This is a genomic window from Brevinematales bacterium (assembly GCA_026415355.1).
In the GTDB taxonomy this organism is placed as follows: domain Bacteria; phylum Spirochaetota; class Brevinematia; order DTOW01; family DTOW01; genus SKYB106.
On record JAOAHF010000015.1, the window covers coordinates 6,249 to 49,398 of the forward strand.

40 protein-coding genes and 2 tRNA genes are annotated in these 43,150 nt (G+C 32.1%); 23 read left to right on the top strand and 19 right to left on the bottom strand.

The annotated features are described in order from the left end of the window. The first annotated feature begins 65 nt into the window (after positions 1 to 65). Positions 66 to 2,015: a primosomal protein N' gene (gene priA / locus N2712_06540; GenBank protein MCX8029634.1), complete on the top strand. Its 1,950-nt coding sequence runs from the start codon at positions 66 to 68 to the stop codon at positions 2,013 to 2,015. 134 nt (positions 2,016 to 2,149) lie between these two features. On the opposite strand, the gene murB is transcribed toward priA, so the two are convergent. Then, positions 2,150 to 3,061, bottom strand: a complete 912-nt coding sequence (gene murB, locus N2712_06545; GenBank protein MCX8029635.1) for a UDP-N-acetylmuramate dehydrogenase — start codon at positions 3,059 to 3,061, stop codon at positions 2,150 to 2,152. 505 nt (positions 3,062 to 3,566) lie between these two features. Here murB and serS point away from each other — a divergent pair. Continuing rightward, the gene (gene serS, locus N2712_06550; GenBank protein ID MCX8029636.1) at positions 3,567 to 4,838 is read left to right on the top strand and encodes a serine--tRNA ligase; all 1,272 of its coding nucleotides are present in this window, start codon (positions 3,567 to 3,569) and stop codon (positions 4,836 to 4,838) included. Between the two features lie 236 nt (positions 4,839 to 5,074). Here serS and N2712_06555 read toward each other — a convergent pair whose 3' ends face one another. Both N2712_06555 and N2712_06560 read right to left on the bottom strand, forming a co-directional pair. Then, entirely contained in the window at positions 5,075 to 6,196 is a 1,122-nt protein-coding gene (locus tag N2712_06555; GenBank protein ID MCX8029637.1) for a hypothetical protein, read from the bottom strand. After that, complete coding sequence (locus tag N2712_06560) at positions 6,193 to 6,582, bottom strand: metal-dependent transcriptional regulator (protein ID MCX8029638.1); 390 nt, start codon at positions 6,580 to 6,582, stop codon at positions 6,193 to 6,195. The genes N2712_06555 and N2712_06560 overlap by 4 nt, the downstream gene beginning before the upstream one ends. A gap of 132 nt (positions 6,583 to 6,714) precedes the next feature. Between N2712_06560 and gyrB the strand changes: the two genes are divergently transcribed. The 3 genes from gyrB to N2712_06575 all read left to right on the top strand — a co-directional run bounded on the left by gyrB (position 6,715) and on the right by N2712_06575 (position 10,444). Next, complete coding sequence (gyrB, locus tag N2712_06565; protein MCX8029639.1) at positions 6,715 to 8,643, top strand: DNA topoisomerase (ATP-hydrolyzing) subunit B; 1,929 nt, start codon at positions 6,715 to 6,717, stop codon at positions 8,641 to 8,643. Between the two features lie 167 nt (positions 8,644 to 8,810). Continuing rightward, on the top strand, positions 8,811 to 10,100 hold the full coding sequence (locus N2712_06570) for a homoserine dehydrogenase (GenBank protein ID MCX8029640.1): 1,290 nt from the start codon (positions 8,811 to 8,813) through the stop codon (positions 10,098 to 10,100). Positions 10,101 to 10,147: 47 nt separating this feature from the next. Further along, the gene (locus tag N2712_06575; GenBank protein MCX8029641.1) at positions 10,148 to 10,444 is read left to right on the top strand and encodes a YggT family protein; all 297 of its coding nucleotides are present in this window, start codon (positions 10,148 to 10,150) and stop codon (positions 10,442 to 10,444) included. On the opposite strand, the gene N2712_06580 is transcribed toward N2712_06575, so the two are convergent. Further along, the gene (locus tag N2712_06580; GenBank protein ID MCX8029642.1) at positions 10,441 to 11,778 is read right to left on the bottom strand and encodes a hypothetical protein; all 1,338 of its coding nucleotides are present in this window, start codon (positions 11,776 to 11,778) and stop codon (positions 10,441 to 10,443) included. The two genes, N2712_06575 and N2712_06580, sit on opposite strands and share 4 nt — an antisense overlap. A 134-nt stretch (positions 11,779 to 11,912) precedes the next feature. Between N2712_06580 and fabG the strand changes: the two genes are divergently transcribed. The 4 genes from fabG (at position 11,913) to N2712_06600 (ending at position 13,414) form a co-directional block, all read left to right on the top strand. Further along, positions 11,913 to 12,662, top strand: a complete 750-nt coding sequence (fabG, locus tag N2712_06585; GenBank protein MCX8029643.1) for a 3-oxoacyl-[acyl-carrier-protein] reductase — start codon at positions 11,913 to 11,915, stop codon at positions 12,660 to 12,662. After that, a tRNA-Arg gene (locus N2712_06590) sits at positions 12,662 to 12,735 on the top strand. The genes fabG and N2712_06590 overlap by 1 nt, the downstream gene beginning before the upstream one ends. A gap of 61 nt (positions 12,736 to 12,796) precedes the next feature. Then, positions 12,797 to 13,339 (top strand): flagellar basal body-associated FliL family protein, encoded by a 543-nt coding sequence (locus tag N2712_06595; GenBank protein MCX8029644.1) that lies wholly within the window; start codon positions 12,797 to 12,799, stop codon positions 13,337 to 13,339. 1 nt (position 13,340) lies between these two features. Next, a tRNA-Pro gene (locus N2712_06600) sits at positions 13,341 to 13,414 on the top strand. A 2-nt stretch (positions 13,415 to 13,416) separates the two neighbouring features. Here N2712_06600 and N2712_06605 read toward each other — a convergent pair. From N2712_06605 to fliE, 5 genes are read right to left on the bottom strand one after another with little or no spacing between them, the layout of a single operon-like run. After that, positions 13,417 to 13,881 carry a hypothetical protein gene (locus N2712_06605; protein MCX8029645.1) on the bottom strand — a complete coding sequence of 155 codons (465 nt, stop codon included), beginning with the start codon at positions 13,879 to 13,881 and terminating at the stop codon, positions 13,417 to 13,419. A gap of 12 nt (positions 13,882 to 13,893) precedes the next feature. Beyond that, positions 13,894 to 14,421 carry a hypothetical protein gene (locus N2712_06610; GenBank protein ID MCX8029646.1) on the bottom strand — a complete coding sequence of 176 codons (528 nt, stop codon included), beginning with the start codon at positions 14,419 to 14,421 and terminating at the stop codon, positions 13,894 to 13,896. Between the two features lie 3 nt (positions 14,422 to 14,424). Further along, on the bottom strand, positions 14,425 to 15,564 hold the full coding sequence (locus N2712_06615; protein MCX8029647.1) for a tetratricopeptide repeat protein: 1,140 nt from the start codon (positions 15,562 to 15,564) through the stop codon (positions 14,425 to 14,427). Positions 15,565 to 15,573: 9 nt separating this feature from the next. Next, on the bottom strand, positions 15,574 to 16,695 hold the full coding sequence (gene ribD, locus N2712_06620) for a bifunctional diaminohydroxyphosphoribosylaminopyrimidine deaminase/5-amino-6-(5-phosphoribosylamino)uracil reductase RibD (GenBank protein MCX8029648.1): 1,122 nt from the start codon (positions 16,693 to 16,695) through the stop codon (positions 15,574 to 15,576). Between the two features lies 1 nt (position 16,696). Then, the gene (gene fliE, locus N2712_06625; GenBank protein ID MCX8029649.1) at positions 16,697 to 17,011 is read right to left on the bottom strand and encodes a flagellar hook-basal body complex protein FliE; all 315 of its coding nucleotides are present in this window, start codon (positions 17,009 to 17,011) and stop codon (positions 16,697 to 16,699) included. 505 nt (positions 17,012 to 17,516) lie between these two features. Between fliE and N2712_06630 the strand changes: the two genes are divergently transcribed. From N2712_06630 to N2712_06660, 7 genes are all read left to right on the top strand, one after another. Further along, positions 17,517 to 18,251, top strand: a complete 735-nt coding sequence (locus N2712_06630) for a hypothetical protein (GenBank protein ID MCX8029650.1) — start codon at positions 17,517 to 17,519, stop codon at positions 18,249 to 18,251. A 9-nt stretch (positions 18,252 to 18,260) separates the two neighbouring features. After that, positions 18,261 to 19,220, top strand: a complete 960-nt coding sequence (locus N2712_06635) for a hypothetical protein (protein ID MCX8029651.1) — start codon at positions 18,261 to 18,263, stop codon at positions 19,218 to 19,220. Positions 19,221 to 19,227: 7 nt separating this feature from the next. Further along, the gene (locus N2712_06640) at positions 19,228 to 20,844 is read left to right on the top strand and encodes a SpoIIE family protein phosphatase (GenBank protein ID MCX8029652.1); all 1,617 of its coding nucleotides are present in this window, start codon (positions 19,228 to 19,230) and stop codon (positions 20,842 to 20,844) included. Positions 20,845 to 20,854: 10 nt separating this feature from the next. Continuing rightward, on the top strand, positions 20,855 to 23,053 hold the full coding sequence (locus N2712_06645; protein MCX8029653.1) for a TonB-dependent receptor plug domain-containing protein: 2,199 nt from the start codon (positions 20,855 to 20,857) through the stop codon (positions 23,051 to 23,053). Between the two features lie 195 nt (positions 23,054 to 23,248). Further along, positions 23,249 to 24,499, top strand: a complete 1,251-nt coding sequence (locus N2712_06650; protein MCX8029654.1) for a cyclic nucleotide-binding domain-containing protein — start codon at positions 23,249 to 23,251, stop codon at positions 24,497 to 24,499. A 156-nt stretch (positions 24,500 to 24,655) separates the two neighbouring features. Further along, on the top strand, positions 24,656 to 25,171 hold the full coding sequence (locus N2712_06655) for a periplasmic heavy metal sensor (protein MCX8029655.1): 516 nt from the start codon (positions 24,656 to 24,658) through the stop codon (positions 25,169 to 25,171). Between the two features lie 176 nt (positions 25,172 to 25,347). Further along, positions 25,348 to 26,019 carry an ABC transporter ATP-binding protein gene (locus N2712_06660; protein MCX8029656.1) on the top strand — a complete coding sequence of 224 codons (672 nt, stop codon included), beginning with the start codon at positions 25,348 to 25,350 and terminating at the stop codon, positions 26,017 to 26,019. Here the strand turns inward: N2712_06660 and queC are convergent. Then, a complete protein-coding gene (gene queC, locus N2712_06665; GenBank protein MCX8029657.1) occupies positions 25,999 to 26,688 on the bottom strand; it encodes a 7-cyano-7-deazaguanine synthase QueC in 690 nt (229 codons plus the stop codon). The two genes, N2712_06660 and queC, sit on opposite strands and share 21 nt — an antisense overlap. Before the next feature lie 194 nt (positions 26,689 to 26,882). Here queC and N2712_06670 point away from each other — a divergent pair, with 194 nt between their 5' ends. Beyond that, complete coding sequence (locus N2712_06670; GenBank protein ID MCX8029658.1) at positions 26,883 to 27,815, top strand: RluA family pseudouridine synthase; 933 nt, start codon at positions 26,883 to 26,885, stop codon at positions 27,813 to 27,815. A gap of 129 nt (positions 27,816 to 27,944) precedes the next feature. On the opposite strand, the gene N2712_06675 is transcribed toward N2712_06670, so the two are convergent. From N2712_06675 to N2712_06685, 3 genes are all read right to left on the bottom strand, one after another. Further along, entirely contained in the window at positions 27,945 to 29,096 is a 1,152-nt protein-coding gene (locus tag N2712_06675; GenBank protein MCX8029659.1) for a hypothetical protein, read from the bottom strand. 16 nt (positions 29,097 to 29,112) lie between these two features. After that, on the bottom strand, positions 29,113 to 30,240 hold the full coding sequence (locus N2712_06680; GenBank protein MCX8029660.1) for a hypothetical protein: 1,128 nt from the start codon (positions 30,238 to 30,240) through the stop codon (positions 29,113 to 29,115). 186 nt (positions 30,241 to 30,426) lie between these two features. Beyond that, positions 30,427 to 31,434 (bottom strand): NAD(P)-binding domain-containing protein, encoded by a 1,008-nt coding sequence (locus N2712_06685; protein ID MCX8029661.1) that lies wholly within the window; start codon positions 31,432 to 31,434, stop codon positions 30,427 to 30,429. A gap of 163 nt (positions 31,435 to 31,597) precedes the next feature. Here N2712_06685 and ppdK point away from each other — a divergent pair, with 163 nt between their 5' ends. After that, entirely contained in the window at positions 31,598 to 34,264 is a 2,667-nt protein-coding gene (gene ppdK, locus N2712_06690) for a pyruvate, phosphate dikinase (protein ID MCX8029662.1), read from the top strand. A gap of 80 nt (positions 34,265 to 34,344) precedes the next feature. Here ppdK and N2712_06695 read toward each other — a convergent pair whose 3' ends face one another. Further along, positions 34,345 to 34,659 (bottom strand): hypothetical protein, encoded by a 315-nt coding sequence (locus N2712_06695; GenBank protein MCX8029663.1) that lies wholly within the window; start codon positions 34,657 to 34,659, stop codon positions 34,345 to 34,347. A 12-nt stretch (positions 34,660 to 34,671) separates the two neighbouring features. After that, entirely contained in the window at positions 34,672 to 35,400 is a 729-nt protein-coding gene (locus N2712_06700; protein ID MCX8029664.1) for an energy-coupling factor ABC transporter permease, read from the bottom strand. Positions 35,401 to 35,523: 123 nt separating this feature from the next. On the opposite strand from N2712_06700, the gene queF reads away from it, so the two are divergent. From queF to tsaE, 3 genes are read left to right on the top strand one after another with little or no spacing between them, the layout of a single operon-like run. Next, positions 35,524 to 35,928: a preQ(1) synthase gene (queF, locus tag N2712_06705; GenBank protein ID MCX8029665.1), complete on the top strand. Its 405-nt coding sequence runs from the start codon at positions 35,524 to 35,526 to the stop codon at positions 35,926 to 35,928. A gap of 1 nt (position 35,929) precedes the next feature. Then, a complete protein-coding gene (locus N2712_06710) occupies positions 35,930 to 36,940 on the top strand; it encodes a Gfo/Idh/MocA family oxidoreductase (GenBank protein MCX8029666.1) in 1,011 nt (336 codons plus the stop codon). After that, complete coding sequence (tsaE, locus tag N2712_06715; GenBank protein MCX8029667.1) at positions 36,927 to 37,352, top strand: tRNA (adenosine(37)-N6)-threonylcarbamoyltransferase complex ATPase subunit type 1 TsaE; 426 nt, start codon at positions 36,927 to 36,929, stop codon at positions 37,350 to 37,352. Before N2712_06710 ends, tsaE begins: the two co-directional genes overlap by 14 nt. Before the next feature lie 17 nt (positions 37,353 to 37,369). Here the strand turns inward: tsaE and N2712_06720 are convergent, their stop codons facing one another. After that, a complete protein-coding gene (locus N2712_06720) occupies positions 37,370 to 37,942 on the bottom strand; it encodes a hypothetical protein (GenBank protein ID MCX8029668.1) in 573 nt (190 codons plus the stop codon). 141 nt (positions 37,943 to 38,083) lie between these two features. On the opposite strand from N2712_06720, the gene N2712_06725 reads away from it, so the two are divergent. Next, a complete protein-coding gene (locus tag N2712_06725; GenBank protein ID MCX8029669.1) occupies positions 38,084 to 38,620 on the top strand; it encodes a thermonuclease family protein in 537 nt (178 codons plus the stop codon). A 15-nt stretch (positions 38,621 to 38,635) separates the two neighbouring features. Here the strand turns inward: N2712_06725 and rodA are convergent, their stop codons facing one another. Genes rodA through N2712_06740 form a run of 3 tightly spaced genes read right to left on the bottom strand, consistent with a single transcriptional unit; the run spans position 38,636 to position 41,941 of the window. Next, complete coding sequence (gene rodA / locus N2712_06730; protein MCX8029670.1) at positions 38,636 to 39,943, bottom strand: rod shape-determining protein RodA; 1,308 nt, start codon at positions 39,941 to 39,943, stop codon at positions 38,636 to 38,638. Positions 39,944 to 39,946: 3 nt separating this feature from the next. Further along, positions 39,947 to 40,750, bottom strand: a complete 804-nt coding sequence (locus N2712_06735) for a hypothetical protein (protein ID MCX8029671.1) — start codon at positions 40,748 to 40,750, stop codon at positions 39,947 to 39,949. 3 nt (positions 40,751 to 40,753) lie between these two features. Then, positions 40,754 to 41,941: a PilZ domain-containing protein gene (locus tag N2712_06740; GenBank protein MCX8029672.1), complete on the bottom strand. Its 1,188-nt coding sequence runs from the start codon at positions 41,939 to 41,941 to the stop codon at positions 40,754 to 40,756. A 205-nt stretch (positions 41,942 to 42,146) separates the two neighbouring features. Between N2712_06740 and N2712_06745 the strand changes: the two genes are divergently transcribed. Next, the coding region (locus N2712_06745; GenBank protein ID MCX8029673.1) for a lamin tail domain-containing protein at positions 42,147 to 43,150 on the top strand (1,004 nt) is incomplete at its 3' end.

Here is a 43,150-nt window from a genome sequence, read left to right on the forward strand (position 1 = left end):
ATTTTGAAAATCTTTACAGTATTATCAATAATTTATTGCTAGATAATGTTTAGATATCGGTGTGTATGTTTGTTGAAGTTTTGGTTAATAAACCTATTGAAGGAACTTTTTGGTATCACTTTGGGAAAAATAGTAGTGTATCCAGATACCAGAGAGTTAGTGTTATTTTCTCAAGCGAGAAGGTAACAGGTTTAATTTTAGATTTGGTATCCTCTCCTAAGGGTAAGAGATTGGGAGAAGTTATTAGTGTTATTGATAAAGAACCTGTATTTTCTGACGAACAGTTGGAATTGGCGAAGTTTATTTCAAGATATTATACATCTACTCTTTCTGAAGCAGTTTTTATGATGATACCAGATGCTAGTAGAGTTAGAACTATTACTACTCGGTTTAGCGATTACAATATTTGTGAAGATACCAAATTAACTCAAACTCAGGACAAGGTTTATAGAGCAGTGAAGAGTGCTTTTGGTGTAGGAGAAGTGTTTCTTTTATACGGTGTTACAGGTAGTGGGAAAACAGAAATTTATAAAAAACTGGTTAGAGATGTTTTAAACGAGGGTAAATCTTGTCTTCTATTAGTTCCTGAAATATCTCTTACCCCTCAACTTGTTGATAAGTTTTCATTTGTACCAAAAGAACTAATAGCAGTTTACCACAGCAGATTAACTGAAAATGATAAATTTAATATCTACATGTCTGTAAAAAATGGCTTAAAAAAATTTGTTATAGGACCTAGATCATCTCTGTTTTTGCCGTATCAAAACCTTGGGATTATAATAGTTGATGAATTTCACGAAACATCTTATAAGTCTTCTAGTACTCCAAGGTATAGTGTCAAAGATATTGTTAAATGGATTTCTAAAAATAGAAATATACCAGTAGTTTTGGGTTCTGCAACTCCTACTATTGAAGATTTTTATTTAGCAAAGCAAGGTGAGTATAAATTGCTTGAACTTAAAGAAAAGTTTGCTAAGTATCAAAAAGTTGAGGTTGAAGTTGTTGATATGAAAAAAGATAAATCTGTTGTTTCTCCTATTGTCATTTCGAAAATTTCAGAAAAAGTTTCAAAAAATCAACAAGTGATAGTCTTCATAAATCGTAGGGGGTTTAGTGATTTTGTCAAATGTAATAATTGTGGTTATGTTCCGATGTGTCCTAATTGTGATATTACTCTGACTTATCACAAACAGAAAAACATTCTCCTGTGTCATCATTGTGGGTATACTGAAAAATATTCTGAAGTTTGTCGTAGCTGTAGTATTGGTAGGATAATAACTATTGGTGCTGGTACTGAGAGGGCTGAAGAAATAATAAAGAACATTTTCATAAAGCGAAAAATTGTAAGAGTAGATCTAGATACAACAAAAGATAAAGAAGCTTATGATAGAATATACTCAGCTCTAAAAACAGGAGAAATAGATGTTATAATAGGAACACAGATTGTATCAAAAGGTTTGGATATACCTCAGGTTAATTTAGTTTGTATTCTTTTTCCTGAAATAACTTTAAGGTTGCCTGATTTTTATTCATCAGAGAGGACTTTCCATCTGATAACTCAAGCTATTGGTAGATCAGGTAGAAGAGATGAGAAAGGACATGCTTTAATTCAAACTTCTGATGCTGATCATTACAGCATTAAGGCTGCAGTAGCACAAGATTATGAACTATTCTTTGAATATGAAATTGAGAGGAGAAGAAATTTTAAGTATCCACCATTCTGGAATATGACTAAATTTGTTTTCAGAAGTGAAGTTGAAAAAAAATGTATTGAAATTGGTAATTCAGCAAAGATACTTTTGGATAACATTGCTTATAAACGAGATGATGTTATTGTTTCACCTTTAGTACCTGCTCCTATAAAACGTATAGCAAATAATTATAGGTACCAGATAATATTCAAAAGTACAAAAGAAGAGCTAATAGAGAAAGCACAAGAAGTAGTATATAAAAGCTTGAGGAATAAGTTAGGAGTGTATATTGAAATTGATAGAAATCCTTTGTCCTTACTATGATGGTTAAGTTGTAACTTTTATCTTATTCCTTTTGGGGTGTAGATACCCATGGTGTGTCATTTAGTAATTCAGTTTCTGAAAATAATGATTTCGTATATTCTATACTAGTTTAGATGGAGGATAAATATATTTTTTTATAAATCTAGAGACAATCCTATTAGCTTCACTTCGGGTTCTAGTGTTATTCCAAATTTATCTTTTACTCTTCTTATAGCGAGTTTCATGAGTTTTATTACATCTTCTGCTTTCCCGTTCCCTAAGTTTATTATAAAGTTTGCGTGTTTTTCTGAAAATAATACATCACCTATTCTGTATCCTGCAAGTCCTACTTCTCTTATGAGTTTCCATGCTTTGTTGTTTGGGGGATTTTTAAATACACTACCTGCAGAAAAGCCTTTTGGCTGATTTTGAGATCTATAAAATAAATTTTCATCTATTTTGCGTTTTATCTCTTCTTTGTTACCTCTTTTTAGAACTACCTCAATTGATGATATTATATATTCTTGAAGATTACTATGCCTGTATGAAAATCCAGCTTCATTGTTTCTTATAGTTTTTTCAAAACCTTCTTTTGTATAGTATGAAATTCTATCAATGATGTCTTTCATTTCTCTTCCGTGTGCTCCTGCATTCATAATTACACCACCACCTACGCTTCCTGGAATTGCTACACAAAATTCTGCTCCTTCAAGAGAGTTATCTAATGCAAATTTTGATACTGAAGGTAGATTATAAGCTGAACCAATAGATACTCTAACTATACCATTTTCTTCGTTTATCGCTTTTATATCCTTGAATTCACCATCTAGCTTTAATATAATAAAATCTTCGATAATTCCATCTCTAACTAGTATATTCGATCCTCCACCTAGTAGAAAGAAAGGTATGTTTTCGGAGTTTAGTATATCTAAAAGTTTGGATAATTCTTTTTTGGTATATACCTTGACTAGATATTTTGCAGTTCCGCCTATTCTAAGCGTTGTTAGATTTTTTAGACTTATGTTATATTGTACATCAAATTTTTCTATGACTGTATGGGGTAGCATAGTAGATTGTTAAGCAAGCTTCTACTTATGTTAAATGATTCGAGAAATAAAGTATAAAAAAATAATATACCTTCTTAAGTTTTTGATCTGGTAGTTGAATAATGTTTGAACACCAAAATCACATCTATAAGATGTTTCTGATTTAGGATTTGTGCTTAGATCTATATTCATGAATGAATGGTATTGTATTTTAAACGACAATTGCAAGTTTACAAATTTTAGTAATTAATAGTCTGGTATTTTTAGTAGGTTTACTTGTTGAAGGGTTCAGGTATTTTTTATTTGTTTCTATTCTGTATGCATCTACGGAATCTTTTGCTATGGTCGGATAGTATGAAGTAGTTTGGTTTTTATAATGGTTTATTTTTCGTCTTTTTGTTCTTTTGTAGCTTATGTTGTTTTAATTTATTTCTAGTAAATTATTGGGGTAGTATTTACTGAAGCGAGTTTAGATTGCTTTGTTTTCACTGTTTTTTTTAAAATCTCCTTCGCAATTGAGGATTTTATGTTGGATGTGAAGTTTATAGTTTCAAATTTAAATCTCGTTAAAGAGAAGCTAAAGTACAGAAATTGTACTGTAGATGTTGATGAAATAGTTTCGCTATATGAAGGGAGGAGAAAGTTAGTTTTTGAAGTAGATAACTTAAGAGCAAAAGAAAGACAGCTTTCTAAAGAGATAGGTTTTCTTAAATCCAAAGGTCAGGATGCTTCTCAACGTATGGTTGAGATATCAAAGATATCTGAGGAGATCAAGAATAAAGAGAAAGTTATTCAAGAAGTTGAGGATAGGTTGTATGATCTTTTGTTGATGGTTCCTAATTTACCTCTTGATGATGTACCACAAGGGCCAGATGAAAGTAGTAACGAAATTGTTGAGTATTGGGGTGATATTAGAAAGTTTGATTTCAATCCTTTACCACACTGGGAGTTAGGTGCTAGACTTGGAATAATTGATACAGATGCTGCTTCGGTTATTGCTGGTTCTGGTTTTGTTGTTATGAAGGGTAAAGGAGCTAAATTAGAAAGGAGTATTATAAACTTTTTCTTGGATTATAATACTAAATCTGGGTATAAAGAAGTTTTGATACCTTTTCTTGTTAGATCGATATCTTTACGATCTACAGGGCAATTACCCAAATTTAAACAAGATTTGTACAAGGTTGAAGATGAAGATCTCTATCTAAATCCTACTGCGGAGGTACCATTAGTGAATATGTTTAGAGACAAGATATTGGATGAAGATGAATTACCTATATACATAACAGGTTATGCTCCAAGTTTTAGGAAAGAAGCTGGTGCATATGGAAAAGATACAAGAGGTATCCTGAGGCAGCATCAATTTAACAAAGTTGAGCTTATTAAGATAACTAGGCCTGAAGATTCAGAAAGAGAGCACCTTAAAATGGTTGAAGATGCTTCAAACCTTCTCAAAGCACTGAACTTACCATACAGGATTGTAAAGTTATCTGCTGGTGATATGGGTTTTTCAGCAGCTAAGTGCTACGATATAGAGGTTTATTTGCCAGGTTATGGAACATACAGAGAAATATCTTCAGTTTCAAATTGTCTTGACTTCCAATCAAGAAGAGGTAATATAAGATTTAAAAGGAAAGATACCAGAAAACTTGAGTTTGTACATACCCTTAATGGGTCTGGACTAGCAGTTGGTAGAACTGTTATAGCAATACTCGAAAACTACCAACAGAGAGATGGTAGTGTAATAATACCTGAAATCTTAAGGCCGTACACAGGTTTCGATGTCATTGAACCTATCTAGGTATATATTCGGTTTTGTACTATTGAGAGTTTTTCTTCGATCATTAAGTTAAAGTTTAGTTCCTTTTTGCCATTTTTGGTTTTAATTATGTTAACTTGTATGATTTACTAAAGAACACCCCCAATACCTACTTCAATGGCACTATTCTTCAACAAACTAGTAGTCTTAATACTAGTTTCAGAGTTCTTCATACAAGAGTTTTATTATTTAGTTGAATATGTTATGTGTAAATGAAGCTATTCTATAACTTTTTTTACTTCAAGAAACATATCTTTTGATGATGAGATTTTACCTAGTATTGTTACAGTTTGTCCTACATAACCTTCTAGGAAACTTCTTGCTTTTGCTCTTATGAAACCTTTTATAACACTTTCGTCCTTGCCTTGTATAAGTAATGTGAATTCAATGCCTTCGCTAGTTTTAGAGAGGTTAACAACTTTTCCTTTCCAGACAACATATACACTGTCGTAAATTATAGGTTTAGAATTTACCTCTTCGTATAGGGGTTGCCAGTCTAGATTGATTTCAGGTTCTTCCATAAAGGTTTTTAGAACTTCAACTTTGCTTTTTATTTGAGTAGAGGCATTTGAATGCAATAGATAATTTGCTAGAAATCTTGCTTTGTTTGATGAACGATTTTTTGATAGGAGTGTCCTTATTTCACTGAATATCGATGATATTTCTTTCTCGGTTAGTGTTATCTCATTTGTTAGTATAGGTTTAGGTTCGATAAGTTTAGTTGTTGTTTCTATTTCTATTTTTGAAATGTTTTCAGATATAATGTCTCTATTGTTTTTAGAGACATTTGGTATATATGATATCAAGAAGTATCCTACTACTATAATACTAACTGTACCAAATCCTACTAGTATTACATTGTTGTTTATTTGAGGTAATTTGGGAAATGATAATTTTTTTACTTCTTTTGGTAACGAAAGTATAAGAAAATCTTTGGGTTTAACTATAGACTTCAGAGTATTAGTATCTGATACTTCGGAAAATAGTTGAATATTATTTTTTATTTTATTTTTAGTTTCTCCTGTAGAATAGTATTCAGCATCTAGTAGATAGTTAAGTGATGCTGTTCTATTACCTTTCATTAGATGTATATATCCCATAGCGTTAAGTAACTCAGGATCTTCTGGTGTAGTTTCTAGTAGTTTTTCGATTAGATATTGTGATTCTGTTGTATTACCGGTCCTTATAAGGGAGAATATATATATCTTTTTTGATAGTAGATCTAGTTCATCGAATTCGAGTTCAGAGTCGACAACAGATATTATACTACCAAACTGACCTTTGTTGTATAGAGATATAAGGTTTTGAAGTATTTTGTCTAAGTTTTTCTTGTCGTTCATATTCTTGTGTTGAGATATTCTTCTAGTTTACTCATAACGTCATCAATTATATCTACGCATATTTCGTCTGCTTGTATTCTGGCGGTATTTTCGTCGACTTTGAGTACATCGATTAAAAATCTATAAAGTATAGTTGAGTTGTAATGAAATTTGTCTGCTAGTGCTTTGCCTTTGAATGTAAATTTGACAAAAAAGTGTTTTTCATAATCGATATATCCAAGGTTTGTGAGTTTTTTGAGAGAGGTTGAAACTGAAGACATTGATACGTTCATCCTTTTTGCTATTTCTTTGACTCTTACAATACCCCTTTCCAATTCTATGTCGGATATAACCTTTAGATACTTTTTAAGGCTCCTTGTTAATTCTTCATTAACCTTTTTTGCCATACTTTTTGAATTCTAAAAGATTAAATGTTACTTTTTGAAACTGAAAAATTTTGCGGTTTTCTTAGTAGGCTTAAATTTAAATGGAATATGCTTTTCTTTTAAAATTACTTTAGTAGATTAGGAGAATAGCTTATGGCTGATAAGGAAGTAAGAGAATATAATGCTGAGACAATACAAGTTTTGGAGGGGTTAGAGCCTGTCAGGAAACGTCCTGGGATGTATATTGGTTCAACAGGTAGCAGTGGTTACCATCATTTGATTTATGAAGTTGTTGATAACTCCATAGACGAAGCAATTGCAGGGTATTGTAAAAATATAAGAGTTACTATTGATAAAGGTGATGTGGTGTCTGTTGAAGATGATGGTAGAGGAATACCTGTTGATATACATCCTGAGCACAAGGTTTCTGCGTTGCAGCTTGTTATGACTAAATTACATGCTGGTGGGAAATTTGATAATAAGGCCTATAAGGTTTCTGGTGGATTACATGGGGTTGGTGTTTCTGTAGTTAACGCTTTGTCTGAGTACCTGGAGGTATATGTAAAAAGAAATGGTAAACTGTATTACCAGAAGTATAGGAGAGGTATTCCTGAGTCAGAAGTTATTGTCAAGAAAGAAGGAATAAAAGACACTGGAACTACGGTTATCTTTAAGCCAGATAGAGAAATATTTGATAAGGATGTGAGCTTCAACTATGATATTTTACAAGCTAGGTTGAGAGAACTTGCTTTTCTTAACAAAGGAGTTAGGATAGAACTTATAGATAGGAGAAAAGAAGAGAGAAGAGATGTATTTTATTATGAAGGAGGAATAGTAGAGTTTGTTAATGCTTTAACAGAAGAAATGAGACCTATTTCAGATACCTTTTACATTCATGGAGAAAGAGAACTTTCTAGTGGAAAACTTTTATTTATTGAGATTGCTTTTAGATATACAACAGATTATGATGAGATAGGTTATTCTTACGTTAACTCAATAAAGACTATTGAGGGAGGAACTCATTTAACAGGATTTAGAAGTGGTTTGACAAAGGTGATGATGGAGTTTTACGAAAGGACAGGTCTTGATAAAAAGGCAAAAATAGATATTACTGGTGAAGATGTTAGAGAAGGGTTAGTTTATGTAGTTAGTGTTAAACTTCCAGAGCCTCAGTTTGAAGGACAGACTAAAGAAAAGCTAGGTAATAGCGAAGTTAGAGGACTAGTTGAAGATTTTGTTTACGATAAGCTTGTGCCGTTATTTGAAAAAAACTTAGATACAGTTAAAAGAATACTTGAAAAGGTTGTTGAAGCTGCTAGAGCTAGAGAAGCAGCAAGAAAAGCAAGAGAGTTGGTTAGACGAAAGAGTGCCTTGGATTCGTTCTCTTTACCTGGAAAGTTGGCAGATTGTTCTGAGAAAGATCCTCTCAAAACAGAGTTGTTTATAGTTGAGGGGGAGTCGGCAGGTGGTAGTGCGAAACAAGCAAGAAGTAGAGAGTTTCAAGCAATATTACCACTTAAAGGTAAAATAATGAATGCTGAGAAAGCTAGAATTAACAAATTGTTAGACAATGATGAAATTAAAACTATTATAACTGCTATAGGAACAGGTATAGCGGATACTTTTGATATATCAAAAATTAGATATGGTAAAATAATTATAATGACAGATGCAGATGTTGATGGGTCTCATATAAGAACGCTGTTACTTACATTCTTCTATAGGTATATGAAAGAACTGATTGAAGAAGGGTATATATATTCTGCTGTACCTCCTCTTTATAAAATTTCTGTGGGTCAGAAACACTATTATGCATACTCTGATGAGGAAAAGGATAGGATAATAAAAGAAATAAAATCTAAGAATTTTACAGTTCAGAGATATAAAGGACTTGGTGAAATGAATCCTGAGCAACTTTGGGAAACTACTATGAACCCATCTACACGTAAACTACTAAAAATAACACTTGAGGATGCTATAAAAGCAAATAATATTTTCTCAATCCTTATGGGTGAAGATGTTAAAAAACGAAGAAATTTTATAGAACTTTATGCAAAGGAAGTTGTAGAAATAGATGTATAGTTGTTAGATTCTAATTTTTGTAATTCATGAGTTGTTGATAAGTACAATGTAGGAGTTTAGAAGTTATAACTGATTGATCTTTTTGTACGTAGTACTATAGTTTGTTAGCATTGGGATTTAATTTTAGTTTGTGTGGGTTTGGTAGTTTCTTATAAAATCAAGAGACTATGAAGAAGGTAGCAGTTGGAGTTGTTGGTTTTGGAACTGTTGGAGGCGGAGTAGTTGACATACTTCAGAAAAACAGAGATCTCATAAAGAGTAGGACAGGGATTGATATTGAACTTAAATATGTTGCTTCAAGGAATTTTGGTGGTAGCGGTGTTGAAATTTTATACTCTCGCAAGACTATGGACTATAACGATATAATAAATGACAAAGATGTTGATATAGTTGTTGAACTAGTTGGTGGTATTGATGTACCTTATGATATTATAACTAAATCAATAAAGTCTGGTAAAAGCGTTGTTACTGCTAATAAAGCACTACTTGCTGAGAAAGGTGACGAGATATTTTCTTTAGCTAAGGAATATGGGGTTGTTGTTGGATTTGAAGCCAGTGTTGCTGGAGGAATACCTATAATTAGAATCTTGGGTGATGGTCTTGTTGGAGATCGAGTTAGCCAAATTTTGGGTATTTTGAATGGGACTACTAATTTTATACTTACGAAAATGTTTGAAGAGAATATGGATTTCCCTACCGCTTTGAAGAAAGCACAGGAATTGGGTTTTGCTGAAGCTGATCCTTCTCTTGATATAGATGGAATTGATACAGCGCACAAAATAGCAGTCTTGGCACGACTTGCTTTCAATACAAGAATTGACTTTAACTCAGTGTATGTTGAAGGAATAAGAAATGTATCTCTTGATGATGTTAGGTATGCATATGAAATGGGATTTGTTTTAAAACTTCTAGGTATATCAAGATTAGATGATGATGGAACTATTGAAGTTAGAGTTCATCCTTCTTTGGTTAGCAAGACCAATCAGTTAGCGTTTGTTAGAAACGAGTACAATGCTGTAATGATTGAAAGTAAACATCTCGGAGTATCCATGTATTATGGGAAAGGTGCTGGTAGGTATCCTACAGCTGTTTCAGTAGTGTCTGATATTATCGAAATAGCAAAGAATATTTCAAATCCGAAGTTGGTTGATAAAATAAAAGAATTTGAAAATAGAGATGTGAAACCTATAGGAGACATATACTCTAGGTATTATTTAAGGTTTTCTGTTATTGACAAACCTGGCGTTTTGAGTGCTATATCAAAAATTCTAGGAGATAACAACATAAGTATAGCTTCGGTAATACAAAAGGAAGTTAGCCCTCATGAGTTTGTTCCCTTAGTTATGGTTACTCATCATTCTAGAGAAAAAGATTTGATTAGAGCTTTGTCAGAAATCAATAACCTCAAAGTGGTTAAGGGACAGGGAGTTATGATAAGAATCATAGATGAAATTTAGATTATCTAATTGAAATCTTGTAAGTAGAGTTTTGATAATTCTTGGCGATGATTGAATTTACATCTCCACTACATATAGTTCTGTTTGTTTTGGCTAATGTTTTGAGAGTTTATCAACTTATACTTTTTGTCAGAGTGATTTTTTCTTGGATTGTAATGTTTAATCCGAATCTGCTAGGATCGAAAGTTTACCAATTTTTGTTCATTATAACTGAGCCACCACTTGATTTCTTAAGAAGGTATCTACCTTCAAGGATTGGTTTTTTTGACCTTTCAGTACTCTGGTTATTTTTGATACTTGAGTTACTTTATATGGTTTTAATTAAGACTATCACGATAATCTAGTATTCAATGTCTATATAGCTTTCAACAGAAGTATTAGTAAATCTTGATTTTATTACAATTCTTTTACTTTGAACTATTAAAGGTAATAGTTGTCTTACGAAAGAGTTCTCAAGATTGTTTAATTTTATTGTGTTGTTTAAAGTAGGTTGAGTATTTATGATGGTGTTTAAGATGCTTTGTTCTTCTTCCATTTCTCTTTGATTATTGGCTATGTTTCTAATAAATCCTACCAAAATATCTCTATCAGTAGATATTATAAATCTGTTGAATATTACTCCTATGTATAAATTATGATTTTCCTTAATAGGTAACCTATAAAACGTTTTGTCAAATATTGAAAATTTAAATATATCTCTTTTTTTGGCGATGTCTTTTGCTATTTTGTCTATTGTTCTTATGATAAGGTTTTGATCTATAGTAGATGCTACGAACATTATTCTGTTGTTCAATGGATTGTTGTATCCATATATGAATATGGTTGAAGGACCTATTAGGTTAGTTAATACTTCAATTGATGATATTCCAATATCGTTTTCAAAGTTTGTTATTATTGACATCAAACCTAAGTCAATAGTTTTCTCGATAAACGATATATTTGAAATGATATCAATAGGTTTCATTTTAATGTCAAGTATTATTGAGACCATGTCTTTTTGGAAAGTGTAGGATATATTGTCAAATCTTGACGAGGTATTGGTTGTTCTTAGGATGATGGGTTGTTGAGTTAGTGTTAATGAAATTTTGTTTGTGCTTATGGTATTTATTTTTACGGTTATAAAATACTCAGAAAATTCAATTGGTATCTTGAATGGGGTAATAGAGTCAATTAAAGGGTTAGATATATAAACGTTGTAGTTTGTAGGTATTTTGGAACGAAATATAGACTTTTCGAAGTCTTTGCCAGTTGCTATTATGTATTCATTTAGGAATGTAAAACTTGTAAACTTTAATTTGTATAAGGTATTTTGTAATTTAATTATTTTTTCGTCGATATTAGTTATGATTGGTATTATTAGAAACGCTTGTCCCCTTGTGTTGAAACCGAATCCGAATTCTTTATTAGGATTTATACCTAAGCTATCAAGATTGGTTTTGTCTGTTATGTCGATCGAGAAAATATCTTCAAAGAATGTTTTAAAGGATCTCAGAGTCTCTTCATACGAACGAGGAAACATTATAAGTATGATATTTGAAATTCTTTGATTGAATTCCTTGAAGCTCTCGAATTTGACAACCAATGAAGGTGTGCCAGGTATTAAATTTTCTATTTGACTGTATCCTTGGTGAGTTAGGAGTGTAACTAACAATAGTATTAGTGTTGCCCTAACTTTCATGACAAAACTATATGGAAACCTATTTTTCTTTTTCAACATAGTATTTATTTTAAGGTTTATCTATTTTTGATTGTAATAAGTTGTTATGTTGATCTAATATTTTATAAACTATTTCTGTCTTTTGGGGGTATTTTATGAATGATTTAAAAGGTAAAGTAGCGCTTGTTACTGGAGCTTCTAGGGGTATCGGTAGATCAATAGCAGAGAAGCTAGCATCTTTTGGAGTGAATTTGGCTATTACTTCAACTAAAGCTGAAACTTCGCAATCTGTAGCTAGAGAAATAGAGGATAGGTATGGTGTTAAGGTAAAAGGTTTTGTACTTAATGTAGCGAATTTAAATGAATTTTCGAATGTTGTGGATGAGGTTGTTAAAGAATTTGGTAGGATTGATATACTTGTTAATAATGCTGGTATTACGAAGGATACTCTTATAATAAGGATGAAAGAAGAAGAATGGGATGAGGTTATTAATACTAATCTTAAAGGGGTGTTCAATGGATGTAAAGTTGTTTCTAGGTACATGTTGAAACAGCAATATGGTAAGATTATAAATATCTCATCTGTTGTGGGTATAATGGGTAATGCAGGTCAGGTTAATTATTCTGCTTCGAAAGGGGGAGTTATAGCGTTGACAAAGTCGCTTGCCAAAGAACTAGCATCAAGAAATATAAATGTTAATGCTGTTGCACCGGGATACATAGATACTGATATGACTAGAGTTTTACCTGATAATATAAAACAGGAGGTTTTAAAGTTGATACCACTTGGTAGGATGGGGCAACCAGATGATGTTGCAAATGTAGTTGCTTTTCTAGCTTCTGATATGTCATCATACATAACTGGTCAGACTATAATTGTCGATGGTGGAATGGTAATGTATTAGTGCCTGTAGCTCAGGTGGATAGAGCACCGGAATGCGAGTCCGGTGGTCAGGGGTTCAAGTCCCCTCAGGCACAAAATTAGAATTCTGACAAAGTTATTTTGTTGATACGATAATTTGTATTGAGGGGGTGGTTTATGGGTGATGACGAAAAAGAGGAGATAGGTATAGAAACGCCTGAAAGTGAAGAGCAATCTAAGAAAGTAGGTTTTAGTTTCGGATCTATAATAGAATGGATTCTGTCGCATGTTTTACAGCTTGTTATAGCAGCTATAATAGCTGCAATAGTTGCTTTTATTGTAGTTTCTCAGATGAGAGCAAGAATATCTGAAGAAATAGTTGTTGCAAGAGGACCTATAAAAAAAGAACCTCCTCCTATGACTTTTGATTTGGGTAGTTTTAATATAAACACAGCAGATACAGATGAGCCTCACTTTGTGAGAATTAAGATGTATATAGCGTATCCCGAAAAAAATAATCCACTTATGCTTGAGCTTGGGCAAAGGAAGTTTCAAATTAGAGATATAGTTATTACTACGGTTTCGTCTATGAAAAAAGAAGATCTAGATGAACCTATAGAAAGAGAAGAGCTTAAAGAAAGGTTAAAAAAGCTTATCAATAATATACTTGTCAATGGAGAGATATTAGACATATTTTTTGATGAATTTACTGTTTACTAAGCGGGCCATAGCGCAGATGGCTAGCGCGCACGCTTCGGGCGCGTGAGGTCGTGGGTTCAAGTCCCACTGGCCCGAATTCAAATTCTTCTATAGCTCCATAGTATGGTTAGTAATACTAAAAATGATAGCATCCCTATGAGAATATCCCCTGCTATGAGTACCGTTATTATACCTATAAGTAGTATCAAGAATTTGCTGTTTCTAGACAGTATATGTGTTATTCTGAATTTGCTACTTACCTGTTCTTTTTGAGATTTGAAATATTTACTTTGATTGTTTTCAGGGTGTTTGTTTTGTGACGATATGTAAAGGTTTTTATATTCATTGAAAAGATTTTTGTCTTTGTATAACTTTTCGAGCTCTTTATATGAAGAGATTATCTCTTTTGCTTTGTTTTCATCTCCTGCTAAGTCTGGATGGTATTCTTTTATCTTTTTTCTGAAAGCACATTTGAGTTCTTCGTATTCACAGAAGTATCTTGTACCAAAGTTATCGTACATCTTAAGTATATGCTTTAGTTTTATATTATTTGGATTTTCCATAATTATATTGTCCTATTCCACAACTTCGAATCTTTTCCATTTAATTATTATTCCTTGATCTAGTGGATATATCCCTGCTTTTTTATTTGCTGATCTAATTTTTGTATCGAGTTCATGATATGATTTTTTGATAATGTAAAGATTCTTGGGATCTACGTATTTATTATTTTCTAGAGATTGGAGTAATTTTTTTACCAGCCTTAGTGTACTTTTATCTCCTAGTTCTGGTACTAAGTGTGAGAGTTTTATTATGTACGAAATTTTGTTTGTAGCTATGAAAAATGAAAGTATATCATTAAACTCTTTTGTTGCCCAGTGTCCGTACATACATATCTCGTCATAAAAGTTGTCTATCATGAGTTCAAGAAATTCGAAATCGTTCTTAGAATTTATGTAATTAAAAATTAATTTGAAAAATTGAAAAAGGAATATAGGATTTGAAGATTTGTATTCATTTACATAATACCTTAAGAGTATGGTTCTATCTATCAAATTCTTTTCATGAAGTATTGAATTTAGCATCATTTTGATTTTTTCCATATACTACCTCAGTCCTAGGTAGTTCATAATAAAGTATATTAAGATTCCTACTCCTGATGAAAGAAGTAAGAGTATAAGAAACGTTAAAGCATAAGGTATCTTCCTACTTTCTCTCTTTATGTACCATATTGTTTTGTTTATTGCATCAGAATTCTTTTTGTCTATAAAATTACTGTTTCTTAGATTTATCAATCTGCTAATAGCAGATTCATATCTTTTTAGCTTATATTCACATATACTTATATTATATTCACTTGAAAATTTATACTCTTCGTGGAACTGAAGTGATATAAATTCGTTTTTACTTTCTTCAAATTTACCAATCTTGTAGAGTATAAGTCCTTTTAAAAAATTTATTTCTGGTGCTGAGTGAATGCTCTGTGTAGAGTTTATAAATTCAAGTGCTCTCTCAAAATTTCCTATTCTATAATAGCTTACTGATAGATTGTATGTTATGTTAGGATTTCTAGGATAAATTTTTACAAGTTTTTCAAGTAAATTGATAGATTCGTATATTTTACCTGATGAAAAGTATGAGTATGCTTGTAAATATATAAAGTAGTCATTCATTTTGTTTTGTTTATATAATGATAAACAAAGCTCGGAAAGTTCTTTATACTGACCTGTGTAGTACCATATATCTGCAAGATCTAATAGTATTTCAGTATGGGATGTTGTTGAGAGAATGTTGGATATGGAATTTATTGCTCTATTGTAGTCGTTTTCCAGAAACATTCTTAGATATTCCTCTCTTTCCGATAAAGTTTTTATTATGCCCAAGTTGATATATATATTTTTGAAGTTTCTTTCGTCAAACATTTTTATTTCTTTTAAAGCATATAATTTACTTAGGTTGTCATTTGATTTTGATAGTACGTTATAGGGTATGGATCTATACTTATTTATATTTCCTCTTAGAAAGAGGATTTTTGATAAAATTATGTCAAGATATGATTTATAGTCAAATATGGTTTCTAGGTTTTCTGATACAACTCCTCTTGTATAGAAAGAGGATAATTCCACAAGTTTTCTTACTTCATTGGGTAGCTCATAATACACACCTTTACCTAATTGAGCACACCTGATGAAATTACTTTCCTGGTATGCATCTATTATTTTTTGTATATCTTTTTGAGGTAGCATTTTCTATCTTTAATAGGGTTTTTCTACATAACCCTTTACCATTACATCATCTTCAAATCTAATGGCGACTATATCGTATAATCTGATACTATCTTCTACCTTGGATATTCCTTTACCACCTATGACTTTGGCGTTTTTACCCCCTATAAATTTTGGTGAGATAAATACATATACTTTATCTACAAGATTGTTGTCGAAAAAGCTACCTATTATTTCTCCCCCTCCTTCGACTAACAAGTTTATTATTTTCATTTCACCTAATTTTGAGACTATCTCGGAGATATCAGCAAATCTATCACTTATTAATCCTACGTACTCATACTTTTTGTTTTCTTTCTTAGATATGTAATTTATAAAATCTTTGTTTACCTTTTCTGAAACGAAAAATAGAGTTGGTAAATTATCACTTACAACTATTGAATCAATAGGAGTTTTACCAAATGGATCAATTATGCATCTTAAGGGTTGTTTATAAAGGTATTCTTTTTTTTTGTATCTTATTGTTAAGTATGGATTATCTGCTATTATTGTATTAACACCTACGAGTATTGCGTCTGCTTTTCTTCTTATCTCGGAGTGTACATACTCTCTACTAGAGTTTGATGATATCCATTTAGAGTCTCCTGTTATGGTACCTAATTTCCCGTCTATACTCATAGCGTATTTTACTGTTACGAAAGGTTTACCAGTGGCGACATATTTGAAAAAATCTTCATTTAACTCAAGTAGATCTTCTTCTAAGAATCCTACCTTAACCTCGATTCCTGCAGACTTAAGCGCTGCGATACCTTTACCGTTTACTTTGGGATTTTTATCGATAGTTCCTACAAATACTTTTTTTATTCCTGCCTGGATAATTTTATCCGTGCAAGGAGGATTATGTCCATGGTACTGGTGGGGCTCGAGGGTGACAATCATAGTTGCTCCATTTAAAGGTACTTTAGCGTTTTCAATAGCGATAACTTCTGCATGTTTACCATAGTTTGGTTGAGTATATCCAACGGATACTACTTTAGAATTTTTGACTATTACTGCTCCTACAGCTGGGTTCGGAGATACTACACCCTTAACTCTGTTTGCTAAAGAATATGCAAGTTCAAAGTATTCTAACTTTATGCCTGTATTAATCATATTATCTCAAGTTAAGTAAGTCTCTCCAAGCAGATATACCTTTCTCAACTACTGTTTTTACGAACAGAAGTGATATTCTTGCTTCTTCTTCTGCTATGATAACCTCATGGACATTAACTTCTTCAGGAGATACGACAGCCAATTCCTGTAATTCTTTGGCTTTAGTTTCTTTTTTGTTGATATCATCGAAAATCTTAAGTAAAGCTTCTCCAAAACTTTCTTCAATGTTGCTTTCTTTATTTTGTGCCTTTGTATGAAAGTGCCTGATGTCGGATGTTTTTATGTTAACTTCATATCCATGGTTATGTATTATCATATTCCCTCCTACAACTATTCTCGGATAGTTAAATGGGATTATAAATTTTCAGGAATCTAGTTTTTACATTTTTATCTAAATTTCTTGAATTAGTTTGCTAAGAATTAAAAAGAAGGTTAAATTGATCAATTATGGTAGATATTAGTTTGTGATATCTTGTTAGATTATTTTGAGAGTGTTGTCAACAATAAATAGTATGGTTACTAGAGATTAGTGATTATTTGTGAGAGTGAAATAAAGTTAGAGTAGAATTTCAGGGACATTAAAAGGGAAGTATAATGTAGGGATTTTAGGAAAGTAGTGAAAATTGCTTTGGTTTTTGAGTATGACGATTAATGTTGGGTTGATAGCTGGTTGGAGTGTTAGTAAACAGTTATTGAGATGGGGTATTTAGAATACCCTTCTATAGGAAATACCGAAATATTGACAAAAATTCAGTTATTAGAATGTTGAAAAAGAGTTAAGTGTTTTATATACTTGTGACTAAGTTTGAAAGGAATGTGTTATGAGAAAGTTATTTGTAACCTTATTGATTGTGCTACTTGGAGGTATTTCTTTTGGGCAAACCTTGGTTTATTATGATCCTGATGGGAATCTTAGAAGGATAGTGGATATAAACTCTGAGGGTAATAGGATTTTTTCGAAGATAGGTCTAAAATTCTTTATTGCTGTAGATGACAATTCTTTCAACAGTGTTGTTAAACAGTATAGTCCAGAGTACTTTATAATGAACTCTGTAATATACCAATCAAGAAAAAGGAGTTTAAATTTGGAAGCTGCTTTTGTTTTTGAGAAGGATAAAAAAACTACCTATGCAAAGAAGATAGTTACATTCCAAGAAGGTTTAGGTTTAAAGGATATAGCAACTAGAGTTTTAGCATCTTCTTTCAGGGATATTTCAGAAATAGTTCCTATCGAAGCAAAGATTTTGAAGGTACCTAAAGATTTGGATGCTCTTTTGGCTATGAAATTTAAACAGGCAGATTTTGCTATAGTTTCTGAAAGTAGTATTGATGTGTTTAAAACAATAAGTCCAGTTGATTTTGGACTTCTTAGAGTTGTTTACACTAGTAAAGAAATAGTTAATCCTGTATTTTGCTTTGTTCAAGGTAAAGAAAGTCCTAGTAAGATTAGGGAAATTCAGAGGCTTCTTGTAAGTTCTGATGCTAAACAATTTATGAGTCTTTTGCTATTTGATAATATATCTGATGATCCCAAAGTTTTGTCAAAGATAAGATAGGAGGTATTTATGATTTTTAGGAGTATTTTTTTAGGAATTTTGATGTTTTTGACTTTTTGTGGATTTGTATATCCTGAACCTATTAAGAATATTTCTGATTTTTCATTTCCTAAGAGAACAGGTAAAGAAGTTTTGGTTTTAGTTTCTGATAAGATTTCTACTTTTGAAGAGGTGGAGAAAGGTATATATGACTCGCTTCAAGGTTATAATGTTTTCTCTTACAATTTTCATGGAGATACTAATCAGATGAAGATGATACCAGATGTAGTTAATAGGCTTAGACCTAATGTTGTTGTTGCTGTAGGTATTAGCGTTCTTGAAAATCTTATTGGTAAGGTTCAAATTCCTGTTGTTTTTAGTATGGTTATAAACTACAAGAAATTTGGCATTGAAAAATATAATAATATAACTGGTGTTTCTCTTCAAGTTCCTCCGGAGTCGATTTTCTTTAATTTTAAGACAGTTTATCCGAATTTTAGAAAAGTTGGTGTTATATGTAGCAAGGACTACTTCAATTTATTCATACAACCTTCTGTTGATAGTGTTAAGTTTAGTTTGGATGTTGAAATAGTTCCTGTTTTGATTCCTTCATCGAAAGACTTTGTTTCAGCATACAATTCTCTTTCGAAGAATGTTGATGTTATGTGGATGGTTCCTGATACTACAGTGCTTGATAAGAACTCAATAGTTTATTTTATAACAGAGAGTTATAAGTTTTTAAAACCAACTATTGTTTATTCAGAACCTTTTGTAAAAGCAGGTGGTCTTTTTAGTGTTTCTCCTAACTATAGTAGCGTAGGGTCTCAGGTTGCTTTGATGGTTAGAAAGATAGTTGAGGATAAAGTTCAACCATCTAAAATCGAGATAGCTCCGGTTGTTGGTACTTTTACTACTATAAACAGAGAACTAGCAAGAAAACTTAACATCAATGAAAGTTTATTGGGACTAATAGATAATGTTGTAGAGTGAGGTGAGTATGCTAATGTTTGCTAATCTAAACATAAGGGCAAAACTTTCAATAATTATATCGGTGATAGTAGTTTCGATTTCTCTAATAATGAGTGTTATTTTTATAGTTAAATCTAACAATGAGATGATGACATCAATAATAACTAGATCTGGAATGCTTGCTAAGAGTATGGCGGTTCTTTCTGCTAATTACATAGCAGGGTTTCAGTATCTGGATATTCAAAGAGCTATTGAAGATGTTGTTTCTAGTGATAGGGAAATAGTTTACGGTTATCTTGAAGATGTTAGTGGAGAGGTTATATCTCCCGTGTTTAAGGATGAAGTTGTAAAGGATCAAAACAAGATAGTTACATCTTACAAACAGATTAGCAAGGTTTTAAGAAAACTAGACTCCATAGGTTATGGTTTTTCTTCTGATGTTAGTGTGAGTTTGGTTCTTCATGGAAATGAGCAATGTGTTGATGTTAAGGTTCCAGTTCTCATAGGAGATGCTCCTGCTTCTTACATAAGAATTGGTACTACGATGAAGTATCTTAATCGAGAGTTGTTAGGTAATATAGTGATATCGACTATAATTGTCATTTTCTTAATAGGACTTGGAATACTTTTTAGTTGGTATTTTGCTAAGAGTTTTTCTACTCCTATACTTAGACTAAAGGATGCTGCTGTTGCATTTGGTAATAAAAACTTTGATTATAAAGTTGAAGTTTTGACTAATGATGAAATTGGTGTTTTGGCTAAAACTTTTGATGAAATGAGAAAGAATATAAAAGAGTATAGTGAGCATTTGGAAGAATTAGTTGCTCAGAGAACTAAAGAGTTGCAGGAAGCATATGAGAAGCTAAAAGAGAAAGATAGAATAATACAAATGGAGTTGGATTTTGCGAGTAAAATACAAAAGGGAATAATGCCAAATGGGGGGTATAAGTGGCATGATTTCGTGATATTTGGATATTCTCAACCTATGGAGAAAATAGGTGGAGATTTTTTTGATATATTTCCAGTACCGGGTGGTAAACTTTTATTTTATGTTGCTGATGTTTCAGGGCATGGTATTCCTGCTGCTTTGATTACCACTATGCTTAAAATTTCTTTACTTAACATAAGTTTTGAAAAGCAAGATCCTTCTGAAATAATAGAGAGGTTAAATGAGAGAATCAGAATAATAAATTCTGATATGAAAGATCAGGTTATAGCAAACTATTTAACTATTTTTACTTCAATAGTTGATAAAGAAGGTAATATGAGTTTTGCATCAGGTGGGCACCATAAACCTGTGATTTATAATGCATTCTCAAAGCAGTTTAAAGAAATTCCTGATGTTCAGGGGGCTATAGTAGGTATACTTGAACCTGATATGTATGTATGTGCATCGTCTTACTTTAAGATTGATGATGGAGACATAATGTTTCTATATACTGATGGTGTTACTGAAAGAAGGAATTTGTCTAATAAGGAACTTGAGTTGGATGGTTTTAAGAGTATAGTTGCTGATGCTGTTGATAGGAATTATTCTGGAAAAAAGTTGTTATCTTATGTTCTAAATAGGATAGAAGAGTTTGCTGAAGGTGTTCCGCCTAGAGATGATTTTACTCTACTTTTAGTTCAGAAGATAAAAGAATAGGAGGTATTATATGAGTAGGATTTTCATAATTTTGATTTTTATTATCTCTTTTTCTTTCCTTATTAGTGTAGGTTACTCTCAGATAACCGAAGAGGACTTTTTCAAGATTGAGGAGAGTATAGTAGTTGCTGCTACTAAGCAAAAGCAAACTGTTTCAGAAGCGCCTGCTACTGTTTACGCTATAGATCAGAAGACTTTGAAAATTTTAGGTTTTTCTGAGCTTAATCAGGTGTTAAGGTTTGTTCCAGGTGTAGATGTTTATGATCCTGATTTCTTTCTCTTTGGTGGGCAACGAGGATTTGTTGGAGCTTTTGATACTACTCTCGTTTTACTCGATGGTGTTGAGATGAATAATAACATTGCTGGTGAATCTTTTATTAGCCATAATTATCCGCTTTCACATATAGAAAGAATTGAGGTAATACAGGGACCAGCATCATCTCTTTATGGTGCTAACGCAGTAGGTGGTATAATAAACTTGGTTACCTATGAAGAAGATAAAATTAATGGTATGAGAGCGGGTGTAAAGTTTGGTTCGTATAATACTCTTTCTCCTTTTGCTTTACTCGGTGGTAAAGTTGGTGATTTTAAATACAAAGTTTTTGGTAGGGTTTTCCTTACAGATGGTCCCAATTACTATGATAGTGTTACTAAGTATTATATCTATGCACCTCAAACACCTAACGTAAATAGGAGACCTCAGTACTCACTGTGGGATTATAATGACACAGGTTACAACAGGTATTTGTATGCTAAACTAAGTTATGGACCTTTCTATTTGGGTGGAGTTTATAACTACCAAATAGATGGTAGAGGAGTGCAAGATATACAATGGGTTTATTATTTTGATGAAGATGGTAGAGATCAAAGGATTCTATTTGGTGGATTTGAAGGTTTTATTATACCGGATTATCTAAAACTTAAACTGGAGCAAAGAGTTTGGCAAGATTATTTGTGGGGTAATCATACACAAGTTAGTGATATTAATGATGTACTACCTAATGGTTATGCAACTAATACTCAGGATACTAACATAACAAGAGGGGATATTGAAGCTTGGAGAGGTTTCTATTCAAATCTCAAATCTCCTGGAAGTTTGAGATTCCAAACAGAGCTACAGCTTGCGTTATATTTTGCTGAAAAGCACAGATTAACTGGAGGTGTTGTTATTGATATACTAAGAGGTATAGGGGCATCTTGGAATAGATTGGATTACTCAACTCTTGTCTCAGGACCTACAAATGTTATTGATATTCATCCTTACGTTGATGTAGAGAAACAATTAGCATCTTGGACAAAATTAGGTGGTTACTTGCAATGGGAAGTTCCTTTAATTAGTGAGTTATTGTTCCTTACGCTTGGTGGTAGAGGTGATATTTATTTTGTAAGTAACCAAACTAGGTTTGAACTAAACCCAAGGAGTGGTATAGTAGTGAAACCATTTGAAGGTGCTGCTTTCAAATTGCTTGCTGGAAAAGCGTTCAGAGAGCCAACAGTTTTTGAATTGTGGAGTGCAGCAAATAAAATAGGTGGTGTCCAAGAACTCAAGTATGCTTCAACATGGACTTTTGAGATCAGTTGGTTCCAGATAGTTTCTGATTGGTTACAAAATTATGTTACAGGGTTTTATAACTATGGTGAAAATTTCAAAGTTACCATACCAGAACAGGGGGTAGGTGTTATAGAAGTTCCTATTGTCAGGATATGGGGAGTTGAAGAGTATCTAAGAATAACTCTACCCTTCTTCCAAAATATTCAGCTAACTCTTGGTTATACCTATCAGAAAGGGTTACAATCATATTGGAAAGTTGCAGTTCAAGGTACAACGACAAATTCAAATTGGGTAGATAGCAGCGTTCCAACGATACCAGAACATAAAGGTTTTGCTATAATTTCTTACAGGATCCTTGAGAATCTATACTTATCTGTTTTGAATTACATAGTAGGTGAGATTGATCCGGGAACTGGTAATTCGTTATCTACAACTTTGGGTAAATTACCTGCTTATTGGATTGTTGATCTTTCTCTACTAGCCAATAATGTTATTACATTTGCTAATGTTTCATATGATTTGAATGTTTCTGTAAGGAATTTACTCAATCAAGAGTGGTGGAATCTTAACCCAAGAAATGGTGGTATGGGACTTTCACCTGCAGCGTTTCCTCAAAAAGGAATAAACTTTGAGGTTTCTTTGACAGGTAGGTTGTAGTTTTTAGGTCACGGCTAGATTTTTAGCCGTGGCCTTTAATTCTAAATTTTAGCTTTAGATTTTGTTGAAGATTAGTAAGTAGCTTCAATTTGTTTTATGTTTTTTAGCTAAGTTTGGTAATTCCTTGTGAATTTTTAAACCTTTTCCTTTGATTAGTTGTTAGTGAATGGTATATTATTTATAATATTTGTAAATATGGGAGATGCGATTACCTTTAAGGTGGTTAAATACAAGCCAGGAAGTTATGTGATGATAGAAGGTGATAAGATTCCTGAGGAGTTTTATATTATTCAAAGTGGTAAAGTTCAGGTTTTTGAGACTATAGACCCTATAATAAGAGGTACTAAAGATGGAGTTTCTTTAACCAAAGGGGACTTTTTTGGTGTAGTTTCGTGTATGAGTAGAAGGAGTAATATGGAAACAGTTATATCACTTGAAGAAACTTCTCTGTTAGCGGTACATAGATCACAGTTTGGGGATTTAATACAAAAGAGTGCTCCTATTGCGGTTAAGATCTTAAGATTTTTTAGTCAAAAACTTAGGGAATATGATTCGACACTGACAAAGTTAACATTTAAATCACACGCAGATGAAGATCCTTACCAGTTGTTTAACATAGCGGAATATTATTATGCGAAAAAAATGCAGGAACAGGCTGCTTATGCTTATAAGAAATATATAGAATACTGTCCTGATGGTGGTTATGTTTCTGTAGCAAAAATGAAATTGGCGTCAATAGATCCTATAATCGCTATGTCAGAACCTGAAGTTGATATTCAGAAATCAATAGAAAAATACCACGATAATCAAGTTATATTCTGTGAACATGAGTATGGTGACAAAGCATATGTAATACTTAAGGGTAATGTAAGGATAACAAAGTTTGTAAATGGTAATGAGGTTTTACTTGCTGTTTTGAAGGAAGGGGATATATTTGGGGAAATGTCTATACTTGAAAATAGACCTAGAAGCGCTACAGCAACGGCAGTAGGCGAAGTTGAACTTATGTATGTAAAGAAAGAAAGCTTTGAGACTATGGTTCATTCTAGACCTGAAATAGCAACTAGAATAATAGAGTTACTCAGTGATAGAATATGGGCTATATATAGACAACTTGCGAATATAGCTCTTAAAGATCCGAATGCTAGGATATATGATGCTATAATGATACAAATAGAAAAAAATAGAGTACCAATAAAACCAAAAGAATCTTTTAAGCTCAACTTTTCAGTTGAGGATCTTATAAAGTTTTTAGGTTATCCTATTGATGAGGGTAAGAGATATCTGAAGTCGATTCTAGAAGCTGATAAAAATATTACAATTTCTTTGGATGGTAAAATTCTTGTAAATGATTTGGATAAGCTTCTTAAGGATGTTACATTCTATAAGAAAAAACTACTAATGGAGTTAAAGATACAGTTGAGTAGAACTCAGCAAAGTAAGTAGTAGAATTTTTAGTTTTCTAAACATTTGGTGTGAAACTTTTTGTCTTTTAGATAAATATTAACTGTGTATATCAGTTTTTTAGTTTAGCTTATTGTCTGTAACTTTTTGATTTGTGTTAATATCTATGTAGAGTAGAAAAACGTAAAGGAGGAGTCTATGAAGAGTGTTTCAAAAATGCTTTTTGTGTTTATTACTTCAGTTACGGTAGGTTTAAGTTTAGTCGGTTTTTCAAGATCTTTTGCTAACACAAATGTGCCATATATGGAATATAGAGCGGGTGAACATAAGATGATGAGTTATGATATTGATTTTGATAAGATGTTTGGTGGAAAACTTATGCGTATACTTAGCCTTTCGAAAGATTTGAACTTAACTCAAGATCAGCAGGATAAGATATTTAGTATACTGATTCAGATGAAACAGAGAAATGATACTGTATCTACTGAGATTATGAAAGTAAGGTATGAGGTTTCTAAAGAACTTTCAAAATCTCAGCCAGATTTTTCAAAGGTTAAGTCGCTAAACTCTCAACTGGCAAGATTGCATTCGGAGATTTCACTTAACACTAAAAATGCTTTTGTCGACGTAATATCTGTGCTTACTCCAGAACAGAGAGAGAAATTGAATAGTATGATTTTCAAGGTACGAGGAAAGGGTAAAATTGATAGATAAATGATAACCCCCGATCGGAGGGGGTTATAAATTTAGGTTAGATGTTTGAATTAGGTTGAGATTTTACAGATCATTTGAAATGAAAAATAATCTTATGAGAATTAGTTAAGGTTGTGCTAATTTTTAGATTTTAGTTAATTGGTAATATTGATGTTATTATGCATAAAATAAATAATATGAGTTTCGTTGTTTTAGATAATATTTCGAAATGGTATCTGGAAAGTAATGGTAGCAAAGTTGTTGTTTTTAGGAATTTCTCTCTTTCAGTTGAGAAAGGTAAGTTTGTATCTGTTGTTGGTGAAAGTGGTTCTGGTAAGACTACGCTCCTAAACATCATAGGGGCTATTGATAGTGTTAGTGAGGGTAGTGTTTATGTTAATGGTGTTAATATAACAAATATGGATGAAGATGGTCTTTCTGAGTTTAGAAATACTAAGGTTGGATATGTGTTTCAGAATCACTTTTTACTTAAAGGTTTTACAGTTTTAGAAAATGTTATTATACCTGTTATGTTAAAGAGTAGTTATAATAGGATTAAGGTTTTGAATAGAGCAAAAGAATTGCTTGATTTTCTAGGCATCGGAGACAAGATTCATAGAAATATAGATGAGATTTCTGGTGGTGAAAGGCAAAGAGTTAGTATTGCAAGGGCATTGATAAATGATCCTGATATAATTATTGCTGATGAACCTACTGGCAACCTTGATCCTAAAAACTCGGAGATAGTTTTTTCACTGTTTTATAATTTAGTAAAGAGTATGGGTAAAACATGTATAATGGCTACCCACAATATGTTTTTATCTCAGCAAACGGATTATGTTATAAACCTAGATTTCAATAGATCCTAAGGGATCTGGTACTTCCGCCTCTTCAAATGCTTTTCTTCTAGAATTACAGGAGGGGCATTCCATACAAGGTTTTATTATGTGTCCTAGTATTCTAGGTGAGTAACAACTCCAAGTCAATTCAAAAGGTACTCTGAGTTCTTTTCCTATTTTAATTATGTCTTTTTTCTTGAGATTTATAAATGGTGTATGAACTTTTAATCTTCTGCCTTCGAATGCAAATTTCGAACCTGCGGTTAACACTGTTTCAAGAGCACTAGCCCATTCGGGACGAGTGTCTGGATAGTTTGGATTATCACTTGCGTGTATTCCTAGGATTATATTTTCTATATCTCTTATTTCTGCTATTATTCCCGCTATTATACCTAATAAAGTATTTCGCATAGGTACATATGTTGAGATTATACCCCTATCAGGGTATTCCTTTTCGGTAATTTCATGTTTACCTACTAAAGATGAGCTTGATAGTAGAAATTTTAAACTTGATATATCTATCTCAATTCTTGGTATTTCAAATTCATCACATACTTTCCTTGATAGAAAAGTTTCTATAGAGTGCTTTTGTCCGTAAAGTATATTAAGTGCTACTATTTCATCAAACTTCTCTCTGGCCCAGAATAGAGCAGTGGTACTATCCAAACCACCTGAATGTAAAACTATAGCTCTGTCCATAGCTTAATTCTAAATAACTGAGTGTTGTTTTATAAAGTAAACACTTACATACACGATTTTAAAATCAAAGACTTATTATCTTTCAGGAAATGCTTAGTTTCTTGGGTACAACTTTTGATTTTTTTTAAGGTTTGTTTCTATGCTAAATTTTAATTGTCTTGCTTATATTACGTTTATTTAAAATACAAACTCCTATGAAGATAGTTTGTTCAAAGTATGATGAGGGACACAGAGTAGATGTTGTTATATCAAAGTACGTACCATTTACTAGGAGTCAGATTAAGTCAAAGATTAGTACTGTTTATGTAAATGGGCAAATTAGAAATTTTGGATATAAAGTTAAGTTTGGTGATGTGATTGAATTTGAAGATATACAACCTGAAAAGACGTATTTAGAGCCTGAACCGATAAGTATTGAGATAATATATCAGGATGAAGATATAGCAGTTGTTAACAAGCCGTATAATATGGTAGTTCATCCTGCTCCTGGTCATTGGAGTGGTACTCTTGTTAATGCTATTCTTTACAACCTCAAGGATAGACTTTCAACAGTTGGTGGATACATAAGGCCTGGTATAGTTCATAGACTTGATAAAGAAACTTCCGGAATTATAGTGATTGCCTTGAACGATAAGTCACATTTTAGGTTATCTTCTTTCTTCAAGAATAGGTTGGTACATAAGGAATATTGGGCATTAGTATGTGGTAAAATATCTGAGAGAAACTTTGTAATAGATAAACCAATAGGTAGAAATCCTAAAAATAGACATAAGATGGCAATAGTTTTGGATGGTAGAGAGGCTATTACTGAATTTGAGGTTATAGATTGTAATGAAGAATTTTCTTTAGTTGTTGCAAGACCAATAACTGGTAGAACTCACCAAATAAGAGTACATCTCAAGAGTATAAATCATCCTATAGTTGCTGACCCTTTGTATGGGGTTAATATCAGAGAGCATAAAGTTAAATTTAATATACCTGATGGTTTTATTCCTCTAACTTCTAGAAAAATAGTATTTCCACATCCAAATCAAGATAAAATGATGGTTTTTGAAATTGATTTACCAATAGAGTTTAAGGATTTAATTCAAAAAGTTGGTTTACGAAATTTTAAAGTTTCTCAGTAGTATATTAAGGTATTTTAGTTTAGGTTGTGCTATCAAATTTTTAAACTTCATTCTATTACTTGAATATTTGGTAGTGTTAGGTTGTTAGAGAGAAGGAAGTTTGAAAAGCTATCTTTGTCTTAATCATTACTAGAATGAGAATGATTTATAAACTGATATTTCTACACTCGTATTAATGGTAGTAGAATACCTAACTGGAGTACTGAAAGATTTTTCTCTTATCTCTAATCTCTCAATAAGAAGATTGTTTTCTAAGAATATATCTTTCGTTATTTTATAGTTTCCTATTAGTTTTAGAGAAGTATATTTGTACTCTTCTTGTATTGTTTGAGGTATTATGCTAATAGATGTACTAAATTCATAATCTGATAGTTGTGTTAATGTTAAAAAGATATTTAGGGGTTCTATATTAAAGTAGAGCAAAGGTCTTAGGATGAAAGCTAAAGTTTTAGTGTGTATTTCTGCTTCTTGAAATCCTTTTTTAATAGTTTGTCTAAGCAATAGAAAGTCTATCCCCACTCCAATAAAATCAAATATTTTACTGCCCACAGAAGCACTAATTTCTTTACCAATGAAAATATCGCTAATGTTTGTAGTCGATAGAGAAATTCTGCTTACTATGTCAGGGAAATTGATATTCGCGAACCACCCCTCATTAAAAATACCACCGCTTGAATTGTTCAGGTATTTAAAGGTAATTCCAAGATGTAGTGAACTAATTCCGATATCATAAAACGAAAATGTCGCACTTGCTCCTAATAGGAACTTTCCTGGTACGTTAACATTTGTAGTTCTTTGTTCTATTATTTTTCTGTACTCTTCTGCTAAATTTTCATCATATTGGGGTAATTGTTCATTGACACCTTTACTAAAATCAACTACCACTGAATCAATAGTTTCAAATATCTTTTCTGGGTCATACTCAAATTTATATGTTCTACTTAGTTTAATTTCTGCGTTAGCAACATCAATTAACTGTAACACAAGTTTGTATTCTTTGTCATTAATTTGGATTATTAGTCCGTATATTGAAAAATCAATTTTCTCTTTTATTGAGTTTTTTAGAGTGAATTCTCTAGATGTTGAGTTGGTGTTAATGTCGTATGTGTTAAATTCTCTTGATAGAATTAGTAATGAGGATTTTTTTATACTATTTGCTATGGAGCTTCCTATTTTGTCATAGCTTTCTATGTTGAATATTCCGAGTTTCCATTTGTTCTGTGAATAAGAAAGCAAATTGATGGTGAATATGAGTAAGAATGCGTAGATTGTTCTTTTCATATTTTGCTCCTTAGATTTATAATTTGTATTTGAGATTTATAAGAGTTTGTCCAAGTCCCATTTTCGTGAACAGCAAAGAAGTATCTATGTAACCTTCTCTGTTTATTGAGTTTAATAAAAACTTCATGTTTATACCTGAAATTACATTCTCAGAGATTCCTATATCAAATGATATATTTATTCCTATGAATCTTGGCGGTGGGGTTCCTCTATTAGGTATTACTAGGTCGTCTCTGAATTCTACACCATCTACAGGTAAGTTTATAGAAAAAAGAATTAGTGGAGATAATGATAGTGAGTCATTCTTAGAGAATTTAAACTTTATTATAGGTAATGTGTACAGTTCTATGAAAGATATATTAGTTATGTTTGGTAATAAATCCCCAAGTTTAATTGAATTGTTGTATTCTGTAGTTGCTTTTGAAGGATTGAAAGTGGTTTTTTGTAGTATTATTTCAGTACCCAGCAATAAGAAACCCCTAAAAAACGATATTCCTCCTGATAGGAAAGATCCAAAGTCTCCGTGATCAAAATCTGTACAGTAAATTAACCCTACAGATCCTGAAAAATATCTTGTATCAATTTCATATCCTATGCTGAAAGTATATCTTGGTAAGTTTCTGTGACTAAAGTTTATAGTTTGCTGAGGCAAGTTAGTTAAGAATATATATTCGATTTGTGATATTGAATATCCTAGGGATAATCTGATACTATGTTTAGGATTTTTTTCTTCGAGGGGACTTATGTAGTCTATTTCGACAATTTCTTTGATGATTTTTTCTTGTTCTTTTGGAGGAAAAGCATTTAGTATTTCAAAGGAAATTTCCTCTATATTGTTAATACGGATGCTTTTTATTAATCCTTTTGTTGAGAATAAAAAAACTTCATTGTTGCTTATTATAACAAGTCCAGATATTTTTTGGTTATACATAAATGCCATAGGATCGAAGTCTTTTTCTAAACTTTCTATAATGAAATACTTTATGTTTACTTTTCTTGAATTTGCTAATTCTGTTTCAATTATCATGCAGTTTCTTGTATCATTTGTACTTGTTGGCAATACTGCTATAGTTTGGTTTTGCAAAGCAAATGTGCTTTTTAAAGTTCCTATGATTATAAAGATAGATAGTATTGTTTTTTTCATACGGAGAAAAATTATATTCCCCCTTAGGAATATTATGATTTAAATTTGATTCGAAATCAAGTTTATGAACTTCAGAAGATGTTGTTCTATTAGAATTTTATAAGTGTAAACTCTGTTATTCTTTTTATGATCTATTTTTAATATGAGTTTATTTTGCTAAATTATAGGTAATACTAAAATTCATATCTATTTATTGACTAAGTTTATGGGTTTACTATTTAGAAAAGATTTTATATTATCGACAGTAGTTTGAGCTATTCTTCTGACGGCTTCGATACTATTGAATGCGTTATGTGGTGTGAACACTACATTTTCTCTATGTAGCAGTATATTGCTTTGGACTGCTGTTATGAGTTTTGAATAGTCTGAAGGGTTTGTTAGAATTGTATCTTCTTTCATAAGGCTTTCTTCTCCTTCTATTACATCTAATCCAACTCCTGCTATTATACCTTTATTCAAACCATATATAAGTGCATCATTATCAATAAGTCCGCCTCTTGATGTGTTTATTATGATTACTCCTTTTTTCATTTTCTTAACAGTTTCTATATTTATTATGTGATGTACTTCTGGGAAGTAAGGTATATGTAGAGATATTATATCTGATGTTGATATAAGTTCTTCGAAACTCACGTACTTGAATCCTAATAAACTACTCATAAGTGTATTTGGGTTTTTATCATAGGCAACTACTTCCATATCAAATCCTAGAGCCATTTTTATTACATGAAGTCCTATTCTACCTGTGCCTATTATTCCTATTCTTTTACCTTTCAAATCAAATCCTCTTAATCCTTCTATGGAGAAGTCTCCTCTTATTGTTCTGACATAGCTTTTGTGAATGTTTCTTGATAAAGATAATATTAGAGCAAATGTATGTTCTGCTACAGTATTTTCTCCATAGTTTGGTACGTTTGATACGGCTATTCCCTTTGATTTTGCGTAACTGTAATCAATATGATCAAAGCCTGTGGATCTTGTTGTTATAAGCTTTAGTTTTGGGAGCTTATTTATTATATCGTTTGAAACTTTTGAATATATGAAGGTTGATATAACTTCAGCCTCTTTATAAGTTTCAACAGATACTTCTTGGGCCGTTTGTTTGAAGAATTTGATTTCATTACCTTTTAGCTCTTTTTTGTAAAATGACTTTTCCCAATCTTCCTTTATTTCGAACATTACGATTTTAGCCATATATTACCTCTCAAATTCATAATTAATTTATGAGATTATTGTTCAACTTTTCAACATTTTTAACTTAGTGTCCTAGGAAGTCTAAGGTAACCTAAATTTGATAAACTATTGATAAAAAACTTTTTGGATTTAAAATATATCCTAGAATTACTAGGAGGTATTTATGGCTAAGAATAAAAAATATGTTTATTTCTTTGGAAAAGGTAAGGCTGAGGGAACAGGAAAAATGAAAGATATACTAGGGGGTAAAGGTGCTGGTCTCGCTGAAATGACAAATATAGGGTTGCCAGTTCCGGCTGGATTTACTATTTCTGCTGAGGTTTGTGATTACTATTATAAAAATGACAGAAAGTATCCAGAAGGATTAATTGAAGAAATAGAAGAGCATCTGAGAAGGCTTGAGGAAACTACGGGTAAAAAATTTGGAGATCCAAAAAATCCTCTTCTTGTATCTGTTAGATCAGGTGCTGCTGTATCTATGCCTGGTATGATGGATACTATACTGAATCTAGGTCTAAATGATGAGAGTGTTAAGGGATTAGCTGAGTTGACTAATAATCCAAGGTTTGCATATGATGCCTACAGAAGGTTTATACAGATGTTTGGAGATGTTGTATTAGGAATAAATAAAAATGAATTTGAGGAAATTCTCGAAAATAAGAAGAAGCAAAAGGGGGTACATCTTGATAGTGAGTTAAGCGCAGAGGATTTAATAGATATTGTTGAAAAATATAAGGAAGTTTATAAAAAACATGGATTTGTGTTTCCGCAAGATCCTAGGAAACAACTCGATATGGCTATAGAAGCTGTGTTTAAATCTTGGATGAATGAGAGAGCTATAAAATATAGAGAGATAAACGAAATTAGGGGATTACTTGGTACTGCTGTTAATGTGGTTGAGATGGTATTTGGTAATATGGGAGAAGATTCAGGAACGGGTGTTGGATTTACTAGAAATCCTAATAATGGAGATAAAGAATTTTATGCAGAGTTTTTGCCTAATGCTCAAGGTGAAGATGTTGTTGCGGGTATAAGAACTCCGATGAAGATAGATGAGCTCAAAAAGAGGCTTCCCGAAGTTTATGATCAACTTATTAAGGTTGCTGAGCTACTTGAGAGACACTATAAGGATGTTCAAGATATTGAATTTACTGTTGAAAGAAAGAAATTATTTTTATTACAAACTAGATCTGCTAAAAGGACAGGATTTGCTGCAGTTAGAATAGCTGTTGATATGGTTAAGGAAGGTATAATAACAGAAGAAGAAGCTATAATGAGAGTTCAACCTTCTCATATAGATCAATTATTACATCCTATGATTGATCCTTCTGAGAAGTACGATGATAAAGTTATAGTGAAAGGGCTTCCAGCGTCGCCAGGTGCTGCTACTGGACAAGTTGTATTCTTCGCAAAAGATGCTGAAGAATGGACTAAAAAAGGTAAGCAAGTTATACTCCTAAGACCAGAAACTTCTCCTGAAGATATTGGTGGAATGCATGCTTCTAAAGGAATACTGACTGCAAGAGGAGGGTTAACATCTCATGCCGCTGTGGTTGCTAGAGGTATGGGTAAACCTTGTATTGTCGGATGCGAAGACTTGATTGTTGATGAAAAATCTAAAGTAGCTAAAACAAAAGATGGCAGATATACTATAAGAGAAGGTGATTGGATAACTATTGATGGTAAAACTGGTTATGTAATTCAAGGTCAATTAAAACTTACAAAAGGTGAAATAACAGGTTATTTTGCTGAGTTTATGAGTTGGGTTGATAAATATAGAAAGTTAGGTGTTAGAGCAAACGCAGAAACCCCAGAAGATGCTAGGAAAGCAAGAGAGTTTGGTGCTGAAGGAATAGGACTTGCTAGGACAGAGCATATGTTCTTTGGGCCTGAAAAGGAAAGAATACTATACTTTAGAAGTATGATTATTTCTGATACCTATGAAGATAGAGTTAAGGCACTTGAAAAGCTTAAAGAATTTCAGAGAAAAGATTTTGAAGAACTGTTTGAAATTATGGAAGGTTTACCTGTCACTATAAGGTTACTTGATCCACCATTACATGAGTTTTTGCCACATGAAGAAGAACAAATGAAAGAAGTTGCGAAAGAGCTTGGTGTACCAGTTGAGAAAATAAAAACTAGGTATGAACAACTTAAAGAGTTTAATCCAATGTTGGGATTTAGGGGGTCTAGACTTGCGGTTGTGTATCCAGAGATATATGAGATGCAGATAAGAGCGATTTTTGAAGCTGCATGTAATTTGAGGAAGAATGGTAGAAATGTTATAGTTGAGATAATGTTACCTATAATAAGTGAATTGAAAGAATTCACTCTCTTGAAGAAAAGACTTGAAAAAGTTGCTAAGGAGACTATGGATAGAATTGGAATAAATATTGAATACAAGTTTGGTACTATGATAGAGGTACCAAGAGCTGCATTGACTGCCGATGAGATTGCGAAAGAAGCAGATTTCTTCTCATTTGGTACTAATGATTTAACTCAGATGACTTATGCTTTCTCAAGAGATGACATAGGTAAATTTATAGACGCTTATAAAAACTCAAATATACTTGAAGATGATCCTTTCAAAACATTGGATACTAAAGGAGTAGGAGAACTTATTAGAATAGCGATAAATAAAGGTAGAAGTGTAAAACATAATCTTAAAGTAGGTATATGTGGTGAGCATGGAGGTGATCCAAGATCAATTCAATTCTGTTATGAGGTGGGTATGGATTATGTAAGTGCTTCTCCCTACAGAGTTCCTATTGCAAGATTAGCTGCAGCACAGGCTACTGTAAGTGGTGGTAAAGCGAAACACAGTGATTAGTTGACTATAACTACAAGTAAATAATCTTGTTAGAGGATTTGATAAAATTGTAGTTAGGGGGATACAAATCCCCCTTGTATTTACTTTTTTTCCTTTGAAAAAATTACTCTTGAGTAGTATCCTATCAAGAAACCTGCTATTGCTGAGAGTAGAGAGAAAGCTAGCAGTATTAGATCTCCTTCCAGTTCGATAAATGGTTTTGGTTCTTTACCTTTTTCTGAGGCATACTTTTCTATTACTATTTCATCTAATGCTCCCCATTTTTCTTTTTCTTCATCTCCAGGTTTCATATCTACTGTTTGAGTTTCTTTTGTGACTTGGTATGTGTACGACTGTGTAAAACTGAAAACTATCATAAATGATAGTATGGCTAGTAATATTTTTAGCTTTTTCATATTTCAACCTCCTTATTTTGATTCAACTATAGGATCTATGTATTCTTTTGCTCTATTTATAAACATATTTATAATTACACCGGCTACTATTCCCTCAACTATAGATACTGGTAATTGTATAGGTAAAAACATACCAAACAGTGTCATCCAAACATTCAGTAATGTTTCATTACCATGAAACTCAAGAGCTAGTTGTAATGCTGTTGTAAGGTATGTGGATATATCTGCTGAAAATCCTGCTATAAACCCTGCTACTATGTATGGTAGTTTTATCAGTCTTGATAATTTATAAAGACCAAATGCTACAAATGAACCTACTACAGCCATTGAAAATACGTTTGCTCCAAGTGAAGTTATACCACCATGTCCCATAAATAATGCTTGGATTAATAGTGTTATGAAACCTAGAAATACAGATACTATAGGGCCTAGTATTATGCTTGAAATACCAGTAGCAGCAGGATGAGATACCGATCCAGCAACTGGTGATGGAATGGCAAGTGATGTTATCAAAAAAACAAGGGCTCCTATTAGTGCTAATACTGCTATATAGTTTGGTTTGCTTTTTAAATTATTGATGACTATTATTAAAGACCATACAACAAAGGGTAATGCAAAAACTATCCATAATAAAACCCAGTTTAGGCTTAGTATACCTTCCGCTATATGCATTGAGTAGCCTATCTGGGATAAGAGTAGTATCATTATGATTGTATAATAAAACTTCTTTAGCATATCCATATACCCTCCATAAGGATATTATGGAGGATATTTTATTTTTTTTTCAATATGCTTTTTGGTTTATTTCTGAAATTTTAATGCAGTGTATGAGTTGTATATAATTAATTAAGACTTGGAGGTTTTATGATTAGTAATCCTGATAGATACAAAAGTAGGAGATTTGATATATATGGGGTTGATAAGATAGATGTTGATATTCTTGAGACGTTTGAATATGAGTATCAAGGTAAACCTATAGAGATTATCATAACTACTAATGAATTTACATCGGTTTGTCCTTGGAGTGGATTACCTGATTTTGCCACTCTAACAATAAAGTATATTCCTGACAAGAAATGTGTGGAATTAAAGTCTTTAAAATACTATTTACATTCTTACAGGAATGTTGGTATATTCTATGAACATGTAGTTAATAGGATACTTGACGATTTGGTTAAACTTGTTGAGCCTTTGAAAATGGAGATAGAGGCTAAATTTACTATAAGGGGTGGATTACAAACAACCGTTAGAGCTGAGTATAAGAGGTAGTATGAGTAAGGTTAGTGTTGCTGTTATAGGTGTAGGACATATGGGAAGGTATCATGTGAATGCTCTTGCTTCGATGGATGACGTTAATCTTGTTGGGGTTTGTGATATTAATGAGAAGCAAGGTTATGAGATTGCAGATAGATATAAGACTAAATATTTTAGAGATGTTAGAGACCTTTTTGGTAGAGTTGATGCAGTGGTAGTTGCTGTACCTACGTTTTTACATTACTATATTGCTTCTGAATTCATAAAGAGAGGGGTTCATGTACTTGTTGAAAAACCTATAACTAGAAGTATTAATTATGCCAAGAAGTTAATAGATCTTTCGTCAAAGTATAACGTTGTATTACAAGTAGGTCATATAGAGCGTTATAATGGGGCAGTTCAAGAGCTTAGGAATATAGTAACAAAACCATTACTTATAGAAGCAAGAAGAATGGGACCAAAGAATACTAGAATAAGAGATGTTGGTGTAGTTCTTGATCTTATGGTTCATGACTTAGATATTGTATTGAATGTAATAGGTAAGGGTAATAAGGATATTATATACATTGGTGCTTCTGGAATAAAAGTTTACTCTGATTATGAAGATGTTGCAAATGCTACAATAGTATTTTCTGATGAGACTATAGCAAATATTACTGCTAGTAGGGTAACGGAGAATAAAAGGAGAATCCTTCAGATATCTCAAGAAGGGTCATTTATTGAGATTGATTACTCTACTCAGGATATAACAATATATAGACAAGCGTCTTCAGATTATATACTGAATAAGGATGAAATAAAGTATGTTCAAGAAGCATTCATAGAGAAAGTTTTTGTTAAAAAAGAAGATGCTCTTAAAAGGGAGTTGAGACATTTTATAAATTGTGTTTTGGGTAAGGAAAAACCAATGTTTAGTAATGAATTGGATCTTAAGACTCACACGGTAGCAAAGAAGATTATGGATATCATATATAGCCAGTGGAGAGCAAACTTTTCAAAATATCCTCACTATCATGAAATTATTTGAAACAATAACAAAATCTGAAGAAGACACGAAAAAAGTTGCTTTTGAATTTGCCAGTATTACCAAAAAAGGAGATATTGTTGTTCTTTCTGGTGATTTAGGTAGTGGTAAAACTACTTTTGTTAAAGGTTTTTGTTTGTATTTCAACATTAGTGAAGAAGATGTTTCAAGTCCATCGTTCACTTTGTTAAACGTTTATGAAGGTAGAGTTAGGATATATCATTTAGATCTATATAGGATTGAGAATATTAATTTTGTAGATTATGAAACATTTCTTGACTATCTGAAGGATGAGAAAGCAATAAAACTCATTGAATGGAATAAGATTAACATTGATTTAGAATTTGATTTATTTGTTATTGAAATAGAGCACATAAGCGAGAAGGAAAGGAAAATTACAATAAAAAAGGGGTAAAGTCTACCCCTGAAATTTTACTCTTTAAATTTTGATAGATCTAAAACGCTATTAAAACCGTCAAATCCATCTGGTTGTTTATTGGGATTGAATGGATCTTCAATCCAAGTCATATCTTTTTGGTTATTAAAATCTTTGTCAAGAGGGTTTTTATGGTAGATGACAAATTTGTATATAAAATCTCCTAATCTTACATCCTCTAGTTTTAACTTCCAGGTGTCTTCATCTACTTTCTTCATTAGATTTTCTGCTGGATTCCATCCATTCATAGTTCCACCGATCGCTAGAGAGTATATGGGTTTAGTTGCTAGATTTTGCTGTTTTTCTAGGTACAGATTTACTCTTGCTTCTGCAGATTTTTTCTTCATACCCTTTAGAGATGGATCTTGAGCTTCTTTTTTGACTCTTTCAACCATTTCACTAACATACTTTTTCAAATCACTTACCTTTATTGTAAATTCAAGCGTTCCTTTTCTACCTTTTACTTCAATTAGTTTCACGCTCTTGCTTCCAGTGTCAAAATCTTTAGCAATGGTGGTAAGCGAAAAAGCAAAAGTAAATATCAGGGCTATAGATAGTAATCTTCTCATATCATACCTCCTATTACCTGTTACCTGAAATTCTAAAAATACGCTTATCTCCTTTCAATATTCTTTTGTTTGTGATACTTTATATTTTGGAAGTTTCTCTTTTATTGAAAGAGCTTTTGTGTATTGTCTACAATAACTATTATGAAGAAGATAAGTTTATTTATCTTTTTAGTTTTATTTTTATTTTTATTTACACCATTGATCTTGTATGGAGTTAGATTAGAAGGGGTAGTGGTTGATGTTGAAGATGGGGATACTATAACAATAAGAACGAAAGATGGTAAATACTACGATATAAGACTATTAGGTATAGATGCTCCTGAGACTAAGAGGAATGCTAAGTTTAAGAGAGATACTACGAAAGTTGAAGTTGCTGGAGAGTATAATGTATTCATAAGAATTCCACCTAACTCATTAATTAGACTCGGGAATGAAGCTAAATATGAGCTTAGAAGATTAATACTGAACAAAACTGTATTGGTTGATATAGAAGATGTTGATAGATATAAAAGGAATCTAGGATGGGTATGGTATGATAATATGTTAGTTAATGAATATATGGTTAGAAATGGTTTAGCAAGACCTTATATGTTAAAAAAGAGAAGTGCATATTACTACAGAATACTGAATGCAGAAGATAAGGCAAAGAGAGAGAAATTAGGCATATATGCTTACTGATGATTATGGATAATACTAGTATAGTATAAATCTTTCTCTGTAGATGTTATTAACTATACCTATAAGTGCTAGATTGGTTATTATAGATGATCCTCCATAGGACATAAACGGTAGTGGTAATCCTGTTACGGGTGCTAGACCTAGAACCATGAGCATGTTTATAGTGAAGTTTACAAATATTATTGATGTTGTACCACTTAGTAATAGATATGTTTTTTGGTTTTCTGAGTTACTTATAAGCCAAAGTAATCTAAAGAATAATATTAGGAAGAGTATTAAGACAATAATGCTTCCTACTAATCCCCATTCCTCTGCGAGTACGGCAAATATGAAGTCAGTGTGTCTTTCTGGTAGTATATTCAATTTATTTTGAGATCCTTTCATAAATCCTTTTCCGAATAATCCTCCCGAACCTACTGCTATTTCTGATTGGATTACGTTATATCCTGCTCCAAGTCTATCTATTTCGGGACTAAAGAATACCATTAATCTGTTTTTTTGATATGGTTTAAGTTTATTATATGCAATATTGCCTGCTAAAAAACCTAGTGAAAATATTAATATTAGAATACCAAATATCATTCTAACTCTATCTTTTGCGAATCTTGATATTATAAAGGAAGTTACAAATATGAAGATTGATGATGCTAATAAAGCGTAAGCAAATTCTTTTGATATTAGTACTTTTAGTGTTTTTGATAAGTTTTGTATTATGTTGGACTTTTGTAGAAAATCAACATAGGCATTGAAAAAGGGGAAAAATCCTAGTGAAAATCCTATAAATATCAGCATGAGTAAATACCTATGATTTAGGCCTGCTAACAATGAGAATATTATGAATAGCAGAAAATATGATATAGCCATTCCTAGATCTGGTTGTAGCATTATTATTCCAACGGGACCTAAGAATATCAAAGAAACTATAACAAAAGTTGAAAATTTTTTTGGATCGACACCTTCGATTGTTAGGTATTTAGTGGCTAGAAGTAGCACCCCGACTTTTAAAAATTCTGAAGGTTGTATTCCCATTCCGAGTATATTTAACCAGCTTTTAGTTCCTCTTATTTCTCTTCCTATAAAGATTGTTAGTATGGTCAGAAGTGTGAAAAATACATAGATTATCAACGAAGAGTTTATCATAGTTTCATACTTCGTGAAGAATAATGTTATCATTATGGTAAATCCTATTATTACCCATATTGCTTGCTTTAGAAATATAGATTTGTCGAAGTAGTAACTGGCGCTATATAGATTTACAAGACCTATGATTATGAGTGATAAAACAGTAAATGTTATAATTCTATCAAATGGTAGTCTGTTCATAAACTATTTTTTCTTTTCTTTTATTTTTAGGTCTTCTTCCATTTTTTGTGACCATTTGTCTATTATTTTCTTTATTTCTTTTGATTCTTCGTATTGCCCGAGTACATTGTTCATACGCATTATAGCTTTAAGATGTTCTTGAGCCTTACGCATGTCACTTATTTCGTGTCCTGATATTTCATATTTTTCTCTATATTCGTCTGCAGACTTTCTCAATAAATCTTTTGCGTATGCTATTAGTTCGTTATAATATCTATAATTAGGGTCCATAGGATTCATACCAGTATACTCTCTAAAGTTTATACAATTCTTGGCGACAACAGCAAGTTTTGAAAACATTTCGAGCAGTTTATACTTCCATTTTCCTCCCTCGAGCTCTTCTGATAATATTTTTAGTGTTAATTCTATCTTCTTAAGCAAATATAACTTTCTATATGGTGTCATTTTTTCCGTACCTTTAAGTCTATCGCTTATCTCGTTTAAGTCCCCATCTAAAACGTCACTTACTATTTTTTCTAACACTGATATGGCGTTATACAAGTTTTTTCTAGCATTTTCTAGTAATTCGTCCTGTTTAATATCCATAGTGTGCATACTTAGTCTATTCATCTTTATATATGATATCGCTATGTCAGTGTATAAGCTTGCGAGAAGAAAATTTTTGTAGTTTCCTAGGTTTCCACCTCTTAAGCTACTTACTTCTATGTTTTGTATTTGTTTTTTTATGTTTTCAATTTCTTCTTTTAATGGATGAGATAACTGCTGATATGCTTCTTTTTTTTCTTTTTCGATTCTTTTTATTGCCATATGTTACTCCTTATTTTTCTTAATGAAGTCTGATATTATAACTTCGTCTGATTTGTCAAGATTCTCAAATTCAACTGCTAAGAAAAGTTTTTCTTCTTGGGCATCTATTCTCAGTACTTTGCCTTTTACTGATATTGATTTACCGTTGTTAAACTTTATATTTAGCTTAACTTTAGTACCTGCTTCAAGAAACTTGGATAGATACTGCTCTATTTCTACTTTTATTCCTCCTATACTTATATCATGAACAGGAAGTGGATATTCTGAATTTTGAGCTAGTGAAAATAGTTTGTACTTTGCTAATGCTTCTGATACTATATCTCCCAATGATCTTATGTAAAATACATCTCTTATTGTTAAAGATTTACTTACCTTGTCAAGTAAGCTTGCTACTCTTATATGTCCTACAGTATTCTCAAATAGGAATATTGGTACATAACATATACTTTTTATGTTATTTTTTTGGAAAAATATGATAAACTTTTTTATTTCTTCTTCTATCTTACTACTGTTCCAATTAAGATCCTCCATAAATTTCGTGAAAGGTATTATATCATCTCCAAAGTACTTTTTATAGTAAGATTTAGGATCTTGGGTGTCTTCAATAAGTAGAGATTTTTTGTATTTTGATATTATTATAACAGGCAAAGGCAGGTTTTCTCCTTGTTTGTGTAAAAATAATTCACCTATGTTTGATATTCCTTTTAGCTCGGTGTTTACCATTTTTATTATAAGTGGTATTTGTGGTGTATCTTTTGATAGTTCATTGAATATAGTTGCAAGTCTAGGTGGCATTGATTGTATTTTTGTTCTTAGTTCTTGTGAGATATCCCTTATAACATTTATGTTACAAAACACTTTGCCGTAGCAAAGGCTTCTCTCGTATTTTCTTGGTATCCATATTTCAACTTGTGATGGTATGAGTATTGATAGTTCTTTGCCTGATATTTTGACAACTTCAGACTTAAAATGATATGGTTCCTTGTTCAACTCGAAAGATATATCAACAGATTTAACTGATGACGGTATCTCAAAATCAGTTTCTAGAGTCATTATATATTCTGATATATTACTTATCGTTCCATTGAGTTTGTTGTTATCGTACACTATATTTAGCTTTAATGTGTATAACTTGCATATTTTAAAGATCGATATTATCTCTCCATAATCTGTTATAACTTTCTGAGGCATACTCTAAATATTATATCTCATCCTCTCAAATTTTTCAATAATCGGTCAGTTTTTCATCCTGGTCAGTCAACTATTTGCTAGTTTTGCTTTTTAGTGTGAATATTTCTTGTTAAATGCTTTTGCAAAGTATTTACATAGTCTTTAACTAAAATTATTTTTTCGTTTCTATAATTATCTAAATCCTACAATTATTGGAGGTTATCTTATGAAGAAAATATTTATAGTTTTAATTGTCATAGCGCTTACAGTTGCTGTATTTTACAGTTGTGCTAGACAAGTCACAGAGAATACAGGTAACGACTTTAGTGAAATGGATAATACCGATGGTGGAAATAATAACTCTAACGGAAATAATATAGGTTCTAGTAGTGCTATTTACAATTTTTTGGATCTAGTAATAACAGAAATCAACTGGGGAGGATCATATTCAAATACTACTGATGCTACTCCAAATGGAGAATTCGTGGAGATAATGAATAACACATCAAGTCCGATAAACTTGACAGGATTTCAATTGAGGTATGATGGTGGAGGTGATTTTACGAACAAGAGGGTTACATTACCTAGTATAGTTCTCAATCCTGGTGAGTTTCTGGTTGTGTTTATAACGAATAGTTCTAACAATCCTTATGAGTTAGTGTTAAATACCAACACTTATAAAACGTTTTTGTGGAGTGGGATAAACTACATAGGTAATGGTGGATTTAGGATAGCAATAATAGCGCCGAATGGAGAAGAGATAGACTTTGTTGAGACGAGGAGTGGGAAACCTGGGCAGGTTATGATGAAGGGTAGTTCAGGGATGCCAAAGAGGACTATGGAGAGAGTATTGCCGTTTATAAGTGGGACAAATAATAGTGCTTGGGAAGCTGCTGTGAGCAATATTAACTATGCTTATGGTGGAACTAACAATCTTGGAACACCTGGTGCTTCGAACTCTGTGTGGTTTGTCTTTAGAGCTATATTGTTGGCTACTCCTACTAATAATACAACTATAAATAAAGCACTGAATTCAACGCAGAATTTTGTATGGATGCTGACAGGTTTAGGAAGTTCATATTCATCGTATATACTAGTATTCACTACTAGTAACCAAGTATTTACGAATATATCAGTGAATACTACTAACACTAATATAAACATCCTCGCATTCCCAGTAGAAACCTATAAGTGGTTTGTTCTAGGAGTATCTGGTGGTATAACTAACTC

Coding starts and splice junctions, on each gene's coding strand:
- N2712_06580 (MCX8029642.1), bottom strand. CDS start 11,778: ATGAAAGTTAGGGCAACACTAATACTATTGTTAGTTACACTCCTAACT.
- fabG (MCX8029643.1), top strand. CDS start 11,913: ATGAATGATTTAAAAGGTAAAGTAGCGCTTGTTACTGGAGCTTCTAGG.
- priA (MCX8029634.1), top strand. CDS start 66: ATGTTTGTTGAAGTTTTGGTTAATAAACCTATTGAAGGAACTTTTTGG.
- N2712_06675 (MCX8029659.1), bottom strand. CDS start 29,096: ATGAAAAGAACAATCTACGCATTCTTACTCATATTCACCATCAATTTG.
- rodA (MCX8029670.1), bottom strand. CDS start 39,943: ATGAACAGACTACCATTTGATAGAATTATAACATTTACTGTTTTATCA.
- ribD (MCX8029648.1), bottom strand. CDS start 16,695: ATGATTAATACAGGCATAAAGTTAGAATACTTTGAACTTGCATATTCT.
- gyrB (MCX8029639.1), top strand. CDS start 6,715: ATGGCTGATAAGGAAGTAAGAGAATATAATGCTGAGACAATACAAGTT.
- N2712_06660 (MCX8029656.1), top strand. CDS start 25,348: ATGAGTTTCGTTGTTTTAGATAATATTTCGAAATGGTATCTGGAAAGT.
- ppdK (MCX8029662.1), top strand. CDS start 31,598: ATGGCTAAGAATAAAAAATATGTTTATTTCTTTGGAAAAGGTAAGGCT.
- N2712_06735 (MCX8029671.1), bottom strand. CDS start 40,750: ATGGCAATAAAAAGAATCGAAAAAGAAAAAAAAGAAGCATATCAGCAG.
- N2712_06615 (MCX8029647.1), bottom strand. CDS start 15,564: ATGCTACCTCAAAAAGATATACAAAAAATAATAGATGCATACCAGGAA.
- N2712_06640 (MCX8029652.1), top strand. CDS start 19,228: ATGCTAATGTTTGCTAATCTAAACATAAGGGCAAAACTTTCAATAATT.
- N2712_06570 (MCX8029640.1), top strand. CDS start 8,811: ATGAAGAAGGTAGCAGTTGGAGTTGTTGGTTTTGGAACTGTTGGAGGC.
- N2712_06635 (MCX8029651.1), top strand. CDS start 18,261: ATGATTTTTAGGAGTATTTTTTTAGGAATTTTGATGTTTTTGACTTTT.
- murB (MCX8029635.1), bottom strand. CDS start 3,061: ATGCTACCCCATACAGTCATAGAAAAATTTGATGTACAATATAACATA.
- N2712_06685 (MCX8029661.1), bottom strand. CDS start 31,434: ATGGCTAAAATCGTAATGTTCGAAATAAAGGAAGATTGGGAAAAGTCA.
- N2712_06710 (MCX8029666.1), top strand. CDS start 35,930: ATGAGTAAGGTTAGTGTTGCTGTTATAGGTGTAGGACATATGGGAAGG.
- queF (MCX8029665.1), top strand. CDS start 35,524: ATGATTAGTAATCCTGATAGATACAAAAGTAGGAGATTTGATATATAT.
- N2712_06655 (MCX8029655.1), top strand. CDS start 24,656: ATGAAGAGTGTTTCAAAAATGCTTTTTGTGTTTATTACTTCAGTTACG.
- fliE (MCX8029649.1), bottom strand. CDS start 17,011: ATGATAATACATAACCATGGATATGAAGTTAACATAAAAACATCCGAC.
- N2712_06645 (MCX8029653.1), top strand. CDS start 20,855: ATGAGTAGGATTTTCATAATTTTGATTTTTATTATCTCTTTTTCTTTC.
- N2712_06555 (MCX8029637.1), bottom strand. CDS start 6,196: ATGAACGACAAGAAAAACTTAGACAAAATACTTCAAAACCTTATATCT.
- N2712_06740 (MCX8029672.1), bottom strand. CDS start 41,941: ATGCCTCAGAAAGTTATAACAGATTATGGAGAGATAATATCGATCTTT.
- N2712_06630 (MCX8029650.1), top strand. CDS start 17,517: ATGAGAAAGTTATTTGTAACCTTATTGATTGTGCTACTTGGAGGTATT.
- N2712_06700 (MCX8029664.1), bottom strand. CDS start 35,400: ATGGATATGCTAAAGAAGTTTTATTATACAATCATAATGATACTACTC.
- N2712_06680 (MCX8029660.1), bottom strand. CDS start 30,240: ATGAAAAAAACAATACTATCTATCTTTATAATCATAGGAACTTTAAAA.
- N2712_06560 (MCX8029638.1), bottom strand. CDS start 6,582: ATGGCAAAAAAGGTTAATGAAGAATTAACAAGGAGCCTTAAAAAGTAT.
- N2712_06695 (MCX8029663.1), bottom strand. CDS start 34,659: ATGAAAAAGCTAAAAATATTACTAGCCATACTATCATTTATGATAGTT.
- N2712_06725 (MCX8029669.1), top strand. CDS start 38,084: ATGAAGAAGATAAGTTTATTTATCTTTTTAGTTTTATTTTTATTTTTA.
- N2712_06650 (MCX8029654.1), top strand. CDS start 23,249: ATGGGAGATGCGATTACCTTTAAGGTGGTTAAATACAAGCCAGGAAGT.
- N2712_06575 (MCX8029641.1), top strand. CDS start 10,148: ATGATTGAATTTACATCTCCACTACATATAGTTCTGTTTGTTTTGGCT.
- N2712_06670 (MCX8029658.1), top strand. CDS start 26,883: ATGAAGATAGTTTGTTCAAAGTATGATGAGGGACACAGAGTAGATGTT.
- serS (MCX8029636.1), top strand. CDS start 3,567: ATGTTGGATGTGAAGTTTATAGTTTCAAATTTAAATCTCGTTAAAGAG.
- N2712_06610 (MCX8029646.1), bottom strand. CDS start 14,421: ATGGAAAAAATCAAAATGATGCTAAATTCAATACTTCATGAAAAGAAT.
- N2712_06595 (MCX8029644.1), top strand. CDS start 12,797: ATGGGTGATGACGAAAAAGAGGAGATAGGTATAGAAACGCCTGAAAGT.
- N2712_06605 (MCX8029645.1), bottom strand. CDS start 13,881: ATGGAAAATCCAAATAATATAAAACTAAAGCATATACTTAAGATGTAC.
- tsaE (MCX8029667.1), top strand. CDS start 36,927: ATGAAATTATTTGAAACAATAACAAAATCTGAAGAAGACACGAAAAAA.
- N2712_06720 (MCX8029668.1), bottom strand. CDS start 37,942: ATGAGAAGATTACTATCTATAGCCCTGATATTTACTTTTGCTTTTTCG.
- queC (MCX8029657.1), bottom strand. CDS start 26,688: ATGGACAGAGCTATAGTTTTACATTCAGGTGGTTTGGATAGTACCACT.